The organism is Nocardia sp. NPDC059229, assembly GCF_042754165.1.
Classification (GTDB): domain Bacteria; phylum Actinomycetota; class Actinomycetes; order Mycobacteriales; family Mycobacteriaceae; genus Nocardia.
This window is the reverse complement of the sequence record NZ_JBHZAK010000028.1, coordinates 1-57061: the sequence shown is the minus strand read 5'-3', so window position 1 is coordinate 57061 and position 57061 is coordinate 1. Positions and strand designations below refer to the sequence as shown.

Annotated in this window: 53 protein-coding genes and 1 pseudogene; 24 read left to right on the top strand and 30 right to left on the bottom strand. The window is 68.5% G+C overall.

Going from position 1 to position 57061, the window contains the following annotated elements; translation table 11 throughout:
• The first annotated feature begins 153 nt into the window (after positions 1–153).
• Genes ACFXHE_RS39100 through ACFXHE_RS39090 form a run of 3 tightly spaced genes read left to right on the top strand, consistent with a single transcriptional unit; the run spans position 154 to position 2792 of the window.
• Entirely contained in the window at positions 154–1887 is a 1734-nt protein-coding gene (locus ACFXHE_RS39100) for a DEAD/DEAH box helicase (RefSeq protein ID WP_379390033.1), read from the top strand.
• Between the two features lies 1 nt (position 1888).
• Positions 1889–2437, top strand: a complete 549-nt coding sequence (locus ACFXHE_RS39095; protein ID WP_379389978.1) for a hypothetical protein — start codon at positions 1889–1891, stop codon at positions 2435–2437.
• A gap of 55 nt (positions 2438–2492) precedes the next feature.
• Positions 2493–2792 carry a DUF1905 domain-containing protein gene (locus tag ACFXHE_RS39090; RefSeq protein WP_379389976.1) on the top strand — a complete coding sequence of 100 codons (300 nt, stop codon included), beginning with the start codon at positions 2493–2495 and terminating at the stop codon, positions 2790–2792.
• A 10-nt stretch (positions 2793–2802) separates the two neighbouring features.
• On the opposite strand, the gene ACFXHE_RS39085 is transcribed toward ACFXHE_RS39090, so the two are convergent.
• The gene (locus ACFXHE_RS39085) at positions 2803–4515 is read right to left on the bottom strand and encodes a DEAD/DEAH box helicase (protein WP_379389974.1); all 1713 of its coding nucleotides are present in this window, start codon (positions 4513–4515) and stop codon (positions 2803–2805) included.
• A gap of 122 nt (positions 4516–4637) precedes the next feature.
• On the opposite strand from ACFXHE_RS39085, the gene ACFXHE_RS39080 reads away from it, so the two are divergent.
• A complete protein-coding gene (locus ACFXHE_RS39080; protein ID WP_379389972.1) occupies positions 4638–5693 on the top strand; it encodes a YihY/virulence factor BrkB family protein in 1056 nt (351 codons plus the stop codon).
• Here ACFXHE_RS39080 and ACFXHE_RS39075 read toward each other — a convergent pair.
• On the bottom strand, positions 5673–6209 hold the full coding sequence (locus ACFXHE_RS39075; protein WP_379389970.1) for a hypothetical protein: 537 nt from the start codon (positions 6207–6209) through the stop codon (positions 5673–5675). The two genes, ACFXHE_RS39080 and ACFXHE_RS39075, sit on opposite strands and share 21 nt — an antisense overlap.
• A gap of 157 nt (positions 6210–6366) precedes the next feature.
• On the opposite strand from ACFXHE_RS39075, the gene ACFXHE_RS39070 reads away from it, so the two are divergent.
• Positions 6367–6501 (top strand): hypothetical protein, encoded by a 135-nt coding sequence (locus tag ACFXHE_RS39070; RefSeq protein WP_379389968.1) that lies wholly within the window; start codon positions 6367–6369, stop codon positions 6499–6501.
• Positions 6502–6519: 18 nt separating this feature from the next.
• Here the strand turns inward: ACFXHE_RS39070 and ACFXHE_RS39065 are convergent, their stop codons facing one another.
• Positions 6520–7779, bottom strand: a complete 1260-nt coding sequence (locus ACFXHE_RS39065; protein ID WP_379389966.1) for a glycosyltransferase — start codon at positions 7777–7779, stop codon at positions 6520–6522.
• Between the two features lie 273 nt (positions 7780–8052).
• Here ACFXHE_RS39065 and ACFXHE_RS39060 point away from each other — a divergent pair, with 273 nt between their 5' ends.
• Positions 8053–8484, top strand: a complete 432-nt coding sequence (locus tag ACFXHE_RS39060) for an SRPBCC family protein (RefSeq protein ID WP_379389964.1) — start codon at positions 8053–8055, stop codon at positions 8482–8484.
• Between the two features lie 40 nt (positions 8485–8524).
• Here the strand turns inward: ACFXHE_RS39060 and ACFXHE_RS39055 are convergent, their stop codons facing one another.
• Both ACFXHE_RS39055 and ACFXHE_RS39050 read right to left on the bottom strand, forming a co-directional pair.
• A complete protein-coding gene (locus ACFXHE_RS39055) occupies positions 8525–9919 on the bottom strand; it encodes an FAD-dependent oxidoreductase (RefSeq protein ID WP_379389962.1) in 1395 nt (464 codons plus the stop codon).
• Positions 9920–10062: 143 nt separating this feature from the next.
• The gene (locus ACFXHE_RS39050; RefSeq protein ID WP_379389960.1) at positions 10063–10674 is read right to left on the bottom strand and encodes a TetR/AcrR family transcriptional regulator; all 612 of its coding nucleotides are present in this window, start codon (positions 10672–10674) and stop codon (positions 10063–10065) included.
• A 109-nt stretch (positions 10675–10783) separates the two neighbouring features.
• Here ACFXHE_RS39050 and ACFXHE_RS39045 point away from each other — a divergent pair, with 109 nt between their 5' ends.
• Together ACFXHE_RS39045 and ACFXHE_RS39040 are read left to right on the top strand one after the other, a co-directional pair.
• A complete protein-coding gene (locus ACFXHE_RS39045; RefSeq protein ID WP_379389958.1) occupies positions 10784–12487 on the top strand; it encodes an FAD-dependent monooxygenase in 1704 nt (567 codons plus the stop codon).
• A 70-nt stretch (positions 12488–12557) separates the two neighbouring features.
• A complete protein-coding gene (locus tag ACFXHE_RS39040) occupies positions 12558–13007 on the top strand; it encodes an EthD domain-containing protein (RefSeq protein WP_379389956.1) in 450 nt (149 codons plus the stop codon).
• Here the strand turns inward: ACFXHE_RS39040 and ACFXHE_RS39035 are convergent.
• From ACFXHE_RS39035 to ACFXHE_RS39015, 5 genes are all read right to left on the bottom strand, one after another.
• The gene (locus ACFXHE_RS39035) at positions 12994–15231 is read right to left on the bottom strand and encodes an MMPL family transporter (protein ID WP_379389954.1); all 2238 of its coding nucleotides are present in this window, start codon (positions 15229–15231) and stop codon (positions 12994–12996) included. The genes ACFXHE_RS39040 and ACFXHE_RS39035 overlap by 14 nt on opposite strands.
• A gap of 112 nt (positions 15232–15343) precedes the next feature.
• Positions 15344–16864 (bottom strand): bifunctional 3-(3-hydroxy-phenyl)propionate/3-hydroxycinnamic acid hydroxylase, encoded by a 1521-nt coding sequence (locus tag ACFXHE_RS39030; RefSeq protein WP_379389952.1) that lies wholly within the window; start codon positions 16862–16864, stop codon positions 15344–15346.
• Positions 16861–18492: an acyl-CoA synthetase gene (locus ACFXHE_RS39025; RefSeq protein WP_379389951.1), complete on the bottom strand. Its 1632-nt coding sequence runs from the start codon at positions 18490–18492 to the stop codon at positions 16861–16863. The genes ACFXHE_RS39030 and ACFXHE_RS39025 overlap by 4 nt, the downstream gene beginning before the upstream one ends.
• Complete coding sequence (locus ACFXHE_RS39020; RefSeq protein WP_379389949.1) at positions 18489–19427, bottom strand: fumarylacetoacetate hydrolase family protein; 939 nt, start codon at positions 19425–19427, stop codon at positions 18489–18491. The genes ACFXHE_RS39025 and ACFXHE_RS39020 overlap by 4 nt, the downstream gene beginning before the upstream one ends.
• Positions 19424–20557, bottom strand: a complete 1134-nt coding sequence (locus ACFXHE_RS39015; RefSeq protein ID WP_379389947.1) for a VOC family protein — start codon at positions 20555–20557, stop codon at positions 19424–19426. The genes ACFXHE_RS39020 and ACFXHE_RS39015 overlap by 4 nt, the downstream gene beginning before the upstream one ends.
• 137 nt (positions 20558–20694) lie before the next feature.
• On the opposite strand from ACFXHE_RS39015, the gene ACFXHE_RS39010 reads away from it, so the two are divergent.
• Positions 20695–21354 carry a TetR/AcrR family transcriptional regulator gene (locus ACFXHE_RS39010; RefSeq protein WP_379389945.1) on the top strand — a complete coding sequence of 220 codons (660 nt, stop codon included), beginning with the start codon at positions 20695–20697 and terminating at the stop codon, positions 21352–21354.
• A 76-nt stretch (positions 21355–21430) separates the two neighbouring features.
• On the opposite strand, the gene ACFXHE_RS39005 is transcribed toward ACFXHE_RS39010, so the two are convergent.
• Together ACFXHE_RS39005 and ACFXHE_RS39000 are read right to left on the bottom strand one after the other, a co-directional pair.
• Positions 21431–21670: a hypothetical protein gene (locus ACFXHE_RS39005; protein ID WP_379389943.1), complete on the bottom strand. Its 240-nt coding sequence runs from the start codon at positions 21668–21670 to the stop codon at positions 21431–21433.
• 184 nt (positions 21671–21854) lie between these two features.
• Positions 21855–22088: a DUF3039 domain-containing protein gene (locus ACFXHE_RS39000; RefSeq protein WP_354837011.1), complete on the bottom strand. Its 234-nt coding sequence runs from the start codon at positions 22086–22088 to the stop codon at positions 21855–21857.
• A 78-nt stretch (positions 22089–22166) separates the two neighbouring features.
• Between ACFXHE_RS39000 and ACFXHE_RS38995 the strand changes: the two genes are divergently transcribed.
• A complete protein-coding gene (locus tag ACFXHE_RS38995; protein ID WP_379389941.1) occupies positions 22167–22607 on the top strand; it encodes a DUF3099 domain-containing protein in 441 nt (146 codons plus the stop codon).
• Here ACFXHE_RS38995 and ACFXHE_RS38990 read toward each other — a convergent pair.
• A complete protein-coding gene (locus ACFXHE_RS38990; protein ID WP_379390031.1) occupies positions 22604–23860 on the bottom strand; it encodes an MFS transporter in 1257 nt (418 codons plus the stop codon). The genes ACFXHE_RS38995 and ACFXHE_RS38990 overlap by 4 nt on opposite strands.
• A 184-nt stretch (positions 23861–24044) precedes the next feature.
• Here ACFXHE_RS38990 and ACFXHE_RS38985 point away from each other — a divergent pair, with 184 nt between their 5' ends.
• Both ACFXHE_RS38985 and ACFXHE_RS38980 read left to right on the top strand, forming a co-directional pair.
• A complete protein-coding gene (locus tag ACFXHE_RS38985; RefSeq protein ID WP_379389939.1) occupies positions 24045–25028 on the top strand; it encodes a GlxA family transcriptional regulator in 984 nt (327 codons plus the stop codon).
• Positions 25025–25768 (top strand): VOC family protein, encoded by a 744-nt coding sequence (locus ACFXHE_RS38980; RefSeq protein ID WP_379389937.1) that lies wholly within the window; start codon positions 25025–25027, stop codon positions 25766–25768. The genes ACFXHE_RS38985 and ACFXHE_RS38980 overlap by 4 nt, the downstream gene beginning before the upstream one ends.
• An 84-nt stretch (positions 25769–25852) precedes the next feature.
• Here the strand turns inward: ACFXHE_RS38980 and ACFXHE_RS38975 are convergent, their stop codons facing one another.
• From ACFXHE_RS38975 to ACFXHE_RS38945, 7 genes are all read right to left on the bottom strand, one after another.
• Entirely contained in the window at positions 25853–26428 is a 576-nt protein-coding gene (locus tag ACFXHE_RS38975; RefSeq protein WP_379389935.1) for a hypothetical protein, read from the bottom strand.
• On the bottom strand, positions 26425–26931 hold the full coding sequence (locus ACFXHE_RS38970) for a F0F1 ATP synthase subunit B (RefSeq protein WP_379389933.1): 507 nt from the start codon (positions 26929–26931) through the stop codon (positions 26425–26427). Before ACFXHE_RS38970 ends, ACFXHE_RS38975 begins: the two co-directional genes overlap by 4 nt.
• Positions 26932–26939: 8 nt before the next feature.
• Complete coding sequence (locus ACFXHE_RS38965) at positions 26940–27197, bottom strand: F0F1 ATP synthase subunit C (protein WP_040810042.1); 258 nt, start codon at positions 27195–27197, stop codon at positions 26940–26942.
• A 49-nt stretch (positions 27198–27246) separates the two neighbouring features.
• Positions 27247–28041, bottom strand: a complete 795-nt coding sequence (gene atpB, locus ACFXHE_RS38960) for a F0F1 ATP synthase subunit A (protein WP_379389931.1) — start codon at positions 28039–28041, stop codon at positions 27247–27249.
• The gene (locus ACFXHE_RS38955; protein WP_364618754.1) at positions 28038–28307 is read right to left on the bottom strand and encodes a hypothetical protein; all 270 of its coding nucleotides are present in this window, start codon (positions 28305–28307) and stop codon (positions 28038–28040) included. The genes atpB and ACFXHE_RS38955 overlap by 4 nt, the downstream gene beginning before the upstream one ends.
• A 274-nt stretch (positions 28308–28581) precedes the next feature.
• Positions 28582–30195 (bottom strand): cation acetate symporter, encoded by a 1614-nt coding sequence (locus ACFXHE_RS38950; RefSeq protein WP_379389929.1) that lies wholly within the window; start codon positions 30193–30195, stop codon positions 28582–28584.
• Positions 30192–30530 carry a DUF485 domain-containing protein gene (locus ACFXHE_RS38945; protein ID WP_379389927.1) on the bottom strand — a complete coding sequence of 113 codons (339 nt, stop codon included), beginning with the start codon at positions 30528–30530 and terminating at the stop codon, positions 30192–30194. The genes ACFXHE_RS38950 and ACFXHE_RS38945 overlap by 4 nt, the downstream gene beginning before the upstream one ends.
• Positions 30531–30744: 214 nt before the next feature.
• Between ACFXHE_RS38945 and ACFXHE_RS38940 the strand changes: the two genes are divergently transcribed.
• Entirely contained in the window at positions 30745–32280 is a 1536-nt protein-coding gene (locus ACFXHE_RS38940; RefSeq protein ID WP_379389926.1) for a methyltransferase, read from the top strand.
• Positions 32281–32706: 426 nt separating this feature from the next.
• Positions 32707–33675 carry a sigma-70 family RNA polymerase sigma factor gene (locus ACFXHE_RS38935; RefSeq protein WP_354837030.1) on the top strand — a complete coding sequence of 323 codons (969 nt, stop codon included), beginning with the start codon at positions 32707–32709 and terminating at the stop codon, positions 33673–33675.
• A 208-nt stretch (positions 33676–33883) separates the two neighbouring features.
• On the opposite strand, the gene ACFXHE_RS38930 is transcribed toward ACFXHE_RS38935, so the two are convergent.
• The gene (locus ACFXHE_RS38930; protein ID WP_379389924.1) at positions 33884–34696 is read right to left on the bottom strand and encodes a helix-turn-helix domain-containing protein; all 813 of its coding nucleotides are present in this window, start codon (positions 34694–34696) and stop codon (positions 33884–33886) included.
• Between the two features lie 86 nt (positions 34697–34782).
• On the opposite strand from ACFXHE_RS38930, the gene ACFXHE_RS38925 reads away from it, so the two are divergent.
• A complete protein-coding gene (locus ACFXHE_RS38925) occupies positions 34783–35634 on the top strand; it encodes an SDR family NAD(P)-dependent oxidoreductase (protein WP_379389922.1) in 852 nt (283 codons plus the stop codon).
• Between the two features lie 26 nt (positions 35635–35660).
• On the opposite strand, the gene ACFXHE_RS38920 is transcribed toward ACFXHE_RS38925, so the two are convergent.
• From ACFXHE_RS38920 to ACFXHE_RS38895, 6 genes are all read right to left on the bottom strand, one after another.
• Positions 35661–36128, bottom strand: coding sequence for an SRPBCC domain-containing protein (locus ACFXHE_RS38920; protein ID WP_379389921.1), 468 nt, complete (start codon positions 36126–36128; stop codon positions 35661–35663).
• On the bottom strand, positions 36128–36484 hold the full coding sequence (locus ACFXHE_RS38915; RefSeq protein WP_354837038.1) for a metalloregulator ArsR/SmtB family transcription factor: 357 nt from the start codon (positions 36482–36484) through the stop codon (positions 36128–36130). The genes ACFXHE_RS38920 and ACFXHE_RS38915 overlap by 1 nt, the downstream gene beginning before the upstream one ends.
• A gap of 117 nt (positions 36485–36601) precedes the next feature.
• Entirely contained in the window at positions 36602–37066 is a 465-nt protein-coding gene (locus ACFXHE_RS38910; RefSeq protein WP_379389919.1) for a hypothetical protein, read from the bottom strand.
• A gap of 152 nt (positions 37067–37218) precedes the next feature.
• A complete protein-coding gene (ppc, locus tag ACFXHE_RS38905; RefSeq protein ID WP_379389917.1) occupies positions 37219–39981 on the bottom strand; it encodes a phosphoenolpyruvate carboxylase in 2763 nt (920 codons plus the stop codon).
• 79 nt (positions 39982–40060) lie between these two features.
• The gene (locus tag ACFXHE_RS38900; RefSeq protein WP_379389915.1) at positions 40061–42763 is read right to left on the bottom strand and encodes a GNAT family N-acetyltransferase; all 2703 of its coding nucleotides are present in this window, start codon (positions 42761–42763) and stop codon (positions 40061–40063) included.
• Positions 42756–44030, bottom strand: coding sequence for an acetoin utilization protein AcuC (locus tag ACFXHE_RS38895; RefSeq protein WP_379389913.1), 1275 nt, complete (start codon positions 44028–44030; stop codon positions 42756–42758). Before ACFXHE_RS38895 ends, ACFXHE_RS38900 begins: the two co-directional genes overlap by 8 nt.
• 219 nt (positions 44031–44249) lie before the next feature.
• Between ACFXHE_RS38895 and ACFXHE_RS38890 the strand changes: the two genes are divergently transcribed.
• Positions 44250–44936, top strand: a complete 687-nt coding sequence (locus ACFXHE_RS38890; protein ID WP_354837046.1) for an iron dependent repressor, metal binding and dimerization domain protein — start codon at positions 44250–44252, stop codon at positions 44934–44936.
• Positions 44937–44939: 3 nt separating this feature from the next.
• Positions 44940–45920, top strand: a complete 981-nt coding sequence (gene galE / locus ACFXHE_RS38885) for a UDP-glucose 4-epimerase GalE (protein WP_379389911.1) — start codon at positions 44940–44942, stop codon at positions 45918–45920.
• Positions 45921–45942: 22 nt separating this feature from the next.
• Here the strand turns inward: galE and ACFXHE_RS38880 are convergent, their stop codons facing one another.
• A complete protein-coding gene (locus ACFXHE_RS38880; protein ID WP_379389909.1) occupies positions 45943–47160 on the bottom strand; it encodes a DUF4192 domain-containing protein in 1218 nt (405 codons plus the stop codon).
• Between the two features lie 311 nt (positions 47161–47471).
• Positions 47472–47876, bottom strand: coding sequence for a VOC family protein (locus ACFXHE_RS38875; protein ID WP_379389907.1), 405 nt, complete (start codon positions 47874–47876; stop codon positions 47472–47474).
• A gap of 97 nt (positions 47877–47973) precedes the next feature.
• On the opposite strand from ACFXHE_RS38875, the gene ACFXHE_RS38870 reads away from it, so the two are divergent.
• Both ACFXHE_RS38870 and ACFXHE_RS38865 read left to right on the top strand, forming a co-directional pair.
• Entirely contained in the window at positions 47974–48921 is a 948-nt protein-coding gene (locus ACFXHE_RS38870; protein WP_379389905.1) for a helix-turn-helix transcriptional regulator, read from the top strand.
• 124 nt (positions 48922–49045) lie between these two features.
• The gene (locus tag ACFXHE_RS38865) at positions 49046–49618 is read left to right on the top strand and encodes a hypothetical protein (protein WP_379389903.1); all 573 of its coding nucleotides are present in this window, start codon (positions 49046–49048) and stop codon (positions 49616–49618) included.
• Between the two features lie 45 nt (positions 49619–49663).
• Here the strand turns inward: ACFXHE_RS38865 and ACFXHE_RS38860 are convergent, their stop codons facing one another.
• Positions 49664–50371: a sensor domain-containing protein gene (locus tag ACFXHE_RS38860; protein WP_379389901.1), complete on the bottom strand. Its 708-nt coding sequence runs from the start codon at positions 50369–50371 to the stop codon at positions 49664–49666.
• 182 nt (positions 50372–50553) lie between these two features.
• Here ACFXHE_RS38860 and ACFXHE_RS38855 point away from each other — a divergent pair, with 182 nt between their 5' ends.
• The 5 genes and pseudogenes from ACFXHE_RS38855 to ACFXHE_RS38835 form a co-directional block, all read left to right on the top strand.
• Entirely contained in the window at positions 50554–51507 is a 954-nt protein-coding gene (locus ACFXHE_RS38855) for a PAC2 family protein (protein WP_354837060.1), read from the top strand.
• 88 nt (positions 51508–51595) lie between these two features.
• On the top strand, positions 51596–54064 hold the full coding sequence (locus tag ACFXHE_RS38850) for a DEAD/DEAH box helicase (RefSeq protein ID WP_379390029.1): 2469 nt from the start codon (positions 51596–51598) through the stop codon (positions 54062–54064).
• Positions 54065–54292: 228 nt separating this feature from the next.
• On the top strand, positions 54293–55393 hold the full coding sequence (locus tag ACFXHE_RS38845) for a type III PLP-dependent enzyme (RefSeq protein WP_379390027.1): 1101 nt from the start codon (positions 54293–54295) through the stop codon (positions 55391–55393).
• Between the two features lie 12 nt (positions 55394–55405).
• Complete coding sequence (gene speD, locus ACFXHE_RS38840) at positions 55406–56620, top strand: adenosylmethionine decarboxylase (RefSeq protein ID WP_379390025.1); 1215 nt, start codon at positions 55406–55408, stop codon at positions 56618–56620.
• 106 nt (positions 56621–56726) lie between these two features.
• Positions 56727–56926, top strand: a pseudogene (locus tag ACFXHE_RS38835) (transposase); the annotation flags it as partial.
• Positions 56927–57061: the final 135 nt, after the last annotated feature.

Sequence of the window (57061 nt, the reverse complement as noted above, 5' to 3'; positions counted from 1 at the left end):
GTGACCAGCGGCACATCAATTGAGCTGTGGCCGGGGACACATGAATTCCGGTGCGCGCAACGCGAGATTCGTCATGTGCACACGGCGAGATCGGGCGGGTACAACGGACGGGTGCCGCAGACCTCACAAGCCACCTACCTGCAGGATCGACATATGGTCGCGCTCTGGACGTGGAACGGCCACGCCACCGGAAGCGCGCCGCGAGACCTGGGCGAGGTGGAGACCCTCGCCCTCGCTGTTCCCGGCCGGAACGGCATCGGCGTCACGAACGTGGAATGTGCTCTGGTGGAACCGGAACGGTTATGCATTCTCGCTATTGAAGATCCCGGGGAATCGATACATCTGCTCCGCGAGGCCCTCGAGACGGAGGTCGAGGCGCGGCGGCTGCCGGTGGCCGCGCACGCCGTCCCGAATGCCACCGGGACCGCCATCGTCTCGGCGGGGCGGACCCTGCGGGCGCTGCGGGACACCGTGTTGCTCGACGCCGAACTGCGGTCCGGGCTGAAGGCCGAGCTGCGGCCCTATCAGGCGCGCGGCATCACTTGGCTGCGCGAGACCACCGCCGCGCACGGCGGCGCGGTGCTGGCCGACGAGATGGGCCTGGGCAAGACGGTGCAGGCCATCGGGTACCTGCTCGGGAAGGCCGGGGACGGGCCACAACTCGTAGTGTGTCCAACATCACTCGCGAGCAACTGGGCGCACGAGATCGAGCGATTCGCGCCCGGACTGCGCGCGGTGGCCTGGCGGGGCGGGCCGGCGCCGGAGGCCGAGCCGGGAACGATTGTGGTGACCGGGTATCCGACCCTGCGCGGGCACGGTGCCGCGCTGGCCGGGCAGCGGTGGGCCACCGTGATTTTCGACGAGGCGCAGGTGCTGAAGAATCCGCACACGCAGGTGGCGAAGGCGGCGCGGGCGATTCCGGCCGAGGCGCGGATCGCGCTGACCGGTACTCCGGTGGAGAATCACCTCGACGAGCTGTGGGCGCTGCTGAATCTGATCGCGCCGCAGGAGTTCACGCATCGGGCGCAGTTCCGGCGGCGGTTCGTGCGGCCGATCGGCGAGGGATCGGCGAGCGCGGTGCTGCGGCTGCGGGACGCCGTCGAGCCGATCGTGCTGGGCCGCCGCAAATCCCAGGTGGCCGCCGCGCTACCGGCCAAGATCCACTGCGATCTGGTGTGCGACCTGAGCGCGGAGCAGGAGCAGCTCTACGACCGGCTGCTCGATCGGGCCGAGGCAGCCGGGTTCGGGACCGGGGCGCAGCGGCACACGCGGGTGCTGGCGGTGCTGACCGAGCTCAAGCAGGTGTGCAACCACCCGGGGCTGATCACCGGGGAGCTGGACGAATTGGCCGGGCGCTCCGGGAAATTCGACGTCTGCTCCGACATTCTGGCCAACAACCTCGACGTGGACGCGCCCACCCTGGTGTTCACCCAGTACCGCAAGACCGGTGAGCTGCTGGTCCGGCACTGTGCCGAGGAATTCGGGGTGCAAGTGCCGTTCTTCCACGGCGGGCTCGGCCAGCAGCAGCGCGGGGAGATCGTCGCGGACTTCCAATCACCGGACGGCCCACCCATATTGGTGCTCAGCCTGCGGGCAGCGGGTACCGGGCTGACGCTCACGCGGGCCGCGGACGTCATCCATTTCGACCGCTGGTGGAATCCGGCGGTCGAGGCGCAGGCGTCGGATCGCGCGCATCGCATCGGGCAGACCCGCACTGTCACCGTCACCACGCTGACCTCGGGCACCACCATCGAGGAGCACATCGCGGGCATGCACGACCGCAAGTCGGCGCTCACCGATCTCAGCGATGCGGCCGGAGTCGCGGAACTGGCACGACTGGACGACGGACGACTGCTGGAGCTGCTGCGCCGGAAGCGGGGAAACTGAGATGGCGGACAACGAATTCGGGTACACGGCGTGGGGCAAGGACTGGGTACGGCTGGCGGAACCGCTCAGCCTCACCAAACCCGAGCCGCTGCTCCCCCGCGCGCGCAGCATCGCCCGCAACAACGGCGTCCGGACCGAGATCGAGGGCACCGTGGTGCGGGCGCACATTCATCGCGGGTCGGAGGCGTCGGTGACGCACCTGGAGCTGACGACCTTCCCGCGCGCCACCATCGACGCCATCGCTGGCGTGGTGCCCGCCGACACCCTCACCCTCGGCGACGAGCTGCACGCCTCGGTCATCGCCGCCGGGATCTCGGTGACCCCGATCCTCGCGAGCACCGACTGCTCCTGCCGCGCCCGCAACGCCCGCTGCCTCCACATGCTCGCCACCTGCTACGCGGTGGTCCGCCTGATCGACGAAAATCCCTGGCTCGCCTTGGATCTCCAGGGCTATCGGAGCGCTCCGCCCGCCACGGACACCGACACCCCGGTGTCGGTCCCCCGCTGGACGCCTATCGACGCACTCGATCCGGCGGTCTACTTCGGCTGACAGCCGCTGCCACCGACGGGGATACGGTTGCGTTGGGGCGGCTATCGTCGGCCCCATGGCGATCTCCACGTACGCGTTCACCGCCGAACTCTGGGAATGGGAAGCACAGGCCTCCTGGCATTTCGTGAGTCTGCCCGAGGCGGTCGCCGACGAGATCGAGGAGCGCTTCGGGCACACCGCCTCCGGATTCGGATCGGTGAAGGTGAAAGTCGCGGTCGGCGGCAGCCGGTGGTCCACCTCGATTTTTCCCGACGGCAAACGCGGAACCTATGTGCTGCCGGTGAAGAAGGCCGTCCGGGTCGCCGAGGGGTTGAACGCGGGCGACCTGGTCGAGGTCGAGCTGCAGGTGGTGTAGTCCGCGCTGGTCAGATCCGACGCAGGGCCGCGATGCGCTGGGAGAGCTGGTCGGCGGTGGCGAGAGCGGTTGGGGGGCCGCCGCATTCGCGGCGCAGGTCGCCGTGGATGACGCCGTGCGGTTTACCGGTGCGGTGGTGATGCATGGCGACCAGGCTGTTCAGTTCGCGGCGCAGCTCGGACAGGCGGTCCGAGGTGGCGGCGCGTTCGACGGCGGCCTCCACGCCGGCGCCCGAGGGGCGAGCCTCGGCGGCGGCGCTGCGATCCTGGAGCTGACGGGACTGGCGTTCCCGCAGCAGGGCGCGCATCTGGTCGGCGTCGAGCAGACCGGGGATGCCGAGATAGTCGGCCTCCTCGTCGCTGCCCGAGAAAGTGGCGGTGCCGAAGGAGTCGCCGTCGTAGATGACCTGGTCGAGCTCGGCGTCGGCGGCCAGGGCGACGAACTTCTTCTCCTCCTCGCCCGGCTCGTCCTTCTGCCGGTTGGCGTCGATGAGCAGTTCGTCCTCGAGCGCGTTCGCCTCGCGGTGCGGCTTGCCGATGACATGGTCGCGCTGCAGTTCCAGCTGGGCGGCCAGATCGAGCAGCACCGGCACCGAGGGCAGGAAGACGCTGGCGGTCTCACCGGTCTTGCGGGCACGCACGAAACGCCCGATGGCCTGCGCGAAGTACAGCGGGGTCGAGGCGCTGGTGGCATACACGCCGACCGCGAGGCGCGGCACGTCGACGCCCTCGGACACCATGCGCACCGCGACCATCCACGGGTCGGTGTTCTCGCTGAACTCGCCGATGCGATCGGAGGAGTCCGGATCGTCGGACAGCACGATGGTCGGCTTGGTGCCCGAAATGTGTTCCAGCAGTTCGGCGTAGTCGCGCGCCTTCTCCTGGTCGGTGGCGATCACCAGGCCGCCCGCGTCGGGCATGCCGGTGGCGCGCAGCTGGCGCAGGCGGGTGTCGGCGGCGGTGAGCACCTTCGACATCCAGTCGCCGGCCGGGTCGAGGGCGGTGCGCCAGGCGCGGGCGGTCTGCTCGGCATTGAGGGGCTCGCCCAGGCGGGCCGAGTACTCCTCGCCCGCGCTGTCACGCCAGTGCGCCTCACCGGAGTAGGCGAGGAAGACCACAGGTCTGACCACGCCGTCGGCGAGCGCCTCGGAGTAGCCGTAGGTGTGGTCGGCGCGCGACTTCTCGAAACCGGACTCGTCGGCCTCGTAGGTGATGAACGGGATCTTGGAGTCGTCGCTGCGGAAAGGGGTACCGGTCAGCGCCAGCCGGCGGGTGGCGTCACCGAACGCTTCCTCGACCGCCTCACCCCAGCTCTTGGCGTCACCGGCGTGATGGATCTCGTCCATGATCACCAGCGTGCGGCGGTTCTCGGTGCGCACCCGGTGCTTGAACGGATGCGACGCGATCTGCGCGTAGGTGACCACCACGCCGTGGTAGTCGGACGAGGTGGAACCGGTCGAGTTGGAGAAGTTCGAATCCAGCTGAATCCCGGTGCGCGCGGCCGACGCAGCCCACTGATGCTTGAGGTGCTCGGTGGGTGCAACCACGGTCACCTGATCGACCGTACGGTCGTTGAGCAGCTCGGCGGCCACCCGCAGCGCGAAGGTGGTCTTACCCGCACCCGGGGTCGCGACGGCCAGAAAGTCCCGTGGCTTGGTGGTCAGATACTTGGTCAGTGCTCTGCGCTGCCATGCACGTAATGAACCGCCACCACCCGAAGTCACTCGGTAGAGAGTAGCGATCGAACCCGACAGCTTTCCAATCCGACACAGCCCTGCGGAGTGCCGCACACCACATCGCGGGTCCGGTCCCATTCGAAGCGCTGGTAGGCGATGCTTAGGCCACGATGAACGCGCACGACGAATCTCCGCAACACGCCGACGCGTCGGCGCCGACGGCCTCCGTTGTGCTCGCCGCCACCCGCTGGGGCCGCGTCCGGCAACTCGTCGTCCACGTCGCGACGAAGGCGTGGAACGACGCGATCTTCGCCAAATCCGCGGCGGCCGCCTTCTGGCAGACGCTCTCGCTGGCCCCGCTGCTGCTGGGACTGCTCGGCAGCCTCGGCTATGTCGGGCACTGGTTCGGCCCGAACACGGTGAACATCGTGCAGTCCAAGATCGTCAGCTTCGCGCGGAAGGCGTTCAGCCCCAGCGTGGTCGACAGTCTGGTGCAGCCAACCGTCAACGACGTGCTGCAGCGCGGCCACGGCGGGGTGGTGTCCGTCGGCTTCGTGCTGTCGCTGTGGGCCGGGTCCTCGGCCATGGCCACCTTCGTCGACGCCATCACCGCCGCGCACGGCCAGGCCACCGCCCGCCATCCGGTCTGGCAACGAATCTTCGCGCTGCTGCTCTACGTCGGCTTCCTCGTGATCGCAGTGCTCATCCTGCCGCTGATCGCCGTGGGACCAACCCTGATCGGGCGGGTCCTCCCCCACACCTGGCGCGAGCCGGGCTTGCGGCTCATCGGCGCCTTCTATTACCCCGGCACCGGCTTGCTGCTGATCGTCGGCCTCACGTTCCTCTACAAGACCGCCCTCCACCGCACCCTCCCCTGGCATCGGCTCTTCGGCGGCGCGCTGGTCGCCGGTGTGTTCTTCATGGCTGCCAGCGAGGGCCTACGCCGCTACCTGGCGTGGGTGACCCGGACCGGCATCTCCTACGGCGCGCTGGCGACCCCCATCGCCTTCCTGCTGTTCACGTTCTTCCTGGGTTTCGCCATCATCCTCGGCGCCGAATTCAATGCCAGCGTCGAGGAATTCTGGCCCGCCCGCGCCACCCGGCTGGCGCAGTTCCGCCACTGGTGGAACACCCGCAAGCAGTCCCGGCCTGCGGACCCGGCGCCCACCGCACCGAAACCGGAGGACCCGCCGCCCGAGTCGCGGTCACTGCGATCCAGCCCGTAGGCCCGGTTCGGCCGGCTCACCCTCGGTGCGCCGCGCCGAGAAGTACGCGGCAGCCGTGATCGCGATCGCGACCAGGACGGGCGCGAAGGCGATGGCGGGATTGCCGGGCCGGTCGGCCATCAGGAAGGCCGCGGCCAATGTCTGTGCGGGAACGCCCCATTGGACGGCAGCCAGCACCCCCGCGCCATGGCCGGCCCGGTGCGACCCCGGCTTGGCCAATCGCCGCCGGGTCCACCCCGAGCTCGCCCCGATAACAGCGGTCGACACCAACCCCGCCCCGATCCACGGGCCACCTTTCGCCCCGTCCGCCAGTACCGCGAACCCCGTGATCGCAGTCAGCAGCGTGAACACCGGAACCGACAACAGCGTGAGCCGCACGGCCCGAACAGCCCCGTCAACACGAATCCCGCTGGGCTCCAGCCGGATTCGCGCCAACTCGGTGCACTGCACCCCGACGAGGATCGTCAGCGCCAGCGCAATGGTGATGTGTGTAGCCAGCAACAGCGGATTCGCCATCGGACCAACCTTTCCTGAGTTCCGACTCAGGATAGCCATTTACTGAGTTGCAACTCAAGAAATCGGATGCCGTTGACAGCCAAGGCTTCACAGCACGAATGAGCAAAGGCCCCGACTCGACGTTGCATCCGGAGCGAGCACGGGTGACGATCGCTGCATGAAGAACGACCGGTTGGACGAGATCCTGGGGCTGCTCGACAACAACACCTGCATGCTCGAGGCCATCCAGGACGAGTTGCTGGGCGGCGAAGAGCCCGGCGGGGCCGGCGAGGACGAGGCGGCCAGGGGCTAGTTCTTCTTCATCGGCGCGTCACGGTGTGCCGAGATGCGCCTCGATCGCTTTGACCGCTGCACCCGCACCGTCTTCTCCCGCGATGTGGGCCGCCAGCCGAGCGGCATTCTCACGGTAGGAGTTGTCACCGGTCAGTGCGCGCAGGGCACCGACCAAGCTGTCCACCGACAGCTTCTGGAGTGGGATGGTCGCCGGACTGACACCGAGTACTCGCATCCGGTGCGCCCAGAAACCCTGGTCCGCCTGGCCGGGTACCGCTGCGAAAGGAACGCCCGCGCGCAGGCTCGCGGATGTCGTTCCAGCGCCGGCATGGTGGACGGCGGCCGCGATCCGGGGGAAGAGCCAATCGTAGGGCACGCTACCGATGGTCAGGACATTGTCGCCACCGACGTCCAGTTGCAGCCAGCCCGCCTGCACCAGTGCCCGCCCGCCGTACTGCCGCAGCGCCTCGTTCACGATCTCCGAGAATTCCGCCCGCCGCGACATGCCTTCGGTGGTGCTACCGAATCCGACGAACACCGGGGGCGGTCCGGCCTCGAGGAACTCCACCAGCTCGGCGGGCGGCTCCCAGTCGATGGGTCGCGGCGGCCACCAATAGCCGGTGACCTCGAGACCCGACCGCCAGTCCACCGGACGTGGCGAAACAGCCTGTGAATATCCGTGCAGCACAGGCCATTCCGACGCCGTGCGGCGGCGGCGCAATTCCCTGGCGGACACCTTCGGCAGGCCCAGGTCGCGCCGAAAGCCCGCGACGGGTTCACGATAGACGGTGTCGAACAACCACGCCCCGAACTCGGCCGAGAGGCGGTTACCGAAACCCCCGAAGTCCTTGCCGCCGAACAAACTCGGCGCATGCTGAGCCGTCGCCGAGAGCGGGAACAACCGCAACCCGATGGCCGGTACGCCCTTTGCCTCGGCGAGTTGGAGGCCCGCGAATTCGGTGATGGGACCGAGCAACAGGGCATCGGCAGGTTCGTCGATGAGGGCTTCGAGCAGACCGTTCCCCAGAAACCGCTGACCCTCCGGCCAGGCGAGCTTGTCCGCGGCCACCATACCGTCGTGACCGCTCAGATCGACGCCGTACGGATCGGACATATCGACCCCGACATCGGCTCCCACGAGCCGGAATTCGAGCCCGGACTCGGTGATCAGACCGCGGAACAGGCAATGCGCGGCCACCACCACATCGTGCCCCGCGTCGCGCAAACGCAGCCCGACATCCAGCAACGGCGCCATATCGCCGCGGGTACCCATCGCCGCGATGACGAACTTGCTCACGCGTTTCCCCCTGCCATCGGCCACATCGAATTCACAATTCGAATATCGAATCCGCAGTGACGCTTGGCAACTGGCCGAATACCCCAGTCATGCGCGCAGCCTCGCCGTGGTACCACCGACCTGGTTTCCATCGGCCGGCGGTGCCACTGGCAGGGGTAGCGACACATGCAACGCCTGACAGCTTCCGCGCGTGCCCGACCTCGCCCATCCGATCCACAGGCTTCCAGGGCGCCACCGTTAGAGCTACATCATGTAACAGATACCATCTGGTTCGTGGCTAAGCTGAAGGTCTCCGTAGACGTCCCGATCCCGCCCGAGAAGGCCTGGTCGCACGCCTCCGACCTGCCCGAACTCGACAAATGGCTCACCCTCCACGAGGGCTGGCGCGGGCCCGTCCCCGACGCGCTCACCCCCGGCACCCGCCTCATCGGCGTAGCCACCGTCAAAGGCTTCCGCAATCGCGTCACCTGGACCGTCGAAACCGCCGAACCCCCGAACCGCCTGGTCCTCAACGGTTCCGGCATCGGCGGCACCAAATTCGGCATCGAACTCCGCGTCTCCCCCAGCCCCACCGGCTCCAAGGTCACCGCCGACTTCACCCTCGGCGGCGCACCCCTCTTCGGTCCCATCGGCTCGGCCGTCGCCCGCGCCCTCCGCGGCGACGTCGAACGCTCCCTCGACCGCTTCGTCCAGCTCTACGGCTGACCCCGCGCAAAAGAGCGCCGTTTCGATCCGGGAGGTCGGTTCACTTCGTTCGATTCCTCTCCATGGCGTCGCGGCGGACCGCCGTGACGGCTTTGCGGGCGGCGACCTGGATGGGGTCCCACACCGGGGAGAAGGGTGGGGCGTAGCCGAGGTCGAGGGCGACGATCTGGTCGACGGTGAGGCGGGCGGTGAGGGCCACGGCGGCGATGTCGATGCGCTTGCCCGCCCCTTCGCGGCCGACGATCTGGACACCGAGCAGGCGGCCGGTGCGGCGTTCGGCGAGCATTTTCACCGTCATGGGTGCGGTGCCGGGGAAATAGCCGGAGCGGCTGGTGGATTCGATGGTGACGGTGACGAATTGCAGTCCGACCGCGCGGGCGTCGCGCTCGCGCAGGCCGGTGCGGGCGACTTCCAGGTCGCACACCTTGCTGACCGCGGTACCCACCACGCCGGGGAAGATGGCGTAGTCGCCGCCGACGCCGGAACCGATGATCTGGCCGTGCTTGTTGGCGTGCGTACCGAGGGGGATGTGGCGTTCGGAGCCGGAGACGAGGTCGAGCACCTCGACGCAATCGCCTCCGGCCCAGATGCTCTCGTGTCCGCGCACCCGCATGGCGAGATCGGTCAGCAGACCACCTGACTCCCCCAGCGGGAGACCGGCCGCACGGGCGAGATCGGTGGCGGGGCGGACGCCGATACCGAGAACCACCACATCGGCGGGGTATTCGGCATCAGCCGTGGCGACGCCGGTGACCCGGCCCTGCGCATCGGTGTGGACGGCCGTCAGCTCCGCATTGTCGATGACCTGAATCCCCATGCCCTGCATGGCCTTCCGGATCAGCACACCCATATCCGGATCGAGGGTGGACATGGGCTCGGCGCTGCGATTGAGCATGGTGACCTGGAATCCCCGCTGGAGCAGCGCCTCCGCCATCTCCACACCGATGTACCCCGCACCGACCACCACCGCCCGCCGGCCCGCGATCGACTCGAGGGTGGCGATGAGGGCTTGCCCATCGTCGAGCGTCTGCACCCCGTGCACCCCGGCCGCGTCGATGCCGGGCAGCGCGGGCCGGATCGGCGTCGCACCGGTGGCGATCACGAGTTTGTCGTAGCCGGTCCAGCTCTCCCGGCCGGTGTCGAGCTCGCGAGACCTCACTCGCCGCCCGGCGACATCGATCTCCACGACCTCGGTTCCCAGCCGCAGATCGATGTCCCGCGCCCGATGCTCGGCGGGCGTCCGCGCGATGAGCTCGTCCAGCCCACCGACGTCCCCGCCCACCCAGTACGGGATCCCGCACGCCGAGTACGAGGTGAAGTGCCCCCGCTCGAAAACGACGATCTCGAGCTCCCCCACGCCCTTCAACCTGCGCGCCTGTGACGCCGCCGCCATACCCGCCGCATCCCCGCCGATGATCACCACGCATTCGCCCATGCCTCACACGTTACGAGCGTTACGGCACTGCGACCGGTGCCCCGGCATCATGCACGGCCAACTGATAGTCTCATCACATTTGAATGAATAGATCAGGAGATGAGGTGACATGCCCGCCCGTCACAAGCCGTTGAGGGACCCGATCAGACTTCGAAGGCGGTGGCCGGCAACGGACTTGCGGCGATCCGGCGCGCCTCGTCGTGCGAAACCCCCAGGGCGCACAGGATGAGTTCGGCGGCCCCCGCCGCCGCGTCGCGCCAGGACTGGTGACCCTCCAGCACCATCCACATGGCGCTGACCACGGTACCCATCAGCATGGAGGCGATACTCAGCTCCATTCCGGGTGCGACGACATAACGGCCGGAGGCGATTCCGGCGGCCACGTCCCGCATCGGCGGGCCGGTCAGCATCTCGCGCAACGACTCGTCGGTCAGCGCGAACCGCACGACGAAGCGGCCCGCCGCGGGGTTCTCGTGCGCCATCCGCACGATCATGCGGGTACCGGTGGACAGCCGCAACGGCGGGTCGAGGTCACCGTGAGCATCCATCGCCTGCGCGTTGGCACTGTGCAGTTCGAAGGCGAGCTGGGCGCGAACCTGCTCGAAGAGCTGCTCGATGGACTCGACATTGCGGTAGAGCGTGCCCCGGGCGACGCCCGCTTCGGTCGCCAGCTCGCTCATGGTCAGGTCCACACTGCCGCGCTCGGCGAACAGCCGCATTGCCGCCGCGTTGATCCGCCGCCGAGTCGCACTCATAACCCCTCCTTCGCCAGCTCGACAGTACAGAACCGTCCCAGGCGGGCCAAACCCAAAACTCTTGAGACGCTCTTGACTCAAATTGAACACTACTGTTCACTCTACAGCTATGACCGAAACCACATCGGTGCTCGTGGTCGGCGCGGGGCCGGTAGGCCTGACACTGGCCCTGGAGCTCGACTTTCACGGCGTGGAAACCCTTCTGGTAGAGCGCAATTCGACCACCACGCGACATCCGAAAATGGATATCACCAACAGCCGCAGCATGGAGTTGTACCGGCGGCTCGGCATTGCCGACGACCTCCGCAAGGTGGCGACGTCGCCCGATCATCGGACCACCGTGGTCTGGGCCAGCAATGCGGTCGGATGGGAACTGGCGAAGTTCGAGTACCCGAGCGTCGAGGAGTCCTTCGAGGCGATCGGCCGACGCGTCGACGGCGCCCTCCCACTGGAACCGGCCATGCGCGTGTCCCAGATCATCCTCGAGCCCGCGCTTCGGGACCAGCTGCAGGCCAGGTCCCGGCACGTCGAGGTGCAATACGGTTGGGCGCTGGACAGTTTCACCGAGGACACGGAGGGCGTCACGGCCCAGCTGGTGTCCGGGACCAGAGAACGCCGCACCGTGCGCGCCCGCTACCTGGTGGGATGCGACGGCGCGGGCAGCCGGGTCCGCCGGCACCTCGGGATCGGTCTCGACGAGATCGATCTGCGCCGGCTGCTGGTGCGGGAGCTCGGAATTCCCTGGCTCGCAAGGACTTTCACGCCGACGTTCCTGGCCGGCGGGCAGCGGCCCCCGGACGGCCGGTTCTACCTGGTGCATTTCACGACTCCCGATCGCGAGATCGCCGCCCGCTTCGGCACCGTGTGGCATCTGCAGTCACCCGAGGGCTGGACCGTCATCTCCCAGAACGACGGCGGCACCTGGACCCTGCACGCTCCCCTGAGCATGGGCGCCGACGCCGACAGCATCGACCCGCTGGAATTCGTATTCCGCTGTCTCGGATACCGGTTCGAGATGACCGTGCTGGTCGCCAATGCCTGGACGCCCCGGCTCACCGTCGCCGAGTCCTATGGCCGCGGCCGGGTCTGGCTGGCCGGTGATGCCGCCCACCAGGTGACGCCCGCGGGCGGCTACGGCATGAACACCGGCGTCGGCGATGCGGTCGGGCTGGGCTGGGCGCTGGCGGCCCGGTTGCAGGGATGGGGCGGACCACGCCTGCTCGAGGCGTACGAGCGGGAACGCCGCCCCGTCGCCCTCCGCAACCGCGAGGCGTCCGCCCGGCACACCGTCATCCACGGCGCCATCATGGCCACCTCCCGCGCCACCATGCACAGCGAACGCTGGTTCGGCGCGCGTACTCGCCGGCGGATCGGCCGCGAGATCAGCGATCTGGGCAATCTCGAAAACGAAGCGCTGGGAATCGAACTCGGCTACCGCTACGACCACTCCCCCATCGTGTGCCGAGACACCGAGGACCGGGCCCCGCGGCAGCGGATGGACGAATACCTGCCCGGCACCTGGCCCGGAGCGCGGCCGCCCAGCGTGCGACTCACCGACGGCACCGCGATCTTCGACCTGTTCGGCCGCGGCTTCACCCTGCTGCGCTTCGCCGATCACGACGTCGACGGCTTTCGGATCGCGGCCGCTGAACGAGAGGTGCCGCTCGACATCGTGGATATCCGCGACCCGCACGCCCGCGCCCTCTACGAGCGCGACCTCGTTCTCATACGTCCCGACCAGCACGTGGCCTGGCGCGGCAACACCGCACCGGCCGGGCCACTGGCAGTCATCGACCGCGTACGCGGCGCTTGAAAGATCCCCGACAACAACGGAGAAGATGACAGTGAACACCCCTGAAAACGCCGGTTCGAGAAGGGCTTTCATGGTCGGCGCGACGGCGGCGGGCCTCGCGGCCGTCCTGGCCTCCGGCCTCCCCACGGCAGCCGCGGACACCTCGACCGATGCGATCAAGATGACGTGCGCCCTCCGCCGCCGGGCCGACCTGACGCCCGAACAGTTCCACGACTATTGGCTGAATCATCACGGCCCCTTCGCCGCAGAGCAGATCAAGATCCTCGGCGGCTACCGCTACGTTCAGAGCCACATCCTGGATTCTCCGCAGAACGCCCTGCTCGCCGCCACTCGCGGTACCGGCGAGCCCTACGACGGCATCGTGGAAGTGTGGCTCCCTTCGGAACAGGCCATGCTCGCCGGCATCGCGACCCCGGACGGAATCCAGGCCAACCAGCGACTCGCGGATGACGAGAAGAACTTCATCGATCTCGCTCGCTCCTCATACTTCTTGACCACCGAGCACGTCATGCTCGGTTAGCCGCGTCCCGATCAGTTGTAACCACCCGCGGCGCTTCGGTTCCGGTGTCCTCCGCGAAGCGGCGTTCGAGTTCGGCGCCTTCGATGTCGAAGTCGGGCACGTAGCGGGCGAACCACCGCGGGTGATACCACATGCGATCGCCGATCAAGGCCATGACCGCGGGCACCAGGGTCAGCCGGACGATGAAGGCGTCCAGCAGCACACCGACCGCGAGCGTGAACGCCAGGGGTTTGACGATCGGGTTGTCGACGGTGGCGAAGGCGACGAAGACGCCGAACATGATCAGCGCCGCGGCCGTGACGACGCGCGCCGAATGCGCGATCCCATTGCGCACCGCGGCGGTCGCGTCCGCGGTGCGGGTGTGCTCCTCCTTGATGCGGGACACCACGAAGATCTGGTAATCGCTCGACAGCCCGAAGATGATGGCCAGGGTGATGATCGGCAGGAAGCTCAGCGTCTCCGCCTTGGTGACATGCAAAAGGCTTGCGCCCCATCCCCATTGGAAGACCGCGACCTGCGCGCCGAGCGCAGCGAACACCGAGAGGATGAACCCGACGATCGAGGACAGCGGTACCAGGACGGTCCGGAAGGCGATGGTCAGCAGCACCAGCGCCAGACCCACGACGACGACGAGGAAGACCGGCAGCGCCGCGCCCAACCGGCGTGAGGTATCGATGTTCGCCGCGGTGGTGCCGCCCACCAGATACGTTGCCCCGGAGCCGCTCTCGATGGTCGCGCGGTCATCACGCAGACGGTTCACCAGATCGGCGGTCGCGCTGTCGTCGGGACCGGTCTTGGGCACGACCTGGACCAGGACCAGGTTGTCGCCCGTGCCCGCGGGCTGCACCACCGCGACGTCGGGCTCCTGCTGCAGCCGGCCCATCACGGTCTGCGCCGCCTCCGGGCCGGTGGCGTGCGAGAGGTCGGTCACCACCAGCAGCGCCCCGTTGAACCCGGGACCGAACGACCGGCTCACCAGGTCATATGCCCTGCGGGCGGTGCTGGCCTCCGATTGCGTTGCGCCACTCGGTAATCCGAGATCCATGCGGGTGGCGGGAAGCGCGATCACCACCAGCACCGCGATGCCCAGCACCAGCAATGGAATCCGGAAGCGGGTGACGAACCGTCCCCAGGCGTGGCCCGCGGTGCGCTCGGGCTCAAAGGCGGCGATGCGCGCCACCTCCTCCGGCTTTCCCGGGTGCAGCGGCGGCGAGATGAATTTGGCGACCGTGCCACCGGCGAGGCCGAGCAGCGCGGGCAGCAGGGTCAGCGCGACGAGCATGGCCACCAGGACCGCACCGGCGGCGGTCAGGCCCATGACGGTGAGGAACGGGATGTTCGCGACCGCCAGCCCGCACAGCGCGATGATCACGGTCACCGCCGCGAATACCACCGAACTGCCCGCGGTCCCGACCGCCAGCGGAATCGACTCCGCCACAGCCATTCCCAGCACCACCTGGTGGCGATGCCGGGAGAGGACGAACAGCGCGTAGTCGATCCCGCAGGACAGGCCCAGCATCAGTGCCAGCGAGGTCGCCGCCGACGGCACGTCGGTGTAGGCCGCGATACCCAGGATGCCGGTGAGACCGATACCCACGCCGACGGCCGCCGTGATGATCGGCAGTCCCGCCGCCACCACCGCGCCGAAGGTGATCAGCAGAATGACGAAGGCCGCGATGACACCGAGCATTTCGGGCGTGTGCGGGATCTCCGCGGTGAAGCCCGGATAGACGGCACCGGAGAACTCGACCTGCATACCGGTGTCACGCGCCCGGTCGGCGACCCGGGTCACCTGATCGAGGGTGGACTGCTCGACCTCGCCGGCCGAGACGGAAAACTGCACGCTGCCCAGCGCGACGTGCTGATCCGGTGAGACCGTTTTGGCCTGGAACGGGTCGACCACCGCGGCGACCTGCGGCAGCCCCTTCAACTCGCCCATCATTTGCTCGATCTCGCCGGTCACCGGTTGATCGGTCACCTTGGCCAGGTTCGACGTCGCGAACACGACCTGCATCCGCGCACCCGAGAAAGCGGGCATCCGCTGCTGCAGCAAGGAGACCGCGTCCTGCGATTCGGTGCCCGGAACCGTGAAATTGTCGTTGGTTTTTCCGCCCGTCGCGGCAGCGAATCCGATGGCGGCGGCCAGCAGCACGATCCATATCGCCAGCACCCACCAGCGGCGGCGGACGGCGACCTGGCCGAGTGCGTACAGATAGCGGGACATGCGGGTCCTCTCGTGGAGACACCATCCGACCAGCAATCACAGACCTATCGGTACGGTAACACGTCAGATGATGATTTCCTCATAAACGTTGCATTGGTCAGCAACCGGTTCGTCACCTTCGCGCCGGTGCGCCTGGATGGAAAGAAGGCGATGCCGCGCACAATGACTGCACATCTCCGCAGGACTGGACGGTGCCGTCCGGGCGGACCAGAGCCGCGACGGCGCGACCCTGCCGCACCCAACGATGCAGTTCGGTGCCCGGCTCCGCGACGACGATGAACCCGCCTCGCTGCTCGACGACCAGTCGGCACTGCGGCGCGGGCTCGCGCACGGTGATGACGGTGTAGCGCCCGTTCATGGCCTCGTCGAGGCGGCGGCCGTCGGCGAGCCGGGCGTTGGGAACCAGCCGGCCCGTCAACCGCCGGCGCAGGCGCGGCCCGGGACCCGAGAGGTGCAGGCGCGGGGATTCGCCGCTGGTGATCATGTGGGTGAGGCCGGGGATCCGGTGCAGGCGCGGTGCCAGCAGACTCCGCAGCCGGTTGCTCAGTTCGCCACCGTCGGTCATGGTGACGCCGGTGAGCTTGGCCAGCCGGATCATGGCCCGTGCGTGTGGTTTCCGCTCCGTCTCGTAGGTATCGAGCACGTCTTCCGGGAGTTCCCCGCGCAGCACGCCCGCCAGTTTCCACGCGAGGTTGGCCGCGTCGCGCAGGCCCGCGCCCATGCCCTGGCCGATGAACGGCGGGGTGAGGTGCGCGGCGTCGCCGAGCAGGAACACCCGGCCCCGGCGCCAGCGGTCGGCCAGCTGGGCACGGAAGGTGTATTCCGCGACGCGGATCAGTTCGAGATCCGCCGCTGGAACACCGCCGAGCCACGGGTCGAGCAAGGGACGCAGCCGACCCGGGTCGTCGAAGTCGGCGACGGTCTCGCCGGGCCGGAGCCGGAATTCCCAGCGGTAGCGGGTTTTTCCGATGCGCATGAAGGTGGCAGCGCGCGCCGGATCGCACACCTGGTGCACGCCTTCCCACTGGCCCAGATCCCGGGGCGTGGCGACGTCCACCACGAGCCAGCGCTGCTCGAATCGCAGATTCCGCATGCGTGCGCCGATCGCGCCGCGGACAACGCTGTTCGCGCCATCGCAGCCCAATACGTAACGCGCACACGCTGATTCGGCATCGCCGGTCACGCGATCGGTGAAATCAACTCGGACACAGCCTGATTCCTCGGCGATGGCGGTGACTTCGACGTCACCGCGCAAGGTCACCCGCGGATACCGCTTCAGGTTGACCCGCAGGATCGCCTCCAGTTCCGGCTGGTCGAACAGGTTCGCCTCCGGATACCCGCTGCGTCCACCGGCCGGGTCGCGATCGAACTGGGCCAGCACCCGCCCGCTCGGGTCGATGAGCCGCAACCCCAGAGCGGGCCGGGAGATCTCGTCGAATTCCCGGCCGATTCCCAGACGTTCCAGGATCCGGCGGATCTCGCCGTCGAGGTGCACTGCCCGCGGCTGCGGATAGACATCGGTCCACCGCTCCAGCACGAGAGTGTCGATCCCATGGTGCGCGAGCAATGTGGCCGCGGTGATGCCGGCCGGGCCCGCGCCGACGATCACCACCGGGATCATGGCGGTGCTCACGGCGAAACCCCGGACAGCGCAGCCAGATAGCCGAGCGTGACCAGTCCGGTGACCACCGCGGGCGCGGGTACCTCCCCGGCGTGCACGTCGGGGCGGCCGACCGCGCCCGCCGAGGTCACCTGCGGGTGGGACAGGAGCGCGTCCTCGATGACCCCCGGATCGAGATTGTGCCCGCCGCGAATGATGAGATCCTTTGCGCGACCGTGCAGATGAACGAATCCGTCGGCATCGACATGTGCGAGATCGCCGGTGCTCAGCCACCCGTCGACCACGGCACCGAGCCCGTCCAGCAGGTGCCCGTGCTCGCTGCGGCCGGTCACGTAACCGGCGAAGACCGTGGGTCCGCCGATCACCAATATGCCGGTCTCACCGGCGGGGAGTTCGGTCCAGACGCCGTCCTCGGGCATGCGAACGACCTTGACCTGTTGGTAGGGCATGCGCTGTCCGACCGAGCCGGGACGCGGCAGATCCGGGAAGCTGCGGGCGGTCGCGCACGTCGCCTCGGTGAGGCCATAACCCTCGACCAGCGTGACCCCGGTGTGCGCCTGGAAGTTCTCGCGCACGGCGGCCGGCAGCGGGGACGCTCCGACCATCGCGTAGCGCAGGCTCGAGATGTCCGCGCCGATCGGGCACTGCGCCAGCACCGCGTACACCGTCGGCACCGCGCTCATGGCCGCGATCCGGTAGTGCGCCACGATATTCCAGAATTCGCCGTAGAGAGCGAAGTCCCGGTATCCGAGCGGCCCGGCCCAGACCACCGACTGACCGCGGAACAAGGGCGCGAGCAGCGTCACGACGAGCGCGTTGACATGGAACAGCGGCAGCGCGGCGAAGACCACCGCATCCTCGTCGAGCAGGGAGTGGGCCGCGATCATCCACGCATTGGCAATCTCGCCGGACTGCCGGTGCGCGGCCAGCTTCGGCACACCGGTGGTGCCGCCGGTGTGGAACAGGGCCGCCAGATCCGTTGCGGCGGGTGGCTCCCCGGCGAAGACAGCCCAATCCTGTTCGGCTGCAAGGGTATCGAGATAGCCGATAAGCACACCGTCGATGACAGGCAGCGGCACGGTCTCCGTTGCGGCAGCGGTCGGCCGTAGCACCAGCACCGCATCCAGCAGACCCTGGGACGCGAGTTCGTGTGCCGACTCCCAGATGTCGGCGGCGAGTTCGGGGCCGGCGGCGATCAGTACCCGAGCGCCGGAGCGGTGCAGGAGTTCCGCGATATGCGCCTGCGACAGGCCGCCATTGATCGGTGCGGCGATGCCCGCCAGCTGTGCGGCCAGGGTGGCGGGAATCAACTCGGCGCAGTTGGGCGCGATCAGGGCGACCGCGTCGCCGCGGCGCACCCCGAGTGCGTGCAGCAGATTGGCACAGCGGTGCACATCGGCGAGCAACTGGGAGTAGGTGCGCCGCACCGGTTCCCGCCAAGTCGAGGCATCGGACAACACGGTGACGGCCGTACGGTCCGGCCACCGCCTCGCGGCGCACGCCAGCAGCGCGTAGGTCGACTCGGGCAGCCCGCGCTCGGCCAGGGGCACCGATTCGATGACGCTCAGGTCCTCCGGACCGGTGTAGCGCGGCCACAGCAGGGCTTCGGCGTCGGTCTCGAGGGTCGGGTTCCCGGTCACCGCGCGTACCTCACGACCGTGCGCTGGCGACCCAGATCGAGGACACCATCGTCGGTGCCGATGGTCGCCTCGACCACGTCGCCGTCCTGGAGGTACTTCGGATTCTTGGCCTGGCCCTCGAAGAACAGCTTCCACTTCACCTTGGGCGGCAGTAGCGACGCGATGATCTCGACCGGCTTCGGCGGAGCGCTGAGCGCGGTGCCGATCGGAGTTCCGGTCAGCAGCAGGTCTCCGGCGTCCATGCGCTGGAAACGGCTCAGAGCCCGCAGCGTCTCGACCGGCCGGTAGATCATGTCGGCGACCGTCATGTCCTGGCGCACTCGGCCGTTCACCCACAGCCGCAGGCGCAGATCGGTGAACCGCTTCGGCTCGTCGGCGTCCAGCAGCACCAGTGCGGGGCCGACGGGCGTGAAGGTCGGGTACGACTTCGCCTCGTAGAACTGGGTTTTCGGCAGCTGCACGTCCCGGGCCGACACGTCGTTCGTCACGACCAGACCCGCGATGTAGTCGCCGAGGGACTCATCGTCGATCTCGGCGCCGACCGGCATCTCGCGGCCGAACACCAGGCCGATCTCCACCTCGTAGTCCAACAGCTTCACGTGCGCGGGCCGGATCACGTCGTTGTAGGGGCCGCTGATCGATCCGGAGCTCTTGCGGAAGAAGGTCAGCGGCACGGTCTCGGGGTTCATCCCCGAGTCCTTCACGTGGGATGCGAAGTTCGTCATCTGCGCGACGACTCGACACGGTGCGGTCACCGGAGAGATCAGCGAAAGCCCCTCGACCGGAACAAGATCCGAGCTCGTTGCGGCCGTGGCGATCGCTGCCCGATCCGCCAGCAGTTCGCGCGTCGTGGTCGCGACCGTATCGATGCGCGCCGCACCGGCGGGTGTCCGGACCCACCAGGCGTCCGCGGTACGGAGGACGGAAATGCTCATGAGTTGGCTACTTTCAGCAGGCCGCGCAGGCGGCGGAGATCGAATTCGTTGTCCTCGCGCAGCGCGTCGAGGATCGAGCGCACTTCTCTGAGCGATTCCCGCCCAGGGGAGAGACCCAGGAAATCCCTGGTGGCGGGCGGCCCCCACTGCGCCAGACCCGACGCGCTCATCGGCGCCCAGCCCGGTTCGAGGGTGCAGTCGAACATGTCACCGTCACTGAAATGCTCGACCATGAAACCGTCGGGATCCCGCCAATAGTCGAAGATCTGGCTGCCCTGAATGTGGCGTCCGATTCCCCACGACCGCTGATAACCGTGGTCGAGGAGGTACTCGCCGCCGGCGGCGAGCGCATCCAGATCGGCGACCTGATAGGCGGAGTGCACATACCGGTTGGACGGCCCGAGAGTGAGCGCCAGCGTGTGATGGTCGGCTGGAGTCGCGCCACGGTCGCAACGAATGAAGCTCATCACCGGCCCGCGTTCCCGCTGTCCCGGATAGAAGAGGAAGTCGCTGACGATCAGGCCCAGATAGCGCAGGTACCAGTCGAGAGTCTCGCGGTACCTGGTGGTCTGCACGACGACATGGCCGAGGCGCTGCACCTGCGCCGGAACCCGGGGCGGCCGCTGGATGGCATTGACACGCAGTACCTGGTGCCCGCTGTTGAACACCTGCGTCCGCTGCGTGGGCAGCCCGGGCAGTTCGTGGGTTTCGGCGACGACTCGGACCCGCAGCCCGCTCGGATCCACCAGATCGAGACCCAGCCCGCCGAGCGACTCCGGCAGAGGCTGCGGCCGCCGACCGGTTTCCTCGCCCAGGCGCAGCAGATCGCCGGTCTCGGCGGCCCGGAAAGCCGGGCCGACGAAGCGGGAACGATCACCGCGCCGCACCAGCACACAGGGCGACCCGGCGTCGGTTCCGCGCAGGTGCAATTCCTCGGATGTCCGCGCGGCGGTGGTGAAACCGAAAGCACGAGAAAAGATCTCGGCGCGCTCCAGGTCGGGCTTCTCGAATTCCAGCCAGGCCAGATCGAGCACCTTCACCACGGGATTGCGGGCGCGGCCGGGGTGCTCACCCCGCACTGCGCCCTGCTCACTGTGCAGGCCGTTGTGCACGTCGTGATGTCCGCTCATCGACCGCTCCCTTCAGGTTCTGATGATATCGTCACTCACGAACCAATAGTCAGTCAAGACCTTCTGAGAATTTCGTCAGAACTGACCCAGGGCGCTATGCTGAGCGGCCTACGGTGTCAGGGAAGAGGTGGACAGCGATGGTCACACAATCCGGGCAACCCAATCGCCTGGAGCGCCGGAAGGCGCGTACCCGCGCCGCGCTCGTGAGGGCGGCGCAATCGTTCCTCGCGGCGGGCAAACTCAGCGTGCCGATCTTGGAGATCACCCAGGCCGCCGACGTCGGGATGGGGTCGTTCTACAACCATTTCCAAACCCGCGAAGAACTGTTCGAGGCCGCTGTCGAGGAAGCGCTCGATCTGTACGGCGTCGTGCTCGACACTCTCTGCGAAAACCTCGACGACCCGGCGCAGGTCTTCGCCCAGAGCTTCCGGCTCACCGGGCGCCTGCACCGCCGCAACCCGATGCTCAGCAAGGTCCTGATCAACAACGGCCTGCAGCTGGCGCGCTCCGAGAAGGGCCTCGCTCCCCGCGCCCGCCGCGATATCGAGGCCGGTGTCCGTGCCGGACGATTCGATGTCCGCGATACCGAGCTGGCCATGACCATCGTCACCGGCGCCGCCATCTGCCTCGGCCAGCTCCTGCACGAGCAGCCCGAACGCGACGACGCCGAGGCGACCGATCAGGTCACCGAAGACCTGCTGCGCATGTTCGGACTCTCCGCGGACGACGCGCACGAGATCTGCGGGCGTCCCCTGCCGTCCCTCGACGCACTGCCGCAGACCGACACCGCAGCCTGAACACGCGCGTCGGAATCGCGCGCCGCGCACAAGACGGATTGGTGTGTGTGGATGCTTTACGTGCCGAGCCAGGGGCTCACTGCGGCTTGCGAACCAGGGGCACTCGCCGACGCGGACGACGGCCCTGCACCGGTTTCGGCCGGCGCCGAGGGCGGCCGTAGCGCAGCAACTCCATCAACAAATCCTCGGCCGCGCGATACCGCGGGATATCGACCCAGAGCCGCCACACGACCTCCGGATCACCGCGCTCCACCACGGTCGTGCGCACAGGCAGGACGTAGGCTGCGATTCCCGCGTCGATCAGCGCGAAGAGCACTCGGTAGACCTGTGACTCGGCCAAGTCGGCAAGGACTGCCCAGGAGTGTGAATTCAGCCCATTGGCCAATCCGCGGGCGGGAACCCAGTGCGGAGTGCTGCGCGAGCCAGACCACGGATCGGGAACCTCACGTGCCGTGGTCATCGCGCCCAGCCGTTCACGGGATGCCTGTCGACCAGACCGGTCAGTCCCGCTTCATCATTTCGTAGATTCGCTTGCAGTCCGGGCAGACCGGGGAACCGGGCTTGGCGGAACGGGTGACCGGGAAGACCTCGCCGCAGAGGGCGACCACGTGGGTGCCCATGACCGCGGACTCGGCGATCTTTTCCTTCTTGACGTAATGGAAGACCTTGGGAGTGTCGTTGTCGGTCGACTCGTCGGTGGTCTCGTCCGGACGGACCAGGGTGTCTGCGCTCACGGTTCAATCATGCCAGGTCGGCCTGTCGCGGGGCGGGCGGCGTGTGCATCCGGCGCGCGGTAGTGGAAGACTCGGGGTATGCAGCGTGACGGCGAATCCCAGGCCGACGGCATGAGCGGTGAGGATCGCCCGGACGTCGAGTTCCATCCCGCCGGTTCCATCCCGAAGCCACCGCGCCAGTCGCAGGGCTACTTCCCGGGCGAGGAGAAGCAGCATCCGGCGCTGATCACCGAGGCCGCGCTCTCGCTCGAGCAGCAGCATCGCGACCGGGTGCGGCGGTACATCACCATCATGTCGTTGCGCATCCCATGCCTGATCGGCGCTGCCGTCGCCTACAGCGTGTGGCACAGCTGGTGGCTCTCGCTGCTGATCATCGGCGTCTCCATCCCGCTGCCGTGGATCGCGGTCCTCATCGCCAACGACCGCCCGCCCCGCACCAAGGACGAGCCCAGCCGCTGGGACGGACGACGCGATCAGGCAGAGCTGGAATCACGGCCGCACAGGGCAATCGACGGTTAGCGCGGACGAATCCCCGCTGACAGCAGGGCCGCCAGCCCGCACAACCCGCCCGCGATGAACCAGGCCAAGGTGTAGCTGCCCTGCACGTCGCGGATGACGCCCGCACCGAAAGCAGCCAGGGCGGCGCCGATCTGGTGGGAGGCGAAGACCCAGCCGAAGGCGACGGGTCCGTCCGCGCCGAAGTGGGCGCGGCACAGGGCGACCGTGGGCGGGACGGTGGCGATCCAGTCGAGGCCGTAGAAGATGATGAAGGCCCACATGCTCGGGTGTACGTCGGGTCCGAAGAGGATCGGCAGGAACAGCAGTGAGATGCCGCGCAGCGAGTAGTAGGCGACCAGCAGGTAGCGGGAGTCCACGCGGTCGGTGAGCCAGCCCGAGGCGATGGTGCCGGCGACATCGAAGATGCCCACCGTCGCCAGCAATCCGGCCGCGGTGGTGGCGGGCATGCCGTGATCGTGGGCGGCACTCACGAAGTGGGTGCCGATCAGGCCGTTGGTCGACGCCCCGCAGATGGCGAAACCGCCTGCCAGCAGCCAGAACACGGGCTTGCGGACGATGGTCGCCAGCACCGTGACCGCGCGGGCCGCGCCATCGGGCGCCGAGGTGCGCACTCCGACCTCGCTGCCCGGCTCGGCGCCGTAGGCCCGCACCCCGGCGTCGCTGGGGAAGTCGCGGATGAACAGCAGCACCAGCGGCACCACCGCCAGCGCCGTCGCCGACACCACGAGAGACGGTGTGCGCCAACCGTGATCGCGGGCCAGGCTCGCGATCAGCGGCAGGAAGACCAGCTGCCCGGTCGCGCCCGCGGCGGTGAGCACGCCGGTCACCAGGCCGCGATGCTTCACGAACCAGCGCCCGGTGATGGTGGCCACGAACGGCATGGACATCGAGCCCACGCCGACGCCCACCAGCAGGCCCCAGGTCGCCATGAGCTGCCACGGCCGGGTCATGAACACCGTCAGTCCGCTGCCCGCCGCGATCAGCACCAGCGCACACGCCACCACCCGGCGAATACCGAAGCGATCCATGAGCGCCGCCGCGAACGGCGAGATCAGGCCGTACAGCAGCACATTCACCGACACCGCCGCGCCGATGGTGCCGTGCGACCAGCCGAACTCCTCGTGCAGCGGGTCCATGAGCACACCGGGCACCGAGCGGAAGCCGGCCGCTCCCAGCAGCGCGATGAAGCCCACCACCGCCACGATCCACGCCGGATGCGGCCCCGGTCGCCTGGTCGCGAGTGCGTCGGGCAGCGGTGCGCCGCTCGCGGCCGAGCCGTTCGCGCCGGCGTGCAACGAGGTTGTGCCACCCGATGATTCCCGGCCGAGATCGTCCTTCAGTTCGCTCACCCGATCGAGGGTGACCGAAAAGCCCTTCCGCCACGAGTGGCCAGAATGCCACAATGCGTCAAGATCCAGCCATCACGAGAGGAGCATCGTGCCGACACCCCATCTGGTCGCCGTCCTCGTCCTGGAACCGACCGTCGGCTTCGACATGTCGATCCCGCCCGTGGTGCTCGGCGCCGCCGTCGACGAGGACGGCAACCCGCTCTACGCGGTGCACACCTGCGGCGTCGACACCGGCGGTGTGGTCGCCACCGGCGGATACACCGTCATCCCGGAATTCGGCCCCGAGCTGCTGGCCCGTGCCGACACTGTGATCGTGCCCGGCACCCGCATCGCCCAGCCGCGGCAGGAGGGCACGCTGCCGCCCCGGGTGGCCGAGGCGCTGGCCACCATCCGGCCGGACGCCCGCATCGTCTCCATCTGCACCGGCGCGTTCGTGCTCGGCGCGGCGGGTCTGCTGGACGGCCGCCGCGCCACCACCCACTGGCAGTTCGCCGACCGGTTCCGCGCCCTCTACCCGAAGGTTCTCCTCGATGAGAACCTGCTGTTCGTGGAGGACGGAAACGTCTGGTCCTCAGCGGGATTGGCGGCTGGCATCGATCTGTGCCTGGATCTGATCCGCACCGATCACGGCAGCGCCGCCGCCAATGGCGCGGCCCGCTACTGCGTGGTGCCGCCCTGGCGTGACGGCGGGCAGTCGCAGTTCATCGAGCGGCAGGTCCCGGAGTCGGGCAGCGAGGGCACCGCGCCCACCCGCCGCTGGGCGCTGGACCGCCTGGACCGGGAGCTGGACCTGAACTCCCTTGCCGCGCATGCTCATATGAGCGTGCGCACCTTCACCCGCCGGTTCAAGGCCGAGACCGGCATGGCGCCGGGCGCGTGGATCCTGCAGCAGCGGGTCCGGCACGCCCGGCACCTGTTGGAGACCACCGACCTGACCGTGGACGAGGTGGCGCGCAGCGCGGGCATGGGCACCTCCGCCTCGCTGCGCCACCACATGCGCCTGGAGCTGGGCGTGCCGCCGCTGACCTACCGCAAGACCTTCCGCAAGCGCGAAACCCTGGAGACAGCATGACGATTCGCTGGATGTGGGCCTTCCTGGACCGTCCCGCCGCACAATTCGACGACAGCGCCCGGTTCTGGACCACCGTCACCGGCACCGAGCTCTCGGCGCCACGGGGCGAACGCGACGAATTCGTCACGCTGCTACCGGATTCCGGGGCCGCGACGGTCAAGATGCAGGCAATCGGCGGCCCCGCGCGCGTGCACCTGGACCTCGACGTCGACGATGTCGGCGCGGCCACCGAGCGTGCCCAGCAGCTGGGCGCCACCCTCGCCGCGGACTACATCCTCACCTCGCGCATCGGGTACGCCGTCCTGCACTCCCCCGCCGGAATGCCCTTCTGCTTCACACCTTTCCGCGATTCCGCGGGCCCGCTCACCCCGACCGTGACCGGCCCCGCCGGCGACCGCAGCCGACTCGACCAGATCTGCCTCGACATCGGCGCGAGCGACTACGAGACCGAGGCCCGGTTCTGGAACGACCTGACCGAATGGTCCTGGCGCCCCAGCACCCTGCCGGAATTCGCCCGCCTGTCCGCGCGTCCCGGCCTCCCGATCGACCTGCTGCTGCAACGCCTCGGCGATGACCGGCCCACGTCGGCGCACCCGGATATCGCCTGCACCGACATCGAGGCCACGGCGACCTGGCACGAGCGGCTGGGCGCACACCGCGCCGAACTCGGCAAGAACTGGATCGTCATGACGGACCCCGCCAGCCAGCCCTATTGTCTGACCGGCCGCCGGCCGGCCTGAGGCGCGGGATCGCCGAAGCCCCTGCGTGCTTCGAGGCTCCTCGGAGCCGGGAAGCACGCGGGGGCTTCGACGTAGCCGGTGCTGCTACTTGCGCTCGGTCTGCGGCTGGCGGCGTGCCGCTTCGCCGGAGTTGGCCAGCGCCTCGAGATCCTCGAGGAACTTCTCGATGCTGTCGGCCCGCGCCTGCGGCGAACCGATCTGCTCGCGCACCTTCTCCTCGGTGAGAGCGAGCATGGCGGCGGCCAGATCCTGCTCCAGGTCGCGGATCATCTGCCTGCGGTACTGCAGGATCTGATCGCGGCCCTGCTTGCGCACCCGCTCCACCTCGGCCGCGGCGGCCTCGCGCATCTGCAGGATGATGCGGTCGGCGTCGGCCCGGGCCTCTTCGCGCATGCGGTCGAGTTCGGCCTGTGCCTCGGCGACGGCATTGTCGTAGGCAGCCTTGGCGGTGGCCAGTCGCTGCGCCGCCGCCTCGCTCTCCTCGAGTTGCCGCCGGATCTGGTCCTGAGCGTTGTTCATGATCCTCTTCACCGGTGGCACAACGTATTTCACGAAGAACCACACGATGACAGCGAAGCCGAACAGCTGGCTGAAGAAGACGGGCCAATCGAAGGTGATGTTGTAAATACCCTCGGCGAGATGGGTATCGGTGAGGATCATGCAGACCCCCGTCCTCTCTGCTGGCCCGCGCTGGTCCGGGCACGATCGTTCCCGCCCAGGACCCGGCCGGCCAGGTCCTGAGCGAGTGGTTCGACGGCTTCGCGTAGTTCGGCGGCGACCTGGTCGGCCTCGGCGCGGAGGTGCGCCGTGGACTCGGCCACGATCTGGTCGGCCTCTTTCTGTGCCTCGCCGCGCATTTCCTCGAGGATCGCGCGCCCTTGGGCCCGGGCCTGGTTGCGGATGTCGGCCGCTTCCGTACGGGCTTTCTCGAGCGCGGACTCGTAGCGCGCCTCGGCTTCGGCGAAGGTTTCGCTGGCTTCCTTGGCGGTCGCCGTCGTGACCTCGACACGTGCCTCCCGCTCCGCCAGCACCTTTCGTATGGGCGGAACCACGAAGAACCAGATGACTCCGAGCACGATCAGGAAGATCACTAACTCAGCGAAGAAGGTGCCGTTGGGAACCAGGAAGTTCCCCGCGGCCTCCACATCCGTTCTGGGAGACATGATGACGTCTACTTACCGGGAGTAGCGAATACGAACAATGCCATGAACGCTAGATTGATGAAGTATGCCGCTTCGACCAGACCCACGGTCAGGAAGAAGTTCACGCGCAGGCGGCCCTCCGCCTCCGGCTGCCGGGTGACGCCGTTGATCAGAGCGGCACCGGCCAGACCGTCACCGATACCCGCGCCGATGGCACCGCCCGCCAGAATGATGCCGCCGCCGATGAGAGCGCCCTGGACGATACTCGCGGTTGCTGGGTCTGCCATTTTTCACTTCCTTTGACAAAGGGTTATAGCGCTGAACAGCTGAAGCCGCTCAGTGGTTTTCACTCTCCAGCGACATCGACTGGCTGAAGTAGAGGATGGTCAGCAGGGCGAAGATGAATGCCTGAATGGCTCCGACGAACAGGTCGAAGAGCTTCCAGATGGCATTCGGACCCCAGCTGATCCAGAAGGGGAACAACGTGATCACCGAAACCATGACGCCGCCCGCGAACATGTTGCCGAAAAGTCGCAGCGAGAGCGACAGCGGTTTGGCGATTTCCTCGACCACATTGATGAAAACCATGGGGCCCCAGCCGGTGTGGCCCTTCAGCAACTGTTTCACGTGCCCGCCCGGGCCGCGCCGCCACGCGCCCGCGGCGTGATAGAGCAGGAACACGAACAACGCGAGCGACAGCGTGAAATTGAAATCGGACGCCGGCGGCGCGATCAATTCCCCCGAACCGTACTGAACGGGCAAGACGGACAACCAGTTCGAGAGCAGGATGAAGGTGAACAGCGTGACCGCCAGTGGCAGCACGAACGGCGCGACCCTCATGCCGATGGCCGTCTCCACCTGGCTGCGCATCTGGACCGTGACGGTCTCGAAGAACAGCTGCACCCCGTTGGGCACCCCGGAGGTGATCTTCACCCGCAGGAAGAAGGCCAGGCCCAGCACGATCAGCGCGGCCACCCCCGTGGACACGATGGTGTCCACATTGAAGGTCATGCCCAGCAGATGCGCCTGGGCGTGGTCGCCGACATGGATCTTGGACTCCCCCGAGGACTCCTCGGCGGCCAGCAGCGCCGGCGCCGACGAATGGACGAGGGAAGCGACGGGAATGCTCATGACTGCTGTCGAAGCCCTTTCACCTCGGGCAGAGCGGTATGGAGTACCAGAATCAGCTGAAAGGCCGCCAGCCCGAAGAAGATTCCGACGCCGTAGGGCCGCGTCAGGAATGCCACCACAATCGACAACGCGGTCAGAATGAGCAGCCGCGACGCCGAGGACAGCGCCAATTTCTGTTTGCTGGGTGTTTCCGCATCCGTGATGCGCACGATGGACATCCAGGTAAGCCGGGCGTTCACCCAGCCGAGCGTCAGACCGGTGGCCATGAAAACACCCAGCAACAATCGATCGAACGCCCCTGTGACCATCAATGCCAGTATGCCGAAAGCGATTGCAATAGCACTCGCTCTACGCATCCGTAGCCTGTTGAGGTCCAATACGACACCGCCTCGCCGTCATCCCACCTCGTAGTGGGGCCGTGCATGATCAATAGCATACACAGCCCAACCTCGTTGCGGGGCAGTATTTTTGATCTTCAAATTGTTGATCTTGAAATTCTGAAACGCTTTTCAGCGAACTTTCCGCCACTTTATTCGGACATCAGTGTTGCACAGCCTTTTCCGCTCCGGTGCCGGTCAGCGACCGCACCTGCATCTCGGCGTACTTGGCGTCGTCGCGTTCCCTCGACAGCACGGTTCCCAGCCAGCCCAGAGCGAACGAAACCGGGATGGACACCAACCCCGGGTTGGCGAGCGGGAACCAATGGAAGTCATGGGATTTGATCATCGCTGTGGGCGCTCCGGAGACCGCCGGGGAGAACACGATCAACACGATCGTGACGGCCAGTCCGCCATAGATGCTCCACAGTGCGCCGGCGGTGTTGAAGCGCCGCCAGAACAACGAATACAGAATGGTCGGTAGGTTTGCCGAGGCTGCCACCGCGAAGGCCAGCGCCACCAGGAATGCCACATTCTGATTCTTTGCCAGAATGCCGCCCACGATGGCCAGCGCCCCGATCACCACTGCGGTGATCCGCGCGACCCGCACCTCGCCGTCCCTGCTGTCGCCGTTGCCGCGCTTGATGACATTGGCGTACACGTCATGGGCGAAGGACGCCGACGCCGTGATGGTCAGGCCCGCGACCACCGCCAGAATCGTCGCGAACGCCACGGCCGCAACGAATCCCAGCAGCACCGGCCCACCCAGTTCCAGGGCCAGCAGCGGCGCGGCCGCGTTCTCCTTGCCCGGCGCCTTGGCGATCTTCTCCGGCCCCACCAGCGCACCCGCGCCATACCCGAGCACCAGCGTGAACAGATAAAAAACCCCGATCAGGCCGATCGCCCACACCACCGACCGGCGCGCCTCCTTGGCCGTCGGCACCGTGTAGAACCGCATCAGCACGTGCGGCAGCCCGGCCGTCCCCAGCACCAGAGCCAGCGCCAGGGAAAGGAAGTCGAGCTTGCTGGTGCCGTTCTTGCCGTACTTGAAGCCCGGCTCGAGCAGCTTCGCGCCGGTCTTGCCGCCATGGTTCACCGCGTCGTGCAGCAGGCTCGAGAAGTTGAAGTCGTAGCGCCCCAGCACCCACACCGTCATGGCCGCGGCCGCGCCGATCAGCAGCACCGCCTTGACGATCTGCACCCAGGTGGTGCCCTTCATACCGCCGACGAGCACGTAGACGATCATGATCGCACCGACGACGGCGATCACCAGGTTCTGTCCCGCCGAACCGGATACACCCAGCAGCAGCGAGATCAGCACGCCCGCTCCGGCCATCTGCGCGAGCAGATAGAACAGGCTCACCGCCAGCGTGGAGGTGGCCGCCGCCGCCCGCACCGGCCGCTGCCGCATCCGGAAGGCCAGCACGTCACCGAGGGTGAATTTGCCGGTATTGCGTAGTAACTCGGCCACCAGCAGCAGCGCCAGCAGCCAGGCCACCAGGAACCCGATGGAATAGAGGAAGCCGTCGTAGCCGTACACCGCGATGGCCCCGGCGATGCCCAGGAAGCTGGCGGCCGACAGATAGTCGCCGGAGATGGCGATGCCGTTCTGCGGCCCGGAGAAGGCGCGCCCGGCGGCGTAATAGTCTGCGGCCGTGCGGTTGTCGCGGCTGGCCCACACCACGATGCCCAGCGTGATGACCACGAAGATCGCGAAGATGGTGATGTTGAGCCCGGGCCGGCTGCCCTCCACGGCCGCTGCCAGATACACGGTCATCGGGTCGGTCCTTCCAGTTCGGCACGGATCTGCTCGGCCATCGGGTCGAGGGCGCGGTCGGCGTAGCGCACGTAGAGACCGGTGATGACGAAGGTGGAAAGGAACTGCAGCAGGCCGAAGATCAGCCCGACGGTGATGTTCCCGCCCACCTTGTGCGACATGAAGTCGTGCGCGTAGTCGGCGAGCAGCACATACAGCGCGTACCAGGCCAGGAACAGAGCGGTCATGGGGAAGACGAAGCGCCGGAAGCGATGCCGCAGGCGCTGGAACTCGGGGCTGTCGTAGACCTCGGTCCATTCGAGATCCGGACGGCCGGTCTGGGATTCAGTTGTCAACTGCGATACCTCCTGGTGATCCCGGTCACAGTAACAACGAAGATGCTTGCGAGCGGGTCGAATAACCGCAGGTGAGATCGCAAATTAATCGATAAGTGAGCCGAAATTCATGGGGTCCGGCGGCCAGCTACCAACCGGTTTCCCCCGCGCTCCGATCGGGCGAGCCGGGCCCGCTGCCGGATGCCCATCGGTTGCGGTGGCAGAGTTCGATGTCATGCCGACGAATCGCTCCGTCACCCCGCGCTTGACGACCACCTCGTCCCTGCTCGCCGACCTCGCACCCGACCTACGCGCGGCGCTGACCCGCGTCCGCTACGACGCGGACACCCTGCTCGAGGCGCTGGGCGACGCCGCCCACGCCGCCCTCGGCCGCGGCGAACCGGTCCCCGTCCGCCGCGCCGCCGCCGATCTCGGCGAGCTCGGCACCCTGGTGCGCCTGCTGCTGCTCGGCGATCCGGTCCCCGAACGTGAAGCGGCAGCGGCCCTTTCGCCGGTGAGCATCGACCGCGCCACCGCGGCGGGGCTGCTGGAGCGCGACGGCGACGAGGTCCGCGCCGCCCTGGATCTGCGTCCCCTCGATCTCGGGGAGGGCACCCGCTGGGTGCTGTCCGACCTCGACGACTCCATGCGCCGCCGCAGCCTCGACGCCGACCACGTGCTCGGCGTCGGCCATGCCTCGCTGTCGCTGCTGCGCGCCACCCCGACCCGCCCGGTCGGCACGGTCCTGGATCTGGGCACCGGCTGCGGCGTGCAGGCCGTGCACGCCGCCGCCTACGGCCGCACCGTCACCGGCACCGACGTGAACACGCGCGCCCTCTGGCTGGCCGAGGCCACCGCCGCGCTCAACGATCTCGATATCGAACTGCTGGAAGGCTCCTGGTTCGAACCGGTGGCCGGCCGCCGCTTCGACCAGGTGGTGGCCAATCCCCCGTTCGTGGTGGGCCCGGCCCGCGTCGAGCACACCTACCGCGACTCCGGCCTCGCCCTCGACGGCGCGAGCGAACTCGTCATCTCCGGCCTCCCGGACCTCCTGAACCCGGGCGGCACCGCGGCACTGCTCGCCTCCTGGGTGCACCTCGACGGCCAGGACTGGCGCAGCCGCGTCGCGAGCTGGCTGCCAGACCACGGTATCGACGCCTGGATCGTGCAGCGCGACATCGCCGATCCGGCCCTCTATGTCGGTACCTGGCTGCGCGACGCCGGGTTGGATCCGCGCGAGGGCGCCGCCCAGGCCCGCGCCGAACGCTGGCTCGACGCCTTCCGTGACGCCGACGTCGAGGGCATCGGCTTCGGTTTCGTCTACCTGCGCGCCACCGACGGCCCGACCGAACTGCTCGCCGAGGACCTGACCCACGGCTTCGACGACCCACTCGGCCCCGAGGCCATCGCCTACTTCGAGCGCTCGGCCTGGCTGCGCGCCGCGGCCGCCGATCCCGACCTCATCCTCGACGCGCGCTACCAGGTCGATCCGGCCACCGCGCTCGAACGCGTCTATCTCCCCGGCGACGCGGGCTGGGCGCAGGCGGTGGCGCGGCTGCACCGCGGCGACGGCCCGCGCTGGCAGCACGAGGTCGACGACACCACCGCCGCACTGCTGGCCGGGATGCGCCCCGACGGCCTCCCCCTGCGCGAACTCCTCGAACTGCTGGCCTTCAGCGAAACCGGCGACGCCGCGACCCCCGACTTCGAGAGCGCGGCGATGACCGTGGTGGCCGGACTGGTCCGGCACGGTCTCGTTCACCCGCGCTGAGCGAGGGCTCTCCCCCGCCGACAGCCCCGCCGGCCGTCGGTATTTCCGCTGGAAACCGCTGCTGACGGGCGGTGAGGTCCGTCACGATCACATGTCGCCCAGATACCGATACGGGCGGCCGCGGGAATGCGCCCGAGCCGCGATTCGTTCAAGTACGTGCTCGAATCACGACGTCCGGGCAAGGCCCGTACACACGTATTCGCTTGTCGCGTCAGGAAGTTCGGGCGCGGCGGTGGGCAACCACCCGGTCACCGAGGGTCGTCCGCCGGTGGCGCGTGTTCCCGGCGATGCGCGCTTCTCAGGAACTTCTCAGCCGTGCGCCGTAAAAACCGCAGATCAGGCGCGGTTTACCGGTGGTCTGGCGGGGAACTTTCCTGAAGTCGGGTCCGTTGAACGGAGCGAGACACCACCGACAGGAGGCAAGTCATGACAAGCCCCGCCACCACTGACGTGCGCACCAGCGAACAAGACCTCGACGCCCAGAGCCCCGCCGCCGACCTGGTACGTGTGTACCTGAACGGGATCGGTAAGACGGCGCTGCTGACGGCGGCCGACGAGGTCGAGCTGGCCAAGCGCATCGAGGCGGGCCTCTACGCTCAGCACCTGCTGGAGACGAGCAAGCGTCTGTCCGCCGCGAAGAAGAAGGATCTGGCGATCCTGGTTCGCGAGGGTCAGGCCGCCCGCCAGCACCTGCTCGAAGCGAACCTCCGCCTCGTGGTCTCCCTCGCCAAGCGCTACACCGGCCGTGGCATGCCGCTGCTGGACCTGATCCAGGAGGGCAACCTGGGTCTCATCCGCGCCATGGAGAAGTTCGATTACACCAAGGGCTTCAAGTTCTCGACCTACGCCACCTGGTGGATCCGTCAGGCCATCACCCGCGGCATGGCCGACCAGTCCCGCACCATCCGCCTCCCCGTCCACCTGGTCGAGCAGGTGAACAAGCTGGCCCGCATCAAGCGGGAACTGCACCAGCAGCTCGGGCGGGAGGCCACCGACGCGGAACTGGCCAACGAGTCGGGCATCCCGGTCGACAAGATCGCCGACCTCCTCGACCACAGCCGCGACCCGGTATCCCTGGACATGCCGGTCGGCAATGACGAAGAGGCCCCGCTGGGCGACTTCATCGAGGACTCCGAGGCCACCTCCGCCGAGAGCGCCGTCATCGCCGGTCTGCTGCACCGCGACGTGCGCAGCGTGCTGGCCACCCTCGACGAGCGCGAACAGCAGGTCATCCGCCTGCGCTACGGCCTCGACGACGGCCAGCCGCGCACCCTCGACCAGATCGGCAAGCTCTTCGGCCTGTCCCGCGAGCGCGTCCGCCAGATCGAGCGCGAGGTCATGTCCAAGCTCCGCAAGGGCGAGCGCGCCGACCGCCTGCGCGCCTACGCCAGCTAGTTCACACCCGTGGAGCCGGTCCCCCTGCCCGGCTCCACACTCTGATCGTCGGGCCACTTTCGAGGCGCTGGCCCGATTCCGCCGGCCGATTCCGCTGCCCGAACGTCCCCTCCGGGCGCGCAGAGTCGGCCGGCGTTTCCATGCGCCGGGTCTTCCGATGCGAATGCGCTTGCCGGGCAGCGGCTTCCGCATCCCCTCCGGCCCAGGGTCAGAGCCGGGTCAGGGATTGGCAGGGGCTGGGGGCCGGAATGTCGCCGCGGAAGTAAGCGGTGGGCGGAACGCCCATGAGGGAGCGGAAATCGGCGGTCATATGGGATTGGTCGTAGTAGCCGGATGCTGTGGCCACGTGTGACCACGGCGTATTGCCCGCGGCGGCCAAGACCTGACGAACCCGGGCGATGCGGGCATAGTGCTTGGGCGACACGCCGATTCCGGCGGCGAACAGATTGCGCAGCTGGCGCTCGGAGACGGCCAGGTCCGCGGCCAGTGCGGTGACCGGGCCGGCGGTGTCCATGGCGGCGACCGCCGAATCCAGCAGCCGGCGGTGGTCGCGGCGAACCGAATCCTCCGAGAGGCGGTGCGGGAGAACGGCTTCCAGGAAGGGGGCGACCTCGTCGGGATCGAGCTCGAGCAGCCGGTCGGCGAGATCGGCGACCGGGCCGGGCAGGTCCGACAGCACGGCGATCCGGTCGGTCAGCTCGGCGGCCGCGATGCCCAGCAGGGACTGGGACGCACCGGGAGCCAGGCGGATTCGGGTGCAGCCCGCGGCCGTGTCCGGGCTGGAGTAGGTGGCGCGAGTGCGCGGGCCCAGCACCCATGCGTCCCGGCGGCCGTATTCCTCGGTGCGCAGCACGATCGAGGTGACCGCCTGGGGAATGTGGGTGAAGGCGGCGGACCCAGGGTGGACGGTCGGAATGTGGGCGATCTCGGTGATCCACGGACGCAGCGCGGCAGGCGGGGTCAGGCGGCGTTCGAGGTCCTCGGCGGTCACGACGGGAGCCAGGGTTTGCGCAGTGGTCACCCGATCAACTCTAGGCAGCTTCGGCGGTCACGGGTGTGCCGGTTTTTCCTATAGCCGGACGGGGGTGGGTCGGCAGGGTGATTCCCATGATCGTTATCACCGGTGCCACGGGCACCATCGGAAGTGAAGTCGTCCGGCAGCTGGCGGCGCGCGGGGTGAAAGTGCGCGCGGTGACCCGGAATCCGGAGAGCGCCCAGGTCCCCGACGGCGTCGAGGTGGTGCGCGGCGACTACGCCGACACCGCGTCGATGGCCGCGGCCTTCAGCGGGGCCGAAGCCGCATTCCTGGTCGGGCTGCTCGGACCCGACTATGTCGAACTGGATCGCGCGCTGATCGAGGCGGCCCGCGACGCGGGCGTCCAGCGCCTGCTGAAGCTGTCCGCCATCGGCACCGGCGACCCCGATCTGGGCCGGGTCGGCACCTGGCACGCGCCCGGCGAGCGGGCGGTCCGGGACAGCGGCGTGGCGTGGACCATCCTGCGGCCCAGCAGTTTCGCGTCGAACACCCTGAGCTGGAGCGCAGCGATCAAGGCGGGGCAGCCGGTGCCGAATATGACCGGCACCGGCGCGCAGGGTGTGGTCGATCCGCGTGACGTCGCGGCGGTGGCGGTGGAAGCGCTGCTCTCCGACGCGCATTCGGGCCGGGTGCTCACGCTCACCGGCCCGGCCTGGCTGACCACGCGCGAACAGGCGGACGTCCTCGCCGCCGCGCTCGGCAGCCCGATCGAGGTCACCGATATTCCGCACGACGCGGCACGCGAGTTCATGCTGGAGGCGGGCATGTCCGAGGAATTCGCGGCCGGCGCACTGGCCGGTCAGGCCTACGTGGCCGCGGGCGCGAACGCCATCATCACCGGCGATGTCGAGCGGGTGCTCGGCCGCGCGCCGCGCGGCTACGCCGACTGGGTGCGCGACCACACCGACGCCTTCACGGCCTGACGTCCCCGCCCCGGCCGTTCCCGGGCCTACTCCGGGGTCTGCTGGACCGGCGCGGCGTCCGCGAGAACGGACTCCAGCCGGTCCAGCATGCCCTTCCAGCCACCGCCCATGATGCTGCGCGCCCGCTGCATGACCGGATCCTCCGGATCGAAACCACGGTGGCTGAACAGGATTCGGGTGCCGTGTCCCTCCGGCCGCAGGGTCCAGCTGATCACCCAGCCATTGTCCCGATCAGACCTCGCGTCGTTCCAGCTGACGCTGAGCAGCTGCGGCGCAACGACTTCCAGCACCTCGCCGCGAATCTCGCCGGAGAAGTTCTGGCCGGGCATGGGCTGGGTCCTCATCTCGAAGACCGTGCCCACCACCGGTTCGAAACCGATGGGCCGCATCATCCACTGCCCCATGAGTTCCGGCGTGGTGAGCGCGCGCCACACCTTCTCCGGCGAATGCGGGTAGTAGTGATCGAGTTCGATCGTGGTGATGTCGTCGGTCATCATCGGTCCTTCTCCTCGGGATCGTCGGGCATGGCATCCAGCACCGCGCCCAGGTCGCGCAGCCGGGCCCGCCAGAACCGTTCGAACGGATCGAGCCAGGACTGCAAGTCGTGCAACGGTTCGGGTTCCACCCGGTAGAACCGCTGCCTGCCGCGCTTGTCCTCGGCCACCAGCCCCGCATCTCGCAGCACCTTCAAATGCTCCGACACACTGGGCCGCGCCATATCGAAGCGCTCCGCGATCACCTGCACCGACTGCTCCCCCTCGAGCAGCAGCTCGAGAATGTCGCGCCGGGTGGGATTGGCCAGCGCGCCGAACACCCGATCGGCGGTCCCGGACTTCAAGCGGTACGGCATGACCACACGATAGGTAGGAAACCACCTACCCGTCAACCGTAGGATTTCTCCTACCCAATTGGCCGAAGGATGGCCACGGAGTCGGACACCGTGGCCATCGAAACGAAATTACGGAACTCAGAACCCGAGACTGCCGGTGCCGATGCTGCCGCCACCACCGCCGCAACCCGTCGTCGAGGGAGTCGGGACCGGGGTACCGGCGGGCGCCGGAGCGACCACCACGGTCTGCGTCACCGAATCCGAACCCTGCGAGAGCGTGACCGTGTGAGTGCCCGCGGTCGTCGGCGTCCAATCGGCGCCGAACCCGGCCTCGTCCATCCCGGGATAGAAGGCATAGAAGCAAACCCCGTTGTCGCGGAAGATCACCCGCGAGCTCGCGGTCGGGAACAGCGAACCACCGGCCATCGCCTGGATGCCCGCGGTCGCGCCGACCACGAAGCCACCGGAGGGCGGGATGATCTTCATCTGCAGCAGGCCGTCCGCCGAAGCAGTCGCCGCGGCCATTCCGACCACAGCGGCCCCGGCCATCAAACTCGCTGCGCCCCAGCCGATTCGGCGACGGAGCGTCCTATTCGTACTCATTCGAAACTCCTGTTCGTCGACCCCGCCGATGGGGTCGACGAACACTAACGTTCGCAGAGTGTGAAATATCGAGATTCCACTTATCTCGGCTGCCCCAGCTTTCCGGGGCAGCCGAGTCCCTTCGGGGGCAGCCGAGCCAGGGCCGAGTGCGGCTAGCCGGAGTTGCGGAGTGCGGTGGCCAGGCCGTTCATGGTGAGCAGGATGCCGCGTTCGACGAGTTCGGAGGTGTCGCCGGCCCGGCGGCGGCGTAGCAGTTCGACCTGGAGCTGGTTGAGGGGTTCGAGGTACGGGAAACGGTTGTGGATGGACTCGGCCAGGGCCGGGTTGTCGGCGAGGAGTTCGTCGGTGCCGGTGATGGCGGCGTGCATGCGGGCGGTACGGGTGAACTCGTCGCAGATCATGTGGAAGACGGTGTCGCGCAGGGCTTTATCGGGGACCAGGCCGGCGTAGGAGGCGGCGATGTCCATGTCCGCTTTGGCCATCACCTGGGCCAGGTTGGACAGGACGGTGCGGAAGAAGGGCCAGCGGCGGTAGAGGTCGGAAAGGGTGGCCAGGCGGGCCGGGTCGTCGCCGATCCACTGTTCGAACGCGGTGCCGGTGCCGTACCAGCCGGGGAGCATGACGCGGGACTGGCTCCAGGCCATGACCCACGGGATGGCGCGCAGGTCGTAGACGGAGTTGGTGGGCTTGCGGGAGGCGGGGCGGCTGCCCAGGTTCAGGTCGGCGACCTCCGCGATCGGGGTGGAGGCCCGGAAGTAGTCGACGAAGCCGGGGGTCTCGTGGACCAGCTTCGAGTACGCCGCGCGGGCCGATTCGGCCAGATCGTCCAGCATTTCGTAGGCGGGTTCGGCATCCGCGCCCAGGCCCTCGACATCGAGCAGGGTGGACTCCAGGGTGCCCGCGACGAGCGCCTCCAGATTGCGGTAGGCGGTGCCGGGATCGGCGTACTTGGTGGAGATGACCTCGCCCTGCTCGGTCAGGCGCAGCGCACCGCGCACCGCACCGGCGGGCTGGGCCAGGATGGCGTCGTAGCTGCGGCCACCGCCGCGGCCGACGGTGCCGCCGCGACCGTGGAAGAGCCGCAGGCGGATTCCGGTCTTGCGGGCCACCTCCACCAGGTTCAGCTCGGCGCGATACAGCGCCCAGTTGGCGGCCAGATACCCGCCGTCCTTGTTGGAGTCGGAGTAGCCGAGCATGACCTCCTGCTGCATGCCACGCGCGGCCACCAGCCGCTGATAGGCGGGCACTTCCAGTGCGGCGCCGAGGATTTCGGCACCGTCGCGCAGGTCGTCGATGGTCTCGAACAGCGGCACCACCCCGACCGGGCTGGACGGCGGAGACCCCGCGCCGCCCGGATCGAGAATGCCCGCCTCCTTCAGGAGCAGGGCGGCTTCGAGCATGTCGCTCACCGAGGTGCACATGCTGATGATGTAGTTGGGCACGGTGTCCGGGCCCAGATCGTCGAGCGCGGCATTGGCGGCGCGCACCACTCCGAGTTCCTTGGCGGCGAGCTCGCTCAGCGCCGCGTTCGGTCCGACCAGCGGCCGGCGCGTGGTCAATTCGGCGGACAGCAACTCGACCCGCCGAGCCTCGTCGAGGGAGGCGTAGTCGGAATGCACTCCGGCCCAGGCGAACAGCTCGGCCACGACCTGCTCGTGGGTTTCCGAATTCTGGCGCATGTCCAGGCCCTGCAGATGAAACCCGAAGGTCTGCACCGCGGCCCGCAGCGTGGCCAGCTGGTCATCGGCCAGCAGCCCGTCGCCGGATGCGCGCATGGACGCGTCGACCACGCCCAGATCGGCCAGCAGCTCCGCAGGCCCGGCGTACGGTTGCGCGCCGACATCGATGCCGTCCGTGGGGATTTCCCCCAGCGCCCGGCACGCGGTGGCGCTCAGCCGCGCACGGATACCGCGCACGGCACGGCGGTACGGCTCGTCGGCGCGCTGCGGCGAATCGTCGAATCCGGCGTCGGCGAGAGCCGACAGCTCCGGGGTCACCGGCACCAGTCGCGCCGACTGCGACAGCGTCTTCTCCAGTTCCAGCAGCGATTTCAGGTACCGGTCGAACGCGACCGCACCCGCGCGGTGGGTGGCCCGGTGCACCACGTCGGCGGTGACGAAGGGATTGCCGTCCCGGTCGCCGCCGATCCACGAGCCGGGCCGCAGGATCGGGCGCGCCAGCAGTTCGTGGCCGGGCCACCGCGATCGCAGCGCGGCCCGCACCTGATCGTTGATGCGCGGGATGACATCGAACAGCGTCAGGTCGTAGTAGCGCAGCCCGACCTCGATCTCGTCCTGAATCCGCAGGCGCGCCAGCCGGATCAGCGCCGCCCGCCACAGCTGCAGCACCTGCCGGCGGATGTCGACCTCGAGCTCGGCGAACTCCGGCTCGTATTTGTTGTAGCGCTGCCGCTGCCGCATGAGCTCGGTGATCCGGGCCTGCACATCGAAGATGGTGCGGCGCCGGGTCTCGGTCGGATGCGCGGTGATGACCGGCGACACCAGGGCGTCGGCGAGCAGGTCGGCCACCACGTCCCCGTCCGGCCCGGCGGCGTCGAGCTTGCGGTAAGTGGCGGCCAGGCTGGATTCCTGGGGCGGCTCCCCCGCCGCCACGTGCACCGCGCGCCGCCGATCCCGCTGCAGGTCCTCGGCCAGATTGGCCAGCAGCAGGAAGTGGCTGAAGGCGCGGATCACCGGGATGGCGGCGCGGATGTCGACATCGCGCAGCATGTCGGCCACCGCGCTGCGCTCCACCTCGGAGCGGCGAATCCGGAAGGCCTCCACCCGGACCCGCTCGATCAGGTCGAAGATCTCCGCACCCTCGTGGTCGCGAATGGTGTCACCGAGGATCCCGCCGAGGAACCGAATGTCGTCGCGCAGTGGCGCGGTCGCTGTCTCGATCTGGTGTGCCTGCACTACGTTCACCTCTCCGAAGCACTGCTTCTGGTGTCCCGGGCCGCTCGTCCTTGTCGTAGTCGGGGGTCGGGGCGGCTGCTCAACCCATCCGGCGCGGACCGATGTCGAACCTGTTGGGTTCCGGCCCGATCCGAACCCGTCCGTACAGCACGGCCGCGCCTTCCGGCGAGGCCAGTACCGGTTCGCACTGCAGCTCCCGCACCTCCGGCAGGTCGTCGCACAGCGCCGAGATCCGTTGCGCCAGTTCGGCCAGCGCGCCCTTGTCCACCGGTTTGCCGATATCGCGGCCGCCCACGGTGCCCGACAGCAGCGGGGCGGCGCGGGGCGCGTCGATGAGTTCGGCCGACTCCGCCTCGGTCAGCGGCAGTGCCCGGTAGACGCGGTCGCCGAGCAGATCGATGATGGTGCCCGAGAGCCCGAAACTGATGACCGAACCGAACGACGGGTCGTCCTGCACCCGGAAGGTGCAGCCCACGCCCTTGGTCGCCATGCGCTGAATGTGCACCGGATTGCCCGAGATCTCGCTCAGGTCGGTGAACGCGCGCCGCACCGCGTCCGGGCGCCACAGATCCAGCCGCACCCCGGTGAGATCCGGTCGATTGCGCCACATTTCGCCGGTCGCCTTGGCGGCCACCGGAAAACCCAGCTCCTCGGCCGCGTCCACCGCGGCGTCGGCGTCGAGCACCTCGCGGAACTCCACCACGCGAATCCCGTAGCAGCCCAGCAGTTCCGCGGCCTGCAGGTCGGTGAGCCAGTGCGCCGAGTCCGCGTTCATCCACTCCGCCACCAGTTCCCGTGCCCGCGCGGTGTCGACGCCGCCCGGACGGACCACCGGCGACAGCGGTCGGGTACGCCAGTCGGCGTAGCGGCGCGCCCGGGCCAGCGCCCGCGCGGCCCGTTCCGGATCCCCGTAGGAGGGAATGGAACCGCGCTCGAGAATTCCGCCCAGCCCGCGCGTAGCGAGCAGGTTGGGCATGCCCTGATCGGCGACGAAGGTGGTGAGAACCGGTGTGGCGGGATCGGATTGGGCGCCGGAGCGAATGGCCTCGGCAAAGGAGACGACCGCCGCCGGCACCGGCGGCGAATAGATGACGATGACCGCGTCCACAGCCCGGTCGGTGACCGCCGCGGCGACGGCGGTCAGGTAGTCCGCCGGACTCGCCTGCGGCCCGAGGTCGGTGGGCTCATCGACCTCGAGTCCCTCCCCGCGCGCCGCGTCGACCGCCAGCCAGCTCAGCGCGGCGCTGTTGCCGATCACCGCCAGCCGCGGCCCGGCGGGCAGCGGCTGATAGGCCAGCAGCATGGCGCAGTCGAAAAGCTCGGTGATGGAATCGACCTGGATGATCCCGGCCTGCGCGAACAGATTGCGCACCAGCGACCGGTCCAGGTCCCGGTCCCCCTCCACCCGTGCGGCATAGCGGCCGCTGTTCACGGCCACAATGGGTTTGGTGTGCGCGACCCGCCGCGCGATGCGGGAGAACTTGCGCGGATTGCCGAAGGTCTCCAGGTACAGCAGCACCACATCGGTGTCCGGATCGCTGTCCCAGTACTGGAGCAGGTCGTTGCCGGAGACGTCGGCGCGGTTGCCGGCGGAGACGAAGGTGGACAGTCCCAGCTGCCGCGCCGCCGCCTCACCGAGAATGGCCGCGCCCAACGGTCCGGACTGGCAGAAGAATCCGATGCGCCCGCGCCCGGGCAGCACCGGTGCGAGGGTGGCGTTCAGGGCGATCCGCGGATCGGTATTGGCGATACCGAGCGCGCTCGGCCCCACCACCCGCATACCGTGCGCCCGCGCGGCGTCGACCAGCTCCCGCTCGGCCTGATAGCCGTACGGACCGGTCTCGGAGAATCCGGCGGTCAGCACCACCAGCCCCTTGACGCCCTTGGCCATGCAATCGTCGAGCACCGACCCGATCTCGGTGGCGGGCACCGCGATCACCGCCAGATCGACCTCGTCGGGAATGTCGCGCACCGTCGGATACGCCCGCACCCCGCGCACGGCCGTGCGATTGCGGTTCACCGGGAACACCGGCCCCTGGTAGGCCCCCGACAGCAGATTGGCCAGCACCGCGCCACCCACCCGGCTGGTCGACGGCGTGGCCCCGATCACCGCGATGGACTTGGGCGACAACAGGTTCCCGACACTGCGCGCCTCCGAGGCCCGCTCCCGCGAATCTCGCACCGACAGCAGCGCCTCGGTGGGGTCGATGGCGAACTCCAGATGCAGCACCGACCCGTCGCGGCTGCGCTGCACCTGATATCCGGCGTCCCGGAACACCTGCACCATGGCATTGTTCTCGGCCAGCACCTCGGCCACGAAGGTCGCGAAATCGTTCTCGGCCGCCGCACCCGCCAGATGCTCGAGCAGAATCGACCCCAGCCCACGCCCCTGATGGCCGTCGGCGACCACGAAGGCCACCTCGGCCGCACGGGGTCCCGGCCGATCGGCCAGGTACTCGTAGCGGCCCACCGCGATGATCTCGTCGCCGAGCTCGGTCACCAGCCCGACCCGGTCCCGATAGTCGACGTGCGTGGTCCGGTACAGATCCTTCGGCGTCATGCGCGGGTACGGACCGAAGTACCGCAGATACCGGGTGCGGTCCGACAGCCCCTCGTGGAACCGCTCCAGCGCCTCCGCGTCGTCGGGGGTGATCGGCCGCAATCCCACCACGCCACCGTCGGAGGCCAGCACGTCGGCGAACCAATGCTCCGGCGGCGAAGGCGGATTCACGGGTGTGCCGGGCGTGTCCGAGGGCAGGGCCGGGGCGGCGGAGTCAGTCACGGGGATCCTCCGGATCCAGGCCGAGCAGGCCGAAACTCGCCCGGCGCGTAGCCAATACGGATATGTCGAGAGCCCGGCGGGCGCGGTCGGCGCGCTCGTCGCCGGTGTCGCGGCCGCCCCCGGGGCCGTCCCAGCGCGCGAAGCCGATATCCGCGCCGTCGCCCATGCTCTCGGGCACGGCGACCATGGGCGCGTAGGCGCCCACCTGCTCACGCCACTGCGGCGGCGTCGGGGTGGCGGGATCGATGGTGCGGCCCAGAGCCGTTGCCAGCAGATGGGTCCAGGCCCGGGGCACCACCCGGATCAGCCCGTACCCGCCGCCGCCGACCGCCAGCCAGCGGCCCTCGGCATACCGGTCGGCCAGATCGCGCATGGCGATGAAGGCCGCGCGCTGACCGTCCACCGTGAGTTCCAGATCCGCCAGCGGATCCTCGCGGTGGGTGTCGACCCCGCACTGGCTGATCACGATCTGCGGCCGGAACGCCGCCAGCGCACCCGGCACCACGGCATGGAAACCGCGCAGCCACAACGGATCCCGGGTGCCGGGCATAATGGGCAGATTGATGGCTGTCCCCTCGGCCGGACCCGAACCCGTCTCCTCCGGCCATCCGGTGTTGGGCCACAGCGTCGCCGGGTGCTGATGCACCGAAATGGTCAGCACGCGCGGGTCACCGTAGAACACCCGCTGCACGCCGTCACCGTGGTGCACATCCACATCGACATAGGCGATGCGGTCGAACCCGTTGTCCAGCAACCACGAAATCGCCACCGCTACATCGTTGTACACACAGAACCCCGCTGCCGAGGCCGGCATGGCGTGATGCATACCACCACCGATGCTCACCGCCCGCCGGGTGCGCCCGGCCGCGATCTCCTGCGCCGCGGCCAGGGTGCCGCCCACGATCACCGACGCCGCCTCGTGCATGTGCGGGAAGACCGGATTGTCGGCCGAGCCGAGTCCGTAGGGCGGTGCGGTCGGAGCGGGTCCGGGAGGTTGATGAGCGTGCTTGACCGCCTCGATGTAGTCGTGGGTGTGCACCCGCAGCAGTTCCGATTCCGCGGCCGCCCCGGGTGTGATCCGCTCCACTCCGTCGAGCAGTCCGAGCCCCTCGGCGAGCGCCATGGTGAACTGCAGCCGCACCGGCCGCATGGGATGCTCCGGGGTCCAGGTGTAATCGAGGAACCGATCGGACCAGACGACGGTTCCATCGCCGGCAACGGTTCCATCGCCAATGGGGGTTCCGTCACCACGAACTCGGCCAGGCATACCTGCCACGCTAATGCGTCGCACGAGTTCGTAGTCTTTGGACACCGCAATGCTGTCGTACCGGGATGGCAGGGTATCGCCGACGCTGTGTGCGCACGGAGAACCCGCAGGGAACACGCTGCCCGTCCTGGGTGTTGACAGTAAGTTCGCGAAATAAGCTGTCGCCCGGTGCAGCCGCCGTGCATGGGTAGAATTCGTGCCGACGAAGGGGTTTAACAGGTGAAGGATCTGGTCGACACCACGGAGATGTATCTCCGTACCATCTACGACCTCGAGGAGGAGGGTGTCACGCCGCTGCGCGCGCGCATCGCCGAACGTCTCGAGCAGAGCGGCCCGACGGTGAGCCAGACGGTCGCGCGGATGGAGCGCGACGGCCTGCTGACCGTCGCCGGTGATCGCCACCTCGAACTGACCGAGAAGGGCCGCGCCATGGCGGTCGCCGTGATGCGCAAGCACCGGCTCGCCGAGCGATTGCTGGTCGACATCATCGGGCTGGAGTGGGAGAACGTGCACGCCGAGGCGTGCCGCTGGGAGCACGTGATGAGCGAGGAGGTCGAGCGCCGCCTGGTCGAGGTGCTCAACCACCCCACCACCTCCCCCTACGGCAATCCCATTCCGGGTCTGGACGAACTGGGCCTGCAGGCCAATGCCTCCGCCGACGAGAAGCTGGTCCGGCTCAGCGATCTGCCGACCGGGCAGGCGCAGGCCGTGGTGGTGCGGCGGCTCTCGGAGCACATCCAGACCGATCCGGAGACCATCAATCAGCTCCGGGAGGCGGGCGTGGTGCCCGATGCCCGCGTGACCGTGGAGACCAAACCGGGTGCGGTGATCATCTCGGTGCCCGGCCATGAGGGATTCGAACTGTCCGACGAGATGGCGCACGCCGTCCAAGTGAAGTTGGTCTGATACGTGAAGCTTCTGGTTACCGGAGGCGCCGGCTACGTCGGTGGCGTCTGCGCGCAGGTTCTGCTCGAGGACGGCCACGAGGTCGTGGTCGTCGACGATCTGTCCACCGGCAATGCCGACGGCGTTCCAGCCGGGGCCAAGTTCGTCGAGGGCGATATCGCCACCGCGGGCGCCGAGCTCATCGCGGCCGAATCCTTCGACGGCGTGCTGCATTTCGCGGCCCAGTCGCTGGTCGGCGAATCGGTGGCGGCGCCGGAGAAGTATTGGCACGGCAATGTGGTGAAGACCCTCGCGCTGCTCGAGGCCATGCGCGACGCGGGCACCCCCCGGCTGGTGTTCTCCTCCACCGCGGCCGTGTACGGCGAGCCGAAGCAGGTGCCGATCGTCGAGGACGCGCCCAAGCAGCCGACCAACCCCTACGGCGCGTCGAAGCTGTCCATCGACTACGCCATCACCTCGTACGCGGCGGCGCACGGTCTGGCCGCGACCAGCCTGCGCTATTTCAATGTGGCCGGCGCGTACGCCGGGCTCGGCGAGAACCGTGTGGTGGAAACCCATCTCATCCCCCTGGTGTTGCAGACCGCACTGGGTCATCGTGAGTCGATCTCGGTGTTCGGCACCGACTACCCGACGCCGGACGGCACCGCGGTGCGCGACTACATCCACATTCGCGATCTGGCGCAGGCGCACCTGCGGGCGCTGGCGCAGTCGCAGCCGGGCGTGCACCGCATCTTCAATCTGGGCAGCGGCACCGGTTTCTCGGTGCGCGAGGTCATTTCGGCGTGCGCGCGGGTGACGGGCCTGCCGATCAATTCGGTGGACGCGCCGCGCCGTGCCGGTGACCCCGCCGTGCTGATCGCCTCCAGCGCCAAGGCCATCGCCGAACTCGGCTGGCGGCCCGAGCACACCGATCTCGACGAGATCGTCTCCGACGCCTGGGATTTCCTGCGCTCGCTGGGCGACCGCGCGCACAGCGCACGCTGAGTCCGCGGCGCCGGCCGCATTGTCATCGCGGCTCCGGCCCGAGGTGGATGCCGAGTTCGGCCGCCGCCTCCCGGCCGGAGTCCGCGAGGCGGCCCAGCCGCTCCGGTCGCAAACCCGTCTGTAAGCCGAGGTCCAGCAGCATCGCCATGCGGTGCTTCGGATCGGCGGCCAGCGCGGCGTCCAGCGCTACGCCCGCGAGCGGGCCGTCCCCGCGCGTGTAGGCGCAATAGCCCAGCAGTGCCGCCGCTTCGGCGCGATCCGGATCCGGCAGCGCCCGCGCCAGCTGCAGCCACAACGCCTCAGCACCGTCGGCGCGCGGGCCCGGGGCGAGCCCGAACATGATGTCGCGCAGCGCCGAATCCCGCAGGGCCACGGCCACATCCGCCACCTCGGCCGGCGTGAGCCGGGCACCGGTCTCGACGCGTTCCAGGTAGCGCAGCACCCGGCACACCTCGAGCCGCAGCTGTACGCGCGGATCGCCGCGCTGCACAACCCGGGCCAGCCGCCGGGCCGCGGCGGCGACCGCCACCTCCAGGGCGGTGGCGGTGGCGTCGCGTGCCACCGGGTCGACGGCGAGGATATCGGTCAGCTCCCGCCGGGAACCGCGCAGCGGACGGCCCGCCAGCACATGCTGCAGCGTTACCATCGAGGCCGCCGGATCCGATTGCAGTCCGCGCGACCACGGTCCGGACAGCGTCCACCACGGCAGTTCGGCGCCGATGGCCTGCACCGCCCAGGCCCCCGCCAGCTGCACGGCGTCGACATCCAGCCGATGTTCCAGCGCCGCAACGAGATCGTGGTGCTTGCGCGCCCGCACGCCCCGGTGCTTGCGGGTCGGCACTGTGGCCCGGTCGTCGACGACGAGGGCCAGCGCCGCGACGGCCCGGTGCCGCACGCAGATGCCCGCGACCCGCTCGACCAGCATCCCCATCGCACTCCGCCCGGGATTGTCCAGATCCATCCGGGTCACCACCTCGACCGCCGCGGTATCCGGCGACGCCTGATCCGCTCGCAGCACCGTCACCACCAGCGACCGTGCGGGCATGAACCCGAGCATTGCCGGGACGGCCGCGATCAGATCGCCGGGCGCCCGCAGCCGCGCCCCGGGCTCGCCGGGATCTTCGAAGGGAGGATCGGCAGCAGGCTCGGGACGATCGGGTGGCTCGGGCTCGACAGCCGACTTCGGCTCGACGGGTGGGGTGGGTTCGACGGGTGGCGTGGGCTCGCTGGGTGCGTTCATGCCGTCGAGAGTGCGCCGCGCCGCAGACCGCCCCGGGCGGCCGACCTCGGGTTTCGCTGAGGCTGTGGATGTTTCGGCGCGCCGTGGACTACTCGGCGAGCCCCGGGCGGGTAGGGCCGCGAGCTGTCGGTGCCCGCTGCTACCGTGCGCCCGAACCGCCGGACCCGAACTTGAAATAGATTCGTTTCATTTTGACCGAGCGGGCGCGGTCACACTGTTACAGTCCGCCTCGGCACTGGTCCTGCGCCGTGCCGGAAGGAGTGTCCTGCACAGTGCCGGAAGGAGTATCGCGCCATGCCGAGCACGATTCATCACGGCCGGGACTCACCCAGGATCTCCAGGTAGTGCGGATTGGACATGATGCCCAGGACATTGCCGAACGGGTCCACCACCGAGGCCGTCACGAACCCGGTCCCCTCGCCGCGTTCGATGATCGGCTCGTAGACGGTGGCTCCCATGCCGAGCAGCCGCCCGAAGGTGGCCGCCACATCGTCGACATGCCAGTTCACGATCTGACCGCCCGGGACATCCGGGTGCGAGGGCGCGAACTTCCTGTTGATGATCCCGAGCTCGGCCTGGTAGTCACCGATGCGGAATTCGTAGTACCCGCCGGGCACGGTGAAATACGGTGCGACACCGAGCAGTTCGCTGTACCAGTCCTTGGCCGCCTCCAGATCGTCGGCGAAGTAGTTGACGGTGGCCATTCCACGCAGCATGGTCGCTCTCCTGGGTCGAGGGTGGTTCTCGGTCTGAATCCATCATCGCGCTCAAAGTGCTCACCGAATGAGCACTTTACCGGGCAGAATTCCGGATATGCGCGCGGATCGACTGGTGGCCACCCTGCTGTTCCTGCAGACCCGGGGACGGGTCACCGCGGCGGAGGTCGCGGCCGAGCTCGAGGTGTCGGTGGCGACCGCGCGCCGGGACCTGGAGGCCCTGTCCACGGCCGGGATTCCGATCTACCCGCAGCCCGGACGCGGCGGCGGCTGGGCCCTGGTGGGCGGTGCACGCACGGATCTCAGCGGCCTCACCGCCGCCGAGGCCCAGGCCCTGTTCCTGTTGCTGGGCCCGGTGGCGACGGCCACACCCGCCACCAAGTCGGCCCTGCGGAAATTGTTGCGCGCCTTGCCGCAGCCCTTCCGTACCGAGGCCGAGGCGGCGGCGGGCGCGATCGTGGTGGACCCGGCCCGCTGGGGCGAATCGGACCAGCGGCCGCCCGCGCTGGTGGAGGAGTTGCAGCGAGCGGTGGTGCGCCGCCGCCGGATCCGGTTCGCCTACGACCGGGCCGGGCGGCAGACCGAGCGGGTGGTCGATCCGTGGGGCCTGGTGGACAAGGACGGCAACTGGTACCTGGTGGCCGGAACCGAGCACGGGCAGCGGACCTTCCGCGTGGACCGGATCGCCACCCTGGCGATCACCGACGAGATCGCCCGCCGGCCGGAGGATTTCGACCTGTCGACCGCCTGGTCGGAGGTGGTCGAGGAGGTCGAACGGCACCGCTCCGCCCTCTCGGCCACCGTGCTGATCCAGGCTGCGCTCGCGCCGGTGCTGCGCAAACAGCAAGGGCGGCACTGCGTTCTGGACGGTATGACCGGCGACGGGCGGGTCCGGGCCCGGATCACCGCGCCGACGCCGCTCATGATCGCCCAGCAGTTGGCGGGCTGGGGCGCGGCTCTGGAGGTGGTCGAGCCGGAGTCGGTGCGCGCCGAACTCGCCCGGCTGGGCGCCGAGCTGGTGCAGCGCTACCGAACCGGCGAGTAACCGCTTCCCTGTTATGCGATAACCGAATCATGTTGCAGCAGTGGCGATTTCGCTCAATTGAGCGGCCCGCCACTGTTACAGTCCGCCCGGCGCGACCCCTTCAACGCGCCGAAAGGATTCACCCATGAGTAATCAGCTCTCCCCGGATCTGCGACGGTCCGCCGCCGGCGCCTGCGCGGTCGCGGCGCTCGCGGTCGTGGCCGGGTCGGTACTGGCCGCCCCGGCCGGGGCGGCGGTCGACAACATCAATGTCGCCGGGCTCACCAGCGACAAGACGTGCTCTGTCGCCAACGGCTGCTCCATCCAGGCCTCGCTGTCCGGCTCCGACCAGCTCAGCCCGGTCGACTTCCTGGTGAACGGCGCGGTCATCGGCACCCTCACCCCGACCTCGTACGGCGCCGGCGCCGCGGCGAACATGCCCTGGCATCCGACCTCCGACGGCACCTACACCATCGGCGTCCGGCAGGGCCTGGCCCAGGCGACCATCGTCTACGTCGTCGGCCAGGGTGGTTCCTGCCCGCCGGTTTCCTCGCTGTTCCCGGGCTCGTCGAGCAGCGGGTCCGCAGGCAGCGGCTCGGCCAGCGGCTCGGGCGGAAGCGGTTCCGCGGGCAGCGGCTCGGCCAGCGGCTCGGGCGGAAGCGGTTCGGCGGGCAGCGGTTCCGCGTCGGGGTCGGCCACCCCGCTTCCCGTCTGCTGATCGGGCCCGGGAGCCGAAATGGGCAGAGGTCGGCTCCCTCGGGTCTCAGCCCTTGCGAACCTTGCGCACCGCGGTGGTGAACAGGGCGTCGAGGGCCTCGCTGTCGGAGGTGGACCCGGAGGTCATGTACGTCACCGCGATTCGCACATCGCCGATCTGACCCACCAGCGTCTGCATGGTCCTGGTGAGACCGGTCGCACTCTTGTCGGTGCCGACCGTGCGGCGCAGCGCGAGTGAGTCGTCGGCATCGACCGGCGGCGGCGGATCCAGCTGCGTGGTCACCACCGAGGTGACGCCGGAGTGCCCGACACGCACGGTTCCGCAGCGCTGCAACTGATCTCGCAGTGCCGACAGCGGTCGACCCGACCGGGTGAGCGCCACGGTGAGGGTGGCGCGGGTGGTGTCGTCGGTGCCGACGGCCACCGCCGGGCCCGCGGTGGGCGTGGCCGGTGCGCAGGTGTTCGGATCCACTTGTGCACCCGGCAGGTAGCCCTCGAGATCATTGGCGGCCTGGCTCGAGGCCTCGGCGGGCAGCACGATCGCGGGGTACCGCGACGGGAATTGCGAGGGATCCGGCAGCAGTTTGGTCAGACCGGTGTCGGAGCCGGCCGCCGGCACCGGATTGCGGGCGGCGATCGGATGACCGGAAACCGTGGTCCCGCATGCGGCGAGCAACCCGCCCAGCGCCACGATCCCCACGGTGCGCGCGGTCCTGAGGCTGCTGCGTGCGGGGGTGCGGAAGGGCGCGATCACTCCGCCCACTATGCCGAAAATCGGCTGTTCACACCGAATGCCACGCCGCGCGGCACACTGCCGGGAATGCGTGTCCGGGCCCGGCGTGTTGCACACCCAATGCGGGTGGTGCACACCTGTCATGCGCATGAGGGACAATGTGGGTTGGTCGCGAAAGTGGGCCACGCAGGAAGGAGTACGCGATGGACTACGAGTCGCGAATGTACGAGCTGGAGTTCCCGGCTCCGCAGCTGTCGTCCGCCGACGGCTCGGGTCCGGTGCTGGTGCACGGTCTCGAGGGCTTCACCGATGCCGGGCACGCGGTACGCCTCGCCACCACGCATCTGAAGGAAAGCCTCGAGCACGAACTGGTCGCCTCGTTCGACATGGACGAGCTGCTGGACTACCGCTCGCGGCGGCCGCTGATGACCTTCAAAACCGACCACTTCTCCGACTACACCGAGCCGGAACTGAGCCTGTGGGCGCTCAAGGACACCGCCGGCACGCCGTTCCTGCTGCTGGCCGGGCTGGAGCCGGACCTGCGCTGGGAGCGGTTCGTCACCGCGGTGCGCCTGCTCGCCGAGCAGCTGGGCGTGCGCCGGACCATCGGTCTGAGCGCGATTCCCATGGCGATTCCGCACACCCGTCCCCTCGGCGTCACCGCGCACGCCTCCGACTCCGATCTGATCGGCGATCACCAGCGCTGGCCGGGTGAGCTGCAGGTGCCGGGCAGCGCCTCCTCGCTGCTGGAGTTCCGGATGGCCCAGCACGGGCACGAGTCGGTCGGTTTCTCGGTCCATGTGCCGCACTACCTGACCCAGACCGCCTACCCGGAGGCCGCGCAGACGCTGCTGGAGAACGTCGCCGAGAACGCGGGCCTCGAACTACCGCTGGCCGCGCTCACCGATGCCGCCGCGCGGGTGCGCGAACAGGTCAACGAGCAGATCGCCGGCAACTCCGAGGTGGAGACCGTGGTGGCGGCGCTGGAACGCCAGTACGACAGCTTCGTCACCGCCCAGGAACGCCAGTCCAGCCTGCTGGCCAGCGAGAACGACCTGCCCACCGGTGACGAGCTGGGCGCGGAGTTCGAGCGCTTCCTGGCCGAGCAGGCCGGCTACGCCGACGGCGACGGACCGGAGAACCCGCCGCTGCGGTAGTGGTCGCTACCGGCGTCCGCGGGGGCGACCGGTAACGTTGGGCGGCGTGCAGCTGTCCGAATTGGTTCCCGACCGTGCCGTATCCGACGTGGACCCGGACTGGTTGTACGAGACCTTCGCCGACTGGGCGAGCTCGGCCGGCCTGAATCTGTATCCGGCGCAGGAAGAAGCGCTGCTGGAGCTGGTCACCGGGTCGAACGTCATCCTGAACACACCGACCGGGTCCGGGAAGTCGCTGGTCGCGCTGGGCGCGCATTTCGCGGCGCTCAACCGGGGCCAGCGCAGCTACTACACCGCGCCGATCAAGGCGCTGGTGAGCGAGAAGTTCTTCGCGCTGTGCGACGTCTTCGGGGCCGACCGGGTGGGCATGGTGACCGGCGACGCCGCGGTGAATCCGGAAGCGCCGATCATCTGCGCCACCGCGGAGATCCTGGCGAATCTGGCGCTGCGCGAGGGCGCTTCCGCCGATATCGGTCAGGTGATCATGGACGAGTTCCACTACTACGCCGACCCCGATCGCGGCTGGGCGTGGCAGGTGCCGCTGATCGAACTGCCCGGCGCGCAGTTCCTGCTCATGTCGGCCACGCTCGGCGAGGTCGACTTCTTCGCCGAGGACCTGACCCGGCGCACCGGCCGCGAGACCGCCGTGGTGTCCGGTTCGGAACGGCCGGTGCCGCTGAGCTTTTCGTATGTGCGCACACCCATCACCGAGACGCTCGAGGATCTGGTGACCACCAGCCTCGCGCCGGTGTACGTCGTGCACTTCACCCAGGCCGCGGCCATGGAGCGGGCGCAGGCGCTGATGAGCGTCAATGTCTCGTCCAAGGCCGAGAAGGACGCCATCGCCACGGCCATCGGCGAGTTCCGCTTCGCCACCGGCTTCGGCAAGACGCTGTCGCGGTTCATCCGCCACGGCATCGGCGTGCACCACGCGGGCATGCTGCCCAAGTACCGACGACTGGTCGAGAAGCTCGCCCAGGACGGGCTGCTGAAGGTGGTGTGCGGCACCGACACCCTCGGTGTCGGTATCAACGTGCCGATCCGCACCGTGATGCTGACCGGACTCACCAAGTTCGACGGCGTGCGCACGCGCCGGCTCAATGCCCGCGAGTTCCATCAGATCGCGGGCCGGGCGGGGCGCGCGGGCTACGACACCCTGGGCACGGTCGTCGTGCAGGCTCCCGAGCACGAGGTGGAGAACGCGCGACTCATCGCCAAGGCGGGCGACGACCCCAAGAAGCTGAAGAAGGTCCAGAAGAAGAAGCCACCCGAGGGTTTCGTGTCCTGGTCGGAGGACACCTTCGACCGGCTGGTGGCGGCCTCGCCCGAGCCCATGGTGTCGCGGTTCAACGTGACCAACTCCATGCTGCTGAATGTGATTGCGCGCAAAGGCAATTGCTTCTACGCCATGCGACACCTGCTGGAGGAGAACCATGAGCCGCGGGCCGCGCAGCGCAAGCACATCCTCAAGGCGATCCGGCTGTACCGGGCGCTGCGGGACGCGGGCGTGGTCCAGCAGCTCGACGAACCCGACCGGTACGGGCGACATGCCCGGCTCATGGTCGACCTGCAGCGCGATTTCGCGCTCGACCAACCGCTCTCGCCGTTCGCGCTGGCGGCACTGGAACTGCTCGACAAGGAGTCGCCGACCTACACCCTCGATGTGATCTCACTGATCGAGTCCACCCTCGAGGATCCGCGCCAGCTGCTCATGGCCCAGCAGCACCGGGCGCGCGGCGAGGCGGTCGCGGAGATGAAGGCCGACGGGATCGAGTACGAGGAGCGCATGGAACTCCTCGAAGAGGTCACCTGGCCCAAGCCCCTGGCCGCCGAACTCATCGAGCCCGCGTTCGAGACCTACAAGGCCGGGCACCCCTGGGTGTCGGAGTTCGAGCCCTCCCCCAAATCCGTGGTGCGCGAGATGGTCGAGCGATCCATGACCTTCGCCGAACTCGTGTCGGGCTACGAGCTGGCCCGCTCCGAGGGCGTGGTGCTGCGGTATCTGGCCGACGCGTATCGCGCGCTGCGGCGGACCGTGCCCGAGCAGGCGCGCACCGAGGAACTCGACGACATCACCGAATGGCTCGGCGAACTCATCCGGCAGGTCGACTCCAGCCTGCTCGACGAGTGGGAGCAGCTCACCAATCCCGGTGCGGAGTCCGACGATCAGCAGGTGGCGTTCGGGGCCGAGACCGTACGGCCGATCACCGCTAATGAGCGCGCGTTCCGGGTGCTGGTGCGCAATGCCATGTTCCGGCGGGTGGACCTGGCCGCGCTGCGGCGCTGGGACGCGCTGGCCGAGCTGGGCGACGAACTGGACTGGGCGGCCGAACTCGGCCCCTATTTCGACGAATACGAGACCATTGGGACCGGTCCGAACGCCCGTGGACCACAGCTGTTCCGGGTCGAGCAGCGGCCGGGATTCTGGGATGTCCGGCAGGTGCTCGACGACCCCAACGGTGACCACGGCTGGTTCATCGACGCCATCGTGGATCTTGCCGAGTCCGATGCCGCGGGTGAAGTGGTGTTCGACGACCTTTCGGTCACCGCGGGCTGACTTCCGGTGACCGTGGGATGAGCGGCGGGCCGCTCCCGGCGGTCCGAGGTCACGGTCCCGTAAGACGTCGCGCGGGGCAGACGAACGAATTCCGGCGTTAGAGTGACGTAATCGATCGTCCACCGGTTCGTTTTTCGAGGCCCAACGCGTGTATCGTCTCGCAGGTTGCCTGAGTCCCTGCCGTTGCGGCCGACAGAAAAGAGTTCCCTTAGATTGCCCGGTCGAAACATGCCCGAGTCACCCTGTCTGGTCATCGACCTCGACAAGGTCCGCGCGAACTACCGCGCACTGCACGCCGCACTTCCCGCGGCACGAATTCGCTTCGCCGTCAAGGCGAGTCCCGTGCCGGAGATCATCCGGCTGCTGAACGACGAGGGCGCGGAGTTCGACGTCGCCAGCGTCGGTGAGATCGAGCTCTGCCTGGCGCAAGGTGTCGATCCGGCCGTCATGTGCTACGGCAACCCGATCAAGAAGGCTTCCCAGATCGCCACCGCCTACGCGGCGGGCGTGCGGCGCTACGCCTTCGACACCGAGGACGACCTGGAACGCATCGCCGAGCACGCGCCGGGTTCCGAGGTCGAGTGCCGGTTCCTGTCGTCGGCTCCGCAGTCGCAGACGCCGTTCGGGACCAAGTTCGGCTGCGCGCCGGGTGAGGCCAAGCGGCTGCTGGTGCGGGCGCACGATCTCGGCCTGACCGTGGTCGGCCCCTATTTCCACGTCGGCTCGCAGCAGCTGGACCCGAAGGCCTGGGGCATCGGGATCGAGCAGGCAGGCGCCATCGCGGAAGCGTTGGCGGTCAAGGACATTCCAGTCACGGCGGTGAATATCGGTGGGGGACTTCCGATTTCGTACGCCGATCCGGCTCCCGGACTCGCGGAGCTGGGCGCGGCCATCGCCGAGGCGGCGAGCCGCTTTCTCCCGGAACACACCGAACTCGTCGTGGAACCCGGTCGCGCCCTGGTGGGCAACACCGGTGTGATCCACGCCGAAGTGGTGAATGTTCGCGTAGCGCCGGACGGGCGGCGCTGGGTATACCTCGACATCGGCCGCTACAACGGCATGGCCGAAACCGAGAACGAGTACATCGCCTACCGATTCCAAACCGATCGGGACGCGGATCCGAAGGACGAAGCTGTGGTAGCTGGTCCGACGTGTGATGGCGACGATGTACTCTATCAACGCACGCGTGTCCTCCTTCCGACCACGTTGCGAGCCGGTGATCCCATTCGGATCCTCGAGACCGGCGCCTATACGGCGAGCTATTCGTCGGTGTCCTTCAACGGTTTTCCGCCTTTGACTGTCCATGTCACTGGCGCTGAGCGAGAGTGAGTTTTAGCCATGATCACGGCAGAATTCACCGGCTGGCACGTGCTGGCCGAGTTCGGTGGTGTCGACGCCAGCCTCTGCGACGACCTCGAACGACTCGAAACCGCGCTTCGAAAATCGTTGGTCGCCGCGGGGGTGACCATCTGCGATGTCGTGAGCAAGAAGTTCGAGCCGCAGGGTGTCACCATCCTGGCCCTCCTGGCCGAGTCGCATGCCTCGATCCACACCTACCCTGAGTCCGGCGACATCTTCGTCGACGTGTTCACTTGCGGCAGCATCGGTTCCGGCGCCACCAAGGCCGTCGAACTGCTGCAGCAGGAGCTGTCTCCGGGTTCGGTCAACATCGAGGTCATCCAGCGCGGCCACACCGCCCGCCGGATCCACGAGCCGGTCGGCGAGGGCCTGACCCGGGTGTGGAACACCACGGAAACCATCGTGGACACCAACACCCCGTTCCAGCACATGGTGATCGCGCGCACCGAGCAGGGCATCTCCCTGTTCTCCGACGACGACCGCCAGTCCACCGAGTTCTCGCAGCTCACCTACCACGAGGCCATGCTGGTCCCGGGTTACGCGCTGGCCGAGAAGCTGGACAAGGTGCTGATCATCGGCTCCGGTGAGGGTGTCGCCTCGCAGATGTCGGTGGCCGCGGGCGCCTCGCTCGTCGACCACGTCGACATCGACCAGCTGGAGGTGGAGCTGTGCGCCGAGCACCTCCCCTACGGCTACAGCCAGGCCGATCTGGCCGAGGCCGTCGCACAGACCGGCCCGATCAAGATGCACTACGCCGACGGCTGGGACTTCCTGGCCAAGGCCGAGGCCGCGGGCGTGCGCTACGACATGATCTGCATCGACCTGCCGGACGAGCGGGTCGAGGACGCGCAGCACAACCGCCTCTACGAGGACGACTTCCTCAACCGCTGTAAGGCGCTGCTGGCCGAAGGCGGCGTGCTCGCCGCGCAAGCCGGCTGTCAAACCATGTGGCGCAACGAGACCCTGAAGCGCTCGTGGACCCGGTTCCACAACCTGTTCGAGACCGTCGTGCCCTACGTCAGCGACGAGCACGAGTGGACCTTCATCTTCGGCACCCCGAAGGCGATCGCGGATCCGGTGGCCAAGATGACCGTCACCCTGGCGACCCTGCCCTACCGGGCCGAGACCATCGACGCGCAGGCCCTGGTCCGCGGCGCGATCGAGCCGCACGCGCTGCGTGTGGGCGTGAGCGTCTAGTCGATCAGCTCCACCTAGAAGCGCCTCCGCACGGGAGTCGCGGGTTCACACGGTCGTCGCAATACTCTCGATTTGAGAGGTTGCGGCGACCGTGTCGTTTTCGGAGCCCGCTCACCTGCGCGGCTCGCTGACCTGGGACCAGGGCTGCGAGAACGGCCTTCTGCGCCAGTACTTTCCGAAGGGCACAGATCTCGCCGTCCACAGCCCCGAAGACTCGAATGCGTCGCCCAGCAACTCAGCGACCGACCACGCAAAACGCTCGGCTGGGATACCCCAGCCGAGCGCCTCGCTATGCTCTTGTCCACCGCCAACCAGCAGCGGTGTTGCGGCGACCCCTGTAATCCGCGATCGCCGATCAGGGGGCCGCTCGCGGAGTCTGCCCGTTTACGCCTTGCCGGCGCGGATGGATTCGAACACGTTGGGGTCCACCAGGGTTGAGGT

Bases quoted from the DNA above. Each gene is read 5' to 3' on its own strand.
- ACFXHE_RS39100 (WP_379390033.1), top strand. From the start codon at position 154: ATGGTCGCGCTCTGGACGTGGAACGGCCACGCCACCGGAAGCGCGCCG.
- ACFXHE_RS39095 (WP_379389978.1), top strand. From the start codon at position 1,889: ATGGCGGACAACGAATTCGGGTACACGGCGTGGGGCAAGGACTGGGTA.
- ACFXHE_RS39090 (WP_379389976.1), top strand. From the start codon at position 2,493: ATGGCGATCTCCACGTACGCGTTCACCGCCGAACTCTGGGAATGGGAA.
- ACFXHE_RS39080 (WP_379389972.1), top strand. From the start codon at position 4,638: ATGAACGCGCACGACGAATCTCCGCAACACGCCGACGCGTCGGCGCCG.
- ACFXHE_RS39075 (WP_379389970.1), bottom strand. From the start codon at position 6,209: ATGGCGAATCCGCTGTTGCTGGCTACACACATCACCATTGCGCTGGCG.
- ACFXHE_RS39070 (WP_379389968.1), top strand. From the start codon at position 6,367: ATGAAGAACGACCGGTTGGACGAGATCCTGGGGCTGCTCGACAACAAC.
- ACFXHE_RS39055 (WP_379389962.1), bottom strand. From the start codon at position 9,919: ATGGGCGAATGCGTGGTGATCATCGGCGGGGATGCGGCGGGTATGGCG.
- ACFXHE_RS39050 (WP_379389960.1), bottom strand. From the start codon at position 10,674: ATGAGTGCGACTCGGCGGCGGATCAACGCGGCGGCAATGCGGCTGTTC.
- ACFXHE_RS39045 (WP_379389958.1), top strand. From the start codon at position 10,784: ATGACCGAAACCACATCGGTGCTCGTGGTCGGCGCGGGGCCGGTAGGC.
- ACFXHE_RS39040 (WP_379389956.1), top strand. From the start codon at position 12,558: ATGGTCGGCGCGACGGCGGCGGGCCTCGCGGCCGTCCTGGCCTCCGGC.
- ACFXHE_RS39035 (WP_379389954.1), bottom strand. From the start codon at position 15,231: ATGTCCCGCTATCTGTACGCACTCGGCCAGGTCGCCGTCCGCCGCCGC.
- ACFXHE_RS39020 (WP_379389949.1), bottom strand. From the start codon at position 19,427: ATGAGCATTTCCGTCCTCCGTACCGCGGACGCCTGGTGGGTCCGGACA.
- ACFXHE_RS39015 (WP_379389947.1), bottom strand. From the start codon at position 20,557: ATGAGCGGACATCACGACGTGCACAACGGCCTGCACAGTGAGCAGGGC.
- ACFXHE_RS39010 (WP_379389945.1), top strand. From the start codon at position 20,695: ATGGTCACACAATCCGGGCAACCCAATCGCCTGGAGCGCCGGAAGGCG.
- ACFXHE_RS38995 (WP_379389941.1), top strand. From the start codon at position 22,167: ATGCAGCGTGACGGCGAATCCCAGGCCGACGGCATGAGCGGTGAGGAT.
- ACFXHE_RS38980 (WP_379389937.1), top strand. From the start codon at position 25,025: ATGACGATTCGCTGGATGTGGGCCTTCCTGGACCGTCCCGCCGCACAA.
- ACFXHE_RS38975 (WP_379389935.1), bottom strand. From the start codon at position 26,428: ATGATCCTCACCGATACCCATCTCGCCGAGGGTATTTACAACATCACC.
- ACFXHE_RS38970 (WP_379389933.1), bottom strand. From the start codon at position 26,931: ATGTCTCCCAGAACGGATGTGGAGGCCGCGGGGAACTTCCTGGTTCCC.
- ACFXHE_RS38965 (WP_040810042.1), bottom strand. From the start codon at position 27,197: ATGGCAGACCCAGCAACCGCGAGTATCGTCCAGGGCGCTCTCATCGGC.
- atpB (WP_379389931.1), bottom strand. From the start codon at position 28,041: ATGAGCATTCCCGTCGCTTCCCTCGTCCATTCGTCGGCGCCGGCGCTG.
- ACFXHE_RS38955 (WP_364618754.1), bottom strand. From the start codon at position 28,307: ATGGCCACCGGTCTGACGCTCGGCTGGGTGAACGCCCGGCTTACCTGG.
- ACFXHE_RS38950 (WP_379389929.1), bottom strand. From the start codon at position 30,195: ATGACCGTGTATCTGGCAGCGGCCGTGGAGGGCAGCCGGCCCGGGCTC.
- ACFXHE_RS38940 (WP_379389926.1), top strand. From the start codon at position 30,745: ATGCCGACGAATCGCTCCGTCACCCCGCGCTTGACGACCACCTCGTCC.
- ACFXHE_RS38935 (WP_354837030.1), top strand. From the start codon at position 32,707: ATGACAAGCCCCGCCACCACTGACGTGCGCACCAGCGAACAAGACCTC.
- ACFXHE_RS38925 (WP_379389922.1), top strand. From the start codon at position 34,783: ATGATCGTTATCACCGGTGCCACGGGCACCATCGGAAGTGAAGTCGTC.
- ACFXHE_RS38920 (WP_379389921.1), bottom strand. From the start codon at position 36,128: ATGACCGACGACATCACCACGATCGAACTCGATCACTACTACCCGCAT.
- ACFXHE_RS38915 (WP_354837038.1), bottom strand. From the start codon at position 36,484: ATGCCGTACCGCTTGAAGTCCGGGACCGCCGATCGGGTGTTCGGCGCG.
- ACFXHE_RS38910 (WP_379389919.1), bottom strand. From the start codon at position 37,066: ATGAGTACGAATAGGACGCTCCGTCGCCGAATCGGCTGGGGCGCAGCG.
- ACFXHE_RS38895 (WP_379389913.1), bottom strand. From the start codon at position 44,030: ATGCCTGGCCGAGTTCGTGGTGACGGAACCCCCATTGGCGATGGAACC.
- ACFXHE_RS38880 (WP_379389909.1), bottom strand. From the start codon at position 47,160: ATGAACGCACCCAGCGAGCCCACGCCACCCGTCGAACCCACCCCACCC.
- ACFXHE_RS38875 (WP_379389907.1), bottom strand. From the start codon at position 47,876: ATGCTGCGTGGAATGGCCACCGTCAACTACTTCGCCGACGATCTGGAG.
- ACFXHE_RS38870 (WP_379389905.1), top strand. From the start codon at position 47,974: ATGCGCGCGGATCGACTGGTGGCCACCCTGCTGTTCCTGCAGACCCGG.
- ACFXHE_RS38865 (WP_379389903.1), top strand. From the start codon at position 49,046: ATGAGTAATCAGCTCTCCCCGGATCTGCGACGGTCCGCCGCCGGCGCC.
- ACFXHE_RS38855 (WP_354837060.1), top strand. From the start codon at position 50,554: ATGGACTACGAGTCGCGAATGTACGAGCTGGAGTTCCCGGCTCCGCAG.
- ACFXHE_RS38845 (WP_379390027.1), top strand. From the start codon at position 54,293: ATGCCCGAGTCACCCTGTCTGGTCATCGACCTCGACAAGGTCCGCGCG.